Source organism: Brucella haematophila (assembly GCF_005938105.1).
Taxonomy (GTDB): domain Bacteria; phylum Pseudomonadota; class Alphaproteobacteria; order Rhizobiales; family Rhizobiaceae; genus Brucella; species Brucella haematophila.
This window is the reverse complement of sequence record NZ_VCPE01000003.1, coordinates 57383-115053: the sequence shown is the minus strand read 5'-3', so window position 1 is coordinate 115053 and position 57671 is coordinate 57383. Positions and strand designations below refer to the sequence as shown.

Genomic DNA, 57671 nt, shown 5'->3' with positions numbered 1-57671 from the left:
ACAAGCACCAGCCCCGGCAGGATAATGGCCATAATGCCGTTGGCACCAGCGATACTGCCGAAATTCAGTGCGATATAAATGACCAGAATGCCGAGGACAGTACCTGTTATCAGCGGCATAATCCGTGTGGTCATAACGCTATTTTCAAGTCCGGGATGACGGGCAAAGAAGGTTATGATGGCGAAGGCGGTGAAGGTCATCAGCAGCATGATTGCAAGTGTGCCGACATTGGTCAGCCAGGAGAAGAGCGCCAGTACCGGGTCTTGTCCTGTGGCAGCGAAAATTGTCACCACAAGCAACGCGATAACCGTCTGCACCAGCGAGCCAATATGGGGGCTCTGATAGAGGGAATGCGTTGTGCCAAGGCGGGCAGGCAACAGACCTTCGCGACCTGCAACATACATGTAACGGGCAACGCCATTGTGAAAGGCAACGACACCCGCAAACAGGCTGGTAATGAAGAGCAGGTTCATAACCGGTATGATCCAGTGGCCGACATATCTCTCTGCAAGGCCGAAGAGGAAGGTGGTCGGATCCTGAAGTCCCTGCAATTCGCCCACCAGTTTGTGGGCACCTGCGCCGCTAACCATGAGCCATGAGGTGAGCATATAAAACAGGCCGATCATCAGCACGGAAATATAGGTTGCACGCGGTACGGTGCGAGCTGGATCACGGGCTTCTTCGCTATAGATCGTGGTGGCTTCAAAGCCAATGAAGGCAGCAAAACAGAACAGGATTCCAATGGCGGGTGTGCCGCTCAGAAAGGCCGACGGCGTAAAGGGCGTGATGGAAAGACCGCTGTCGCCACCGGTGAAGAGAATGGCCGCGTCAATGATAAGCACCACGACATATTCGAGCACGACGAGAACTGTCAGCACCCGTGCCGAAAGATCGACTCGGCGATAGCCGAGTACCGCTACAGCAGCAATACCGATATAGGTCCATGCCCACCAGGGAAGATCGATGCCGAAGCTGGCCAGAAACCCGGCCGTTGCCGCGCCGAAGAGGCCGAACACGCCGATCTGCATGGCATTATAGGCCAGGATTGCGAGAAGGGCGGCAACGCCCCCCATCAACCCGCCCAGTCCCTGCGCCGTGAATGCATAGAATGCTCCGGCATTGCGGATGTGTCTGGCCATCGCAACATAGCCGACAGAAAACATCAAAAGGACAATCGTGACCAGAAGAAAGGTGAGCGGTATGCCCGCACCATTTCCCAGAAGCATTGACAATGGCACGCCGCCTGCAACGGCGGTCAATGGCGCTGCTGCTGAGACGACGAGAAAAGTTACAGCCGCGACACCGAGGCTGTTCTTACGTAATTGGTTCGCCGATTGATCGGCTTGCGAAGACGGTTCAGTGGTTGTTGTCATAGTTTTTGTTCCCCAGAATCTTCAATGCACCTCGCTCCTATCGAGGCGGAAGCTACGTGGGCCGTTTGGGCAATTTCTTTTATTTTTCCCAAAGAACGGCGGTTCAATATATGAACCAGTGCTTCAAATATAGACTTGCAAGCGGTTCGGCTTTCTGTCAAGTTATTTCTCATGTTAAGTATCTAGGTCATGTGAAGCGCCCAAAGAGGCGTAGCTGCAAAGCGTGCTGGCTGACCTAGAGCTTGGTATGAGGAGAACGACAATGAGCACTATCAGCAAAGCTTTGGCACTTCTTGATGTTTTGTCGCGGTTGAATGCCGATGCCGGTCTGACTGAGATCGCCCAGGCCTGTGGCTATGACAAAGCAACGACGCGCCGTTTTCTGGTTAATCTGGAGAAACACGGGTTTGTCGAGCAGCTTCCAGAGAGCCGGAAATATCGCATCGGCGCGGAGCCTTTACGGTTGGCCCGCATTCGTGAGGCGCGCTATCCGTTTCTCGGTACCGCTCTTTCTTTTGTGAAAGAACTTGCTGAACAGACTGGCGAAACGGTCCATCTGTCCGAATTTTCCAACGGGCGACTTTCAACCGTTCATGTCGAAGAATCTCCGCGTGCGCATCGTGTGTTCGTCAATGTGGGTACCATCTTGCCCTACCACGCGACGGCGTCGGGCCTTGCTTATTTGGCCGCCTGTTCAGACGAAGCAATAAATGTGGCTTTGTCTGAAGCATTGGAAACCTACACGGAATTCACGGTTGTTGATGCTCTGGGTGTACGGCGTCTTTTGAGAGAAACACGCATAAAAGGGTTTTCTGTCAACCGACAGGGCATGGAGGCCGGCGTGGTCAGTACATCGGCAGCGATTCTGGCTCCAACCGGTTCTCCGGTCGGCTGCATAACCGTGGCAGCGCCGCTCGTCAGGGCAGATGATGCGGTGGTGCAACAGCATGGAGCCGCAGCATTACATGCGGCCGAAGCGATCGCTGCCGCGCTGTTCGGCGAACGCCGTCAAGCAGGTCTCTCCGGTCCTATGAAGAGGAATGGCTGATGCGTGTGAATGCCTGTTCCCCCCGGATTATCGTCATTGGCACCGGAGATACCAAAAGCGACGAACTCCTGTTCATGGCAGGGGTCATCGAAGATGCAGGCGGCATTCCTGTAATGATCGATGTCAGCATTCTGGGAGACCCTACCTACACACCGGATCACTCCAAGCATGATGTGGCGCAGGCCGCGCGCACGACCATACAGGCGATTATCGACAGTGGTGATGAAAATAGTGCCATGGCTTTGATGGCTGAAGGGGCGACCCGTCTGGTTCGCGAGCTCTCTGCTATGGGGCAGGTAGACGGAATGATTGCGCTCGGTGGATCGCTAGGCACTGATCTCGCCCTCGATATCGCTGCTATTCTACCGCTTGGTGTGCCGAAATTCATTGTTTCTACGATTGCTTATTCCCATCTTCTTCCACCTGAACGCATTGCACCGGATTTGATGATGATCTTGTGGGCTGGTGGCCTATACGGATTGAACCCCATCTGCCGGTCGGTTTTGTCACAGGCCTGTGGCGCGGTGGTTGGTGCAGCGAAGATGACGGAAAAGCCCAATAGTAATCGACCATTGATCGGGATGACCTCGCTTGGTTCGTCCTGTCTGAAATATATGCGCTTTCTAAAGCCGGAACTCGAAAAGCGAGGTTATGACGTTGCAATCTTTCATGCGACGGGCATGGGCGGACGGGCTTTTGAAGCCGTGGCGGCGCAGGGTGGCTTTGTTGCGGTATTTGATTTTTGCATACAGGAAGTAACCAACGCGCATAGCGGATCTGTTGTCACGTCCGGACCAGACCGAATGGAAAATGCCGGTCGCGCCGGAATTCCCCAGATTGTCGCACCAGGTGCCGTCGATATGGTTGACGTTCCAGCGTGGCAGCGTGCGCCGAAGGCATTCGACGGTCGGCCTTATCATGCCCATAACCGGTTGATCGCTTCGGTTACAGTAGCACCGGAACAGCGGCGGGAAGTGGCCCGTGTCATTGCCGCCAAGCTTGAAAGTGCTGTGGCTCCGGTTGCTTTCATGCTGCCCTCTGGCGGCGTTCAGGAATGGGACCGTCATGGCGAACCCCTACATGAGCCGGAGGCACTCAGGGCATTTCTGGATGAGATGCGCAAGGTCGCACCGGCAGCGGTGGCTCTTGAAGAAGTCGACGCGCATATCAATACCCCCGATTTTGCGGCGAGAGCACTGGAAGTCTTCGATCGTTGGGTGGAGCAAGGCATCGTTATGAAAGGCAATGCTGCATGAACAAGGCCCTCATTCTCGATTTTGGCGGCGTGGTGACGCGGACTTTGTTTGAGACCCATGACGTGACCGAAAGGGCGCTCGGCCTTGCGCCGGGGACACTGAGCTGGCGTGGGCCGTTCGATATTGCGACCGATCCACTATGGGCGTCGATGCAGGCGCGGGAAATTACCGAGCGCGACTACTGGCAAATACGCACGCGAGAGGTTGGCGCATTGCTTGGCGAAGACTGGACGGAGATGAAGACATTCGTTCGACGCGCGCGCGGTGCCGAGCCTGATCTGGTTTTGCGCCCAGAAGCCCGCGAAAGCATTGTCAAGGCGAAGCAGGAAGGCATCAAACTCGCCATATTGTCAAACGAACTCGACCTTTTTTACGGTGTCGAATTTCGTCAGCGCTTTCCGTTGATTGAGCTTTTCGATGTGATCGTGGATGCAACCTACACCAAGGTTCTGAAGCCCGATCCACGCGCCTATGAACAGGTGCTGGCCGAGCTGAATATAGACCGCGCCGATTGCGTGTTCGTTGACGACCAGAAGAAGAATATTGAAGGGGCGGAAGCTGTCGGTCTCCCCCATGTGCATTTCGATGTGACCCGGCCCGCGGAAGCCTATGCGCGGGCACTCACCATGCTTGGAATATAAGAGGATATCTATGCGCGACTCCAATTTTCTGATCGAAAACAATGCCCGCCACCTCTGGCATCCCATGGCGCATCCTGCCGAAATGCAGGCCAAGCCGCCTCGCATCATCAATTCGGGCGAAGGTGTCGAAGTGGTGGATATCCACGGCAAGAAGGTGCTGGATGCTGTTGGAGGGCTTTGGAACGTCAATCTTGGCTATTCCTGTGAACCGGTGAAAAAGGCGATCCAAGACCAGCTCAATGAATTGCCTTATTACTCGACTTTCCGCGGTACGACGAACTCACCGCTGATCGAACTGTCTTATGAACTGGCTGAATTCTTCAAACCAGACGGCTTGAGCCGCTCATTTTTCACATCGGGCGGCTCTGACTCGGTCGAGACGGCACTGCGTCTGGCCAGGCAGTATCACAAGATTAACGGGCAGCCGGAGCGCACCAAGTTCTTTGCCCTGAAGAAGGGTTATCACGGCACGCATTTCGGCGGTGCATCGGTCAACGGAAATGCCAACTTCCGTCGGAATTACGAACCGCTTTTGCCAGGTGTGTTCCATCTCGCAGCGCCATATCCGTACCGCAATCCGTTCAATATGACGGATCCTTCGGAACTCGCTGCTGCAATTGCGCGGCAGTTCGAAGACGAGATTGCATTTCAGGGGGCGGATACGATTGCCGCTTTCATCATGGAACCCGTGCTGGGAGCAGGTGGCGTTATCGTGCCACATGAGAGCTTCATGCCTGCGATGCGGGAGATTTGTGACCGGCACGGCATTCTGCTGATTGCCGACGAAGTCATCTGTGCATTCGGGCGTACCGGCGCATGGACCGGCTCGCGTGGATGGGGCGTAAAGCCTGACATGATGACCACCGCCAAGGCCATTACCAACGGCTATTTTCCTTTTGGAGCCGTGATGATTTCCGACAAGGTGGCTGCCGCCTTCGAAAACAACAAGGATTCCTTCGGCGCTATCGGCCATGGTTATACCTATTCCGGTCACCCGGTTGGGGCGGCAGCAGCACTGGCAACGCTGAAGGAAACGGCGCGGATCAATACTGCTGCCAATGCAGCGGTGCGCGGAGCGGAGTTGCTGGCGGGACTTGAGGGGCTAAAGTTAAAACATGAACTGGTTGGCGACGTGCGCGGTCGGGGCCTCATGGCGGCGCTGGAGCTAGTTTCCAACCGTACGAAGAAAAGTGCCGCCGCGAAGGATATCGTGCAGAAGGTATATGAAGTGGCTTATGATGAAGGCGTTATGGTGCGCACGTCGGGCGCCAATGTCATCATTTCGCCACCACTCATCATTTCTGCCAAGGATGTAAGCCGTATTGTTTCTGCACTGGATGCGGGTCTGACCGCTGCGAAGGGCCAGTGAGATGAGTGGAACACGAGACCTGCTCGCGCGACGCGAGAAGTTGCTTGGGCGTAACATGTCACTCTTCTACAACGACCCGGTACATCTGGTGAAGGGTGAGGGTGTGTGGCTGTGGGACGCCGATGGTCGGCAATATCTCGATTGCTACAACAATGTGCCCCATGTCGGTCATTGCCACCCGCGTGTCGTCGAGGCGATCTATCGGCAGGCTTCGACGCTCAACACGCATACACGCTATCTGCATGAAGGCATTCTCGACTATGTTGACCGACTGACCGCGACCTTTGACCCGAGCCTCAACACGGCGATCCTGACCTGCACCGGCAGCGAAGCGAACGATGTGGCGCTGCGCATGGCGCAGGCCGTGACCGGCAAAACCGGTGTTATCGCGACTGACTTTACCTATCATGGGAACACGACTGCCGTGTCCCAACTGTCCACCCGGATGCCGCCGGTTGGTGGTTTTGGCGGTCATGTCCGTCATGTCCCGGCACCAGATGCTTATCGCCCCCTCGGCGGAGAGCCAGATGAGGCCTTTGCCAAGGCATGGGCCTATCAGGTGGAACAAGCCATTGCGTCATTGCAGGACAGTCCTTTTGGCTTCTCGGCTCTGATCATAGATCCGTTTTTTGCCAATGAAGGTTTTCCCGATCTGCCTGACAGTTTTCTCGCATCTGCCGTTGCAGCGGTCAGAAAGGCCGGAGGTCTCGTTATAGCCGACGAAGTACAGCCTGGTTTTGGCCGTACGGGTACGCATATGTGGGGTCATCAGAAGGCGGGCATCGTGCCGGATGTGGTGACGCTCGGTAAGCCGATGGCTAACGGGCATCCTGTCGGCGCCGTGGTTGCGGGTTCTGACACGCTGAACGCTTTTCGCAAGGCTTTTCGCTATTTCAACACCTTTGGTGGCAACCCCGTATCCTGTGCGGCAGCCGCGGCGGTCCTCGATGTACTGGAGGACGAACAACTGCAGGCCAACGCATGTGTCATCGGAGCTTATGCACGACAGGGACTTCAGATGCTGGCTGAGAAACATACCCTCATCGGCAATGTGCGGGGCAGTGGTTTGTTTTTCGGTGCGGAACTGGTGCTTGATCGCCTGGAAAAGACCCCGGCTGCGGAAGTCGCGACACGGGTCATCAATGAAATGCGTCAGCGCGGCGTATTGATGGGCAAACTGGGGATACACCAGAACGTCACCAAAATCCGGCCCCCTCTGCCGTTTTCGAAAGAAAACGCCGATTTGATGCTCTCGGCTCTTGATGATGTTTTGAGCGGGCTGTGAACTATGGCTGATATGATAGAGGCGTTGACCAGGCGGGCGACGGTCGCCAGCGCCCATTGGAACTTGCCGGATCAAACGCCGCAATTACTGAAATATCGCGAGAATGCGGTGTTCAAAGTTATTCTCCCAAATGGTGACCGCGCAGCATTGCGCTTGCATCGTCCTGGCTATCATTCCCGTCAGGCGCTGGTGTCGGAACTTGACTGGATGGCTGACCTCGGTAAATGCGGCATCACGGTGCCACAACCGCTTCCGTCATCAGGGGGCGCACCACTTGTCGCTTTGCCCGCGAATGGTGGCCTGACGCTGTATGTCGATCTCATAGGCTGGGTTGAGGGCGAACCGCTTGGGGAAAGCGGCGTACCGCTCATGCGCCAAGGGAGAGACATGCGGGATGTGTTTCGCGCCATAGGTTCTGAAATGGCACGAATGCATGAGGCTGCTGACAGGTTTGACCGACCGAAGAATTTTGAGCGCCCCGCCTGGGATGTTTCGGGATTATTAGGCGAAGCGCCATTTTGGGGACGCTTTTGGGATTGCGTTGCGGTGGATGATAGTGACCGCACATATTTGACCGTACTGCGGGAAACTCTGTTGATACAGCTGGCCGGGCTGGCTCCGGCGATTGATTACGGGCTTATCCATGCTGATCTGGTACGCGAAAATGTCTTTATTCAAAACGGGTCTGTCGCGTTTATCGATTTCGATGATTGCGGCTTCGGGTTTCGCCTGTTCGATCTCGCGACAGTGCTGTTGAGAAGCCGGCGCGAAGCTGATTATGACGATCTATGTGCCAGCCTGCTCGAAGGCTATGCGGCTTTCAGGCCGCAGATGGCCGCAGAATTTGTACATCTGCCGCTTTTTCTGTTGCTGCGTGCTTTGACCTATGTTGGCTGGGCCGCAACGCGGCAGGAGTTGCCGGACAATGTTGAACGCCTGAAGCGTTATATTGCCGATGTTCGGACGCTGGCCACCGGTTACCGCTAGTGTTCATCTCCTAAATATGGTGGGTGTTGGCTTTCACCCAGAAACATCGGAGATGTGAAAAGCACATATCGGGGTCAGAACAAGATCTATTCCCGCCATCCAAACGCGGTACTGATCGCTTTTGTCGTTTTCAGGAGTTCGGGAAGGTGACCTTGAAGGACATCGATATTGATCTGAGCCCGGAAGGAGGTAATGGAAACTGCTCCAACCACGGAATTGGAATGATCGCGAACAGGTGCTGCGATGCAGTTGGATAAAGAGTCAAATTCGCCATCGTCAAATGCCCATCCCCGCTCACGAACCTGCTCAAGGACCCGATTATATGTGTCGATGTCGGTGAGTGTTCTGTCGGTATGGCGGCTGAAATTCGCACGGGCGAGAATACGCTCTTTTTGCGCCTCCGGTAAAAAGGCAAGTATTGCCTTGGCAACACCGGCGGTATTGACGACAACATCGCCACCAATCACAGTGTTGAGGACAATGGATTCACGCGGCTCTATTTTGTCCACATAAGTAATGCGGTCGTGATTGGGCACCGCGAACTGAATTGTAAGTCGCAGCCTTGTTCCAAGCTCGTTCAAATAGGGGTGCGCGATGGAACGCAGATCAAAGTTCTCCATCGCAGAGCGCGCAAGCGCAGCCAGACGAAAACCCGTGCCAAAAACGCCAGGTGATGTCTGGCGAACAAAACCGGCGTCTTGAAGGGTCAGCAGGGTTCGCAAAACCGTAGTTCTGTGCACGCCCATAAGTGCTGCAATATCGACAGCCGTCCTTGGAGACAGGCTGCAAAGTTCCAGGATCTCAATAGCGCGCGATACGGTAGTGCTCATGCATTTTATCTAACCGTTCTTTCCGCTCCAGTCACGCCAATACGCAAGATCGCATTTGCAAATCTTCGCGTGTCCCCGGTAACGATGCACAAAGCCGTGTCTGACGAGCGCGTTAATGCAACAAAGGATGCGCGGTCGATGGTTTGGCGTTCGATTCGAGGCGGCAGAACCGTAGCCACTTCATCGGCAACTGCGGCCAGCGCAGGCTCGGACGGGGTCATGGTGGTGAGTGCTTCGATGGCAACTGCCTGCGAGATCAGTTCGACAACTTCAGGAACAAGCGGGCTTCCAGAGCGCAGTGCAGCATGCACGATGGTTGCCTTGTCGTTCACGGCTGTGGCCGCGGCGAAATGGGCATCTGTGACAATGATGAGCGATTTATGCCCTGCCGAGGCCAGAGCCGACAGGACATGGGGATGAATGATTGGAAATCTGAGCATCAGCTGAAATGTTGTCCGCCGTTGATATCGATTACAGTGCCGGTGACAAAGGCTGCCCCAGGTGATGTCAGCCAGCTGACGGCTGAGGCAACATCGGCAGGGACGCCGGCACGCCCGACCGGTATCGTTGTGATGGTTGTCCGCTTGGAATCTTTTGTGGTGAACGTGTCGTGAAACGGTGTTGCTTCGATAAATCCGGGAGCGACCGCATTAACCGTTATGCCCTGATCGGCTACTTCTTTGGAAAGACCGCGCGTGAAGCCGAAAAGTGCGGCCTTTGCCGTACCATAGGCTGTTGCGCCGGCGTGGCCGCCCGTCCGTCCCGCAAGAGAAGCCACGATGACAATGCGGCCATCCTTATTCATGATTGGCAGAAGGCGTTTCGTTAAAAGGAATACGCTGTCCACATTCAGTGCCTGAACCTTACGAAACAATTCGTAGGGCATTTCTTCGATGCTGGAACGCTGCACCAGGCCACCGGCATTGTGAACGAGAATATCGATGTGCCCGATCTGGCTCTCAATCCGATCCCCGAATTTGTTCACCTCTTCTTCGATGGTCAAATCGACTGGAAGTGCCAATGGTGCTTTCTGTGCGGCGTTTACAAGCCTTGCCATAGCTTCGGGCGAAGGTTGGTGGCTTCGATATGTCAGGATGACGTGCGCACCGCGTTTCGCGAGATCTTCTGCTATGGCTGCTCCTATGCCGACACCGCCGCCCGTTACAAGGGCGGTCTTTCCGCTCAGTTCCAAATTGCTCATCGAGCTTTCTCCTTCAGTATCGTTAGTGCTGGGATTTTGCGGCAAGGGATGTGTTCCCTTCCGGTCGGCGGTGCGCATATGCGAACGTGGCGAGAGCCGTTATTGCTAGAGAGCACGCGAGAAAAAGCAGCCCTGCTTTTGTGGAGCCGGTGAGGTCAGTCAGCCATCCGACAACAAAAGGTGAAACGAAACCGCCAATATTGCCAATCGAATTGACAAGACCGATGCTGGCTGCGGCTGCGGCACCGCTAAAGAGGCTGGCAGGCATGGAAAGCATCGGACCAATCGCGGTGAAAATGCCCATTGCAGCGACCGAAAGTAACGCCAGTGCAATCACGGCATTCACGCTCAGGGCATATCCGGCACCCAACAGCCCAATGGAAGCAATCAAAAGGCTGATTGAGACATGGGCGGCACGTTTTCCGGTTCGGTCCGCGCGCCGGCTCCACCAGATGATGACGAGCGCGCCAGCCAGATAGGGGATCGAAACAATCAAACCACGATGAAAATCGCTGAACTGTCCCATTTCGCCGACAATCGTTGGTAGCCAGAAACCAAGGCCATAGATACCGAGCACCATGCCGAAATTGAGCAGCGCGTAAACGATGGCACGAGGGTCTTTGAGTGCACTCCAAAAAGAATGGTTGCGACCGGAACTGAGATCTGCACAGTCGCGTTCAATCGCATTCTGAAGTGCCTGCCTCTGTGCAACGGTCAACCATTTTGCTTCCGATGGTCTGTCAGTTAGAAGAAACGGTGTCAGAAACCCGAGCACCACCGCTGGCAAGCCTTCCACAAGGTACATCCATTGCCAACCATGCAAACCCCCAATCCCATCCATCTCAAGCAAGAGACCTGACAAAGGTGCACCGAGCATGTTGGCAACAGGTTGAGCCAATACAAAAACACCAAGCATGGCAGCCCGCATTCGTACTGGGAACCAAAGCGTGAAATAGAAAACGACCGCGGGGAAAAAGCCTGCCTCGGCGACACCGAGCAAGAAACGCACGATGTAAAATGAGGTGGTGTCGGTTACGAAGGCCATTGCCATGGCCAGTAGCCCCCAGGGGATAAGTATACGGGCGATCCATTTGCGCGCGCCGAACCGGTACATGCCTGCATTGCTTGGGATTTCGAACAGCGTGTAACCGATAAAGAACAGGCCGGCGCCCAGGCCGAAAACAGTTGAGGAGAAGCCAAGTTCGGCACTCATCTGTTCCTTTGCAAAGGCGACGTTGTTTCGATCAAGATATGCAACGAAATAAAGCAGGACGATAAGTGGCAACAATCGCCACTTTACCCGGTGCAGCGCCGATTCCAGTACTTCTTTCTCATTCAGTACCTGCAACATGAACCTCCCTTTCATGATCTGGATTTGGCGATGTGGTACAGCATTTGCACAATAAGTGCAATATATGCACTTGAAAAAGCCTATTGGCGGCTGAAAGTGCCGTGAGCTCAGGAGAAGATGGCGCTATGTCGCAAGCCACGCACTGGTTTGTGCTGGCGGGATGCGTTGCAGAGAATTGGTTCAGGACGAAATGTGGCTTACGGCAGAACGCAATTGTGCAGTTAGTTTCGCGGGTGGCGTTGCAAAAATTGTCCAGTAGGGAACGTGCCTATCTGCAGACGCAATTGTGCTCCGCGCCGAGAATTGTTTACTGAGGTAAGTCGTGCCGTTGAAGCGCTCAAGCAATTTGGGGTTGAAATGCAAAGCCTAACGACGAATGCCCGAAAGGCTGAACTCGACGTTATCCTCTTCGACCGCGGCACCCGCAACGTTCGGCTAACCGAAGCCGGACGCCGTTCATCGTTGAGGTGAATGGCGACATAAGCGTTCTCAACCCTGTGATCAAGGCGGCTGGAATCCAGTCGCGCGGGCAAGAAGGCGGCCTTCGCATTGCCGCTGTGAAAGAAACCGGGGCTGGTGGAACTGATGAGCAACCTTCCCAAGGGAAATAGCTGCAATATTCTAAGATAGTTCCACCGCGACGGTCTTAAGGATTGCTATAAAATCTTGGAGGGCTTTCTTTGAATCGCGATTGCGACGGGCGATTGCCAGTTCCCATACCAGATCCGTTGGTAAATCCTGGATTTCTCGAAAGACCACGCCATTGATGCGCATGGTACGCGCACCGGATGGTATAAGCGCAACGCCCAACTGTGCCGCGACCAGACTGAGGATTGTGTGCATCTGTCGCGCTTCCTGAACGATATCCGGCAGGAAACCTGCGTTTCGGCAAGCCTGGGTGATACGGGCATGCAGGACTGGCCCTTGGCTATAGGGAAACATGATAAAACGGCGCGAGGCCAGATTGCTGAGTGATACGCTTGCTGCACGAGCCAGATCATCACTTTCAGGAATAGCAACAATGAATCTATCACGGAAAATGGTTTCCACATGGAGTTCACGTTCGCTGGCGGCCGGAGGGTGAACAAACCCGAGATCGACACTTCCCTTGATGATGTCGGATAGTTGAGCGTCTGTGGGCCTCTCGTCAAGCCGTATAGCCACTTTCGAGTGGGCTCGGGTGAACCGTCGCAGTGTTTCGGGAAGAAGATGGTAAAGCGCTGCAGAAACAAAGGTAATTGACAGTTCCGCAACCGCTGCTGATGCAGCTCGACGCGCGATCCGGACGGCTTCGTCGGCTTGCAACAGTGTCTTTCGTGCTTCAATCAGGAATACCGCTCCCGCAGGTGTCAGTTCCACATGTCGGCGCGTGCGTTCAAAAAGCGAAAAACCAAGATCTGCCTCCAGCCGTCTGATGGACTGACTGAGCGGAGGTTGCGCCATGTGCAGACGTATAGCTGCACGACCAAAATGCAGTTCTTCGGCCACAGCCACAAAGTGGCGGAGATGATGCAGGTCAAGTGTCATATCGCCAGCATCTTAATACAGCGACCATTGATATTTGAAGTCCTTCTTTTGTCGCGACATTTTTTGACAAACAGAGAGCAGTGTTCTGTCGACTGACAAAAGTAGCAAGGAATCTGACGATGAAACTACCCGCATTCGCCTCCGCAATGGGTCTTGCAACGACCTTATGCAATCCAGCATCAGCCGAAATACTGCGGCAGGACTTTCGTGTTACCGCTGCGCCGGGCATTGAAATTGCCGTCCGGGAAGTCCGTGAAACACGAGTTGAGGCCAACAAGCCGCCGGTTATCCTTCTTCATGGCGCACGTGTGCCGGGAATTGCTTCGTTCGATTTGCCCGTCGAAGGTGGGTCGCTGGCTGCAGATCTCGCGCGTGCCGGCCATCTTGTTTTTGTCATGGACGCTAGTGGCTACGGCGCGTCGAGCCGACCGGGACAGGACGGGGACAATAAAGGATTGCCGCTTTCAAGTTCATTTGAGGTGGTGCGGGATATTCTGGCGGTCAATGACAGCGTTACATTCAGAACAGGGGCAAGGCAAATCGCACTTTTGGGTTGGGCCACGGGTGGTCACTGGGCAGGTATGTATGCTTCCCTCTATCCCGGACGGGTCAGCCATTTGGTTATGCTGAACAGCCTCTATGGCGCAACTTCCGGACATCCAGCGCTTGGATCAACGGGTGAAAATGCCGATCCATCGGACCGCAGTCGTTTTAACGTCGATAAATTCGGTGCTTTTCGTTTAAACACGGCTGCGTCGCTCATGTCCGCCTGGGACCGATCTATTCCCATTGACGATAAGTCAATCTGGCGGGATCCGACAGTAGCAGCAGCTTATCAGGAAGCTGCCTTGGCGTCTGATCCAACATCTTCTTCACGAACACCGCCTGCATTCCGTGCTCCGTCCGGCGCTATGGAAGATAGTTTCTACCTCGCAAATGGCCGACAGCTTTGGGATGCGGCATCGATCACTGCGCGGGTGTTAATTATTCGATCCGAGAATGATTTTTGGAGCAGACCTGCCGATGCGACAAGCCTTGCCGAACGATTGGTCAGGGCGAGGGACGTTCAAAGCGTCACCATTCCAGAAGCCACACATTTCGTCCATCTCGATCGCGGAGATAAAGGACGCAACCTTTTCCTGGCCGAAGTGGAGCGCTTTTTGTCCACAACTGCTCCGCAATGATCGACAAAGCTAGGGCACCAACGATGTTAAAGATCATTCTTTTCGGCCTTGTCGCATTCGTCATGGCAAACTCAGCCGCTTCCGCCAGTCCTGACGATGATACAAGCCCGATAGCTTCAGCCACGGCCAAACGTGTCATCCTGTTTGGTATTGACGGGCTTGCTGCTGCTGCGCCGGAGCGCATCGCAATGCCAACATTCAATGCACTAGCTAAACAGGGGGTGCGAATTCGTGAAATGTTTGTGGCACCGCCCTGGCATCCAACCATCGGCCCATGGGGTGATCTTCAAACGACATCATATCCGAACGTTGTTCAATTAACGGGAACACTCTTTATCAAACCCGATACGCGTTACGTGCAGGAAATATGGTTTCCGCCACAGCTTGGCCGAGGTGGGCCTGTTGGAATTACAGCCCATGCGACCAACAGTACCGCCTATGCCTCGCTTAATCGCGGCTTTAATCACAGTTTCATGCAGCGCGGTCCAGATCGCGCTGTTATTGACTGGTCGATTGCTCTGCTTCAAAGCACAGATGTCAAGTTCATGCGCATACATCTGCAAAACACTGGCGAGGCCGGTCGGGTGGAAAGTGCCGATCAAATCAAAGATGTTCCCTGGCGCCACAACATCTGGGCTGAAAACTCCCCCTATCGTCGCGCGGCAGAGGCAGCTGATAGCGAGCTTGCTCGCTTTGTTACTGCGCTGAAAGCCAATGGCAAATGGGATGATACTGTATTGATCGTTACCTCGGATCACGGGCAGGCGGATCATGGTTGGCATGCGCCAATGTCTGAAGCATCGTGGTCCACCCCCTTTTTAATCACTGGTCCGGGCATCGTCAGAGGTCGCACGTTGTCATACGGAGAACAGACGGATATCGTTCCGACCATCGCAGCAGTGCTCCACGTGGCCGCGCCCAACAAGGGGCCAGGGGCTGGGCGGGTTATGCGTGAAGTTTTTACGCAGGGAAAAAGCGTCGAAGTTCCGCATCGTCTGGAAACGGTTAACAGGCAGATGCGGGAATATATGCTTCTGGAGGCTCAAATGCGTATCGCCTCTGCAAAGAGGCCATCTCTTGATGACGTTCTCATGCAGGCACATAATACAGGCTTGACTGATCGACAGTTCTACGGCCTCGACCGGTTTTTAGAATGGTATAGGGCGGGGTCGATTGATAAACTGATCGAAAACAACCGATTAGTTTTGAGCGACTTGAGAACGAAATACGACGCTACTGAGCGGCCTTGGAAATAACTGTCCGTGGTCACCTCATCCTCGTAGGGGTCCGGCAGTATCCAGACTACCACTCAGGTATCCGCGCGCTATCAGCGCAAATCGACGATGAATGCACAAAGGGGATTCTGATATACATCCCCTACATTTACCGCACCGCATCCTTGATACTCTCATTGAACAAGTGGGCAGCTATAAACTCCACAATTGCACTTAGTTTGAGTGAAGGGTGCCGTCTGGAAGGTCAGATCAATCGGAAGGCTCCTGAATTTGCAGTGTGATTTTCAAGTATGATGACTAACGATCCTTGCCGTATATGCCGGATTATGTCACAAAAATTCACTTTGTTAATATCAGTCGTATTCTTGTCCGAATTTATGCTGCGAGCTCTGCAAAAAACGGAAATGGCGAGCAATTGTCATTTGCGAAATGCTTCTTGCGCATCATATGTGCTACTTTGATTTTTGCGATTGTTGCCGAAGCCGAATGAAATGCCTTGAAGCCCAACATGTGTTTGGTAGACTGTTTGATAAACCGGTGATCCTGCTTAAGGATTTTATTGAGATATTTTACCTGCAGGCTTTCAATCATCTTGCCGTGACCCGTGGTTTTCAGGATTGTGTTTACAGCTTGTGATCCCGCCACATTGGCTCCGCTCTCATCAACACGCCATGAGCCACACGTTCGACGTTTGCGCTTTGTGCCTGATCTGCAATCTGTGGCGCGTAACGGGCAACCAACGGTTCAATGTTGCATGGTCAACGTCCACACCACGTTCAGCCATAATTTCCTGAAAGCCACGATAGAAACCGGGATAAAGCACGCAAAAGAAAACGGTGTAGAGGATGACCCTCTTGGGAAAGGGCACCCCTTTGAAATCGGTCGCCATACCCAGTCACCACAATTAATTCTGCCCACCTATCGCAATAGAGCTAAGAAGAAGTGAATTTCTGCGACAAAACCCTAAACTGACGGTATTTAAAAGCTTGGGGAGGACGTGGTCGAGCCGAGTTAATTAAAACTGACTGCTCTCAGCAAGTGATTTATTAGGTCCTGGGTCTGGCCGTCTCCAGAACTCCTGCCCCCACATTTTCCCTGTTATCATTCAAACTCCGTCGGGGATTTCATAAAGGCGGTGCATACGGGCCTAACGCGTCGAAAAGCGGTCGCAGATGATGGGCATATTTGCGCCACCGGTCGATTGCGTGGCGAAACACGGGCTGACGCACCTGAACCACGCTTGCCGTTCGCACTGAGCGTTTGGTGCGGTAGAAGCTCAGACAGTTTTCATCCCATTTTAGCTGGCAAGCGTCTTCAATCAGCCATTTGATTTTTTCCGTCGGGTTCGAGATGAGTTCTTCATGCTGCACATGGATGACGCGGCCTGTTGGCAGCACCCGATCCCAATGATCCATCATGTCGCGATAACGAACATATTGTTCGCCGATGTCCTTGAGATCGTATGTCGTTTCATTGCTGGCTTTGAATGACTGGCGGAAACAACCGAGGCAGGTATCTACCGGGTTTCTCACGCTGTGCAATATTCGGGCATTTGGAAACATCAGATGGATTGCGCCGATATTGAGATAGTTGCCCAGAAGCTTGTCGACAAAGAGCGCTCCTCCGGTCCAGCCGTAGTCGCGCATCAGACGCAGATATTCGTTTGCCAAGGCCGAAATCTGGCCGGTGTCGGTAAATCGTGCCTCAGCACTGAGATTGACAATAGCTTTCCACAGCGCGGGCACTTCGCCGAGCCCCTGCACTTTGCTGTGGCTTGAGAGAATCTGCTCAATGAGTGTTGAGCCCGAACGCGGCATGCCGACGATGAAGATCGGCGCAACGTCTTCTCGCCCGTAACCGCTCTTCCCGTTGACGAACGCCGGAGTATAGCGAGCTTTGCGATCCTCAATAATATCTGCATGGCGGCGTGCGACTGCTTCCGGATGCTCGCTCCTGGGCCGGGAATGCGGTGGTGCAATCAGAATAGGTTCCGGCCCGCCCAGATTGTCGATGATTTGTTTTCGTCGCATGCGGTTGGCCGCTAGAAATGCACCGAAGGCTTCATCGAATTGCCCCGCCTTTTCCAGCAATTCGCCAAGAGCGAACAACAGCGGAATTCTGATGGATTCCGGCCGGTCGGCATCATGCGCTACGGCGAACATTTCTTTGCGCTCCTCGTCGGAGATGTCACCCGGCTTGATACGGGCGATGCCGAGTAGGGCGCCCACGCGAACGTCGTCGATGTCTAGCAAAGACCGGTAGGTTTGCAGCGCTGTGTCCAGATCGCCAGTGACTTCAAGAGCATAGGCCAGGGAGAAACCGACCGCCGTGCTGCGGGGTTTAACAACACCTGCCCGCCGATAGGTGTCGACGGCAAGTTGCCATTCTCCCAATTCGCCAAACGTGAAAGCCAGTGCGAAAATCGCTTCAAATGAGCGTGGGTCGGAGCGTAAGATCTTTCTTAGCCGGTCCCGCGCGCTGACGAGCGCCCCTGTTTCAATGTCTATTGTCGCGTTGAAATAACGCGCCGGAAGATACTGTGGTGCTTCCCGTTCAAGGTGGTTATAGATGCGCGCGGCATCTTCAAGCAGCCCTTTGCCATGCAGTTGGGTGGCCTTTTCCATGAAAACCGCGATGGTTTCGGAATCCATCGTGATTATTGCTTTTTTCCCCAAAAAAACGCTCCATAAAAATATTTATTAGTTTCTAAATTATTCTCGATTCGAAAGATGTTTTCTAGTAAAAGCATCGATATCTAATCTCGCTAGAGAAAAAGGGTTCGGGGGAATCATGAAATTAAGCGTTCGTCGTGGCGGCCTGTCGGCCGGCGCTTCTCTTATGACGTTGTTGCTTTTGATGGCGCCGGGGCACGCCGAACAGCAGCTGATCAATTTTTACGTCAACGGTGCCCTCAGCAACGACATAACAAATCCAGCTTTTGGCGGGCCTCAGACCAATTTCAATTCGGGCTGCTGTGCGTCTTATCGCGGTCCCGGCCAGGGACCTGATGATGCTCCTGTTCTCCCCGGCGGATTTATGACGACCAGTTCCGGTCCCGGGGCCATTTCCGAAGCACAGTCTGCCGGTGTCGGAACGAAGGGTTCGCCGGTTACCGGTCCGCAGGTCAACGATGCCTATGACGGTTATGGCGGGATCGGCTTCCGGCAGGGCGGCAGTCTGGTGACCAATTTTGGTGGGTTGACGGTCACGCGACAGGTCGATGTGACACATGGTCCGAACTCGGTAAGCACCCCAATAACCGCGAACTTTGCGGTCGGCGGGGTGGCCAATGCTGCACGCTGGGTCGAGACAATATCGAACACGACCGGCAGTACGATCAACGGAACTTTTTCTTATTTCAATAATATGGGGTCAGACAGCTCTACTGTCTATGATGCGTCAAGTTCTGGTGACGTCAATGCACAATCCGGTATTCTGTATCTGGTTTCCCATCAGACAATCAGTACGGATCCGGTTATCACACATATTTTCGGCAATAACGACTATACGCTGAACTCGACCATGGTTCATAGCGACGGCAACGATAATCCAGAATGGCAATATTCCATCACGCTCGCGCCGGGTGAAACCAAGAAGATCGTGCTGTTCAACGTTCTGACGGCAGATCTGAATTTCGACTACACGAATGTCAGTTCCGATGTTGCTCTTGGTGCCGGGATAGCCAATCTCATCACCAATAACGGTCAGGCGATTTCAGCGGATTCGCTACCTTTTACATTCTTCTCGGACCTGTCACGCGAAGAGCTGAAAGAAATACTCAATTACGATTTTGTCGGGCTGACGCTGGATACATCGCGTCCGTATTTCATCGAGACCGACTATGCCATGACACATGGCGCGATTGAGTTCGATGGTGGCACGTTGCGCCCGACGGGAACCATGACCTTCAATGAGGACATGACGGTTCATACGTCTGGCGGCATTATCGACAACACCAATGGTGACCTTACATTCGCAGGCGCGCTGACCGGTGTTGGCGGCATGACTTTTAGCGGTACCAATAAAACCATACTCACCGGAGCCAACCATTTTGACGGCGGAACAACGGTTCAATCCGGAACGCTGATCGTTGGCAATCACGGCACGGGTTCGCTTGGTGGTGGGGTTTCGGTTCTGTCCGGGGCTACACTGGGTGGAACGGGCTCGCTTGACGGCAACGTGAACATTGCGTCGGGAGGTATTCTTTCACCGGGTAATTCAATTGGCACCCTGACGATCAACGGCGATCTGGTGCTGCAAGCCGGATCGACGCTCGAGGTTGAAATCGCCGGTAATGGCACGACCGATCTTGTGAATGTCAGCGGCATGGCGACCATTACGGGCTCGCATGCGGTCATCACGGCTATCGACCCCGAAACGAGCTATAGGCTGGGGCAGACCTATACGATCCTGACGGCCACAGATGGTATAACGGGGCAGTTTGCGGATGTTACATCTCGTTCGGCATTCCTGAACTTTGGTGTTTCATCGGGGACGGCGCTGACCATTTCATTGAAAGATGGCAATTCCGCACCAGCCAAGCTGTTTACGAAAGCGGCGAACACGCCAAATCAGTGGGCGACTGCCGCTGCTTTGGGTACGCTGGAACAAAGCGGCCAGCCGCTGGCTTTTTATAACAGTCTTCTGATGCTGACTGACGAAGAAGCGCGTGCAGCGTTCGATCGGCTGTCTGGTGAGGCCTATGCTTCTGCAAAGGGCGTTCTGATTGAACAGGCGCATTTCACGCGTGATGCGATGACAAACCGGTTGCAGCAGGCCTTCGGTGCAACGCCTTCGACTCCTATCGAGGTTCTGTCCTACGGACCGGATCAGAAGAAGTCTGATGGTCAGGCATTTGATTATGTCAGCCCAGCCAGCGTTGGCCGCCCGGCCACTGGTTATGCGGCCTGGGGTTATGCTTTCGGTGTTTGGGGGCAGCAGGACGATCGCAATAATACCGGTGAACTGAAATCATCGACCGGCGGTTTTGTCACCGGTCTGGATGGCGTTGTCTATGACAATTGGCGGCTTGGTCTGCTCGCGGGCTACAGCCATACGAGCTTCAATGCTGATGATCGCGCATCCTCAGGCAGCAGCGATAACTACACGCTGGGCACCTATGCCGGTACGGAATGGGGCTTGTCGGGTGGCGATGTTCTGGCCTTCCGGTCGGGCCTCAGCTATACGTGGCATGAACTGGAGATGGGGCGCTGGGTTGCTTTCCCGGGCTTCAGCGATCGTCTGAGTGCCGATTATAATGCGGGCACGTTCCAGATGTTCGGCGAGCTGGCTTACCGGACTCAACTGAGCAAGGCCACTTTGGAACCATATGCCAATCTGGCTTATGTGCGCTTGAAAACAGATGGTTTCGATGAACAGGGGCTGACAGCCGCTGCTCTGTCTACGCATTCCGACACGACGGATCCGACGTTCAGTACGCTTGGTTTTCGGGCCTCGACCGATGTTGATCTGGGCAGCCTGAATGCCAGAGCGCGTGCGGATATTGGCTGGCGGCATGCCTATGGCGATGTGTCGCCTGTATCGACGGCGAGCTTCGTTGGATCGGATGCGTTTACGGTTACGGGCGCTCCCATTGCCAGAGATGCTGCTACGATCGAAGCAGGTCTGGATTTCCAGATCAGTAAGGATGCGGTGCTGGGGATTTCATATAACGGTCAGTTTGGTTCATCTGCTCAACAGAATGGCGTTAATGCAAAGTTGAGCGTGAATTTTTGAACACCGTAATGCCGGCTTTCTCCGGTCACGCGATGGAACAGGCGTCGTGTAACAGGAAGCCAGAAAATGGAATGAGGCAATCCGATGGGTCGCCTCATTCCTGATCATTGCCAACAAATGAGCGAAGAGTTTTCGCTTCTGTAAAGCGCATTCATTTCAGTCGCTTGAGGCTTCTGATCCAGCCCCAATAAGCGCACACTTTCGGACGATCTTTTTCTTGAAATAGGCGAGAGGCCGTGAGCGCGGTCTGGGCTCGCCATCAGGCCGGCATTCCCAGGTGCTCTCGCATCCAGCGGGCCTCCTCGGTAGCGCTTCGCCCGAAATGCTTACGAAAATCGCGGCTGAACTGGGCGGCGCTGGCATAGCCGACTTCGGCTGCAACACTGGCGATTGAGCCACGATTGGATGCGATCATCAAGCGCGCTTCGTGCAGTCGCATAGCCTTGACGTAGCGGACTGGAGAAGTGCCGGTGAAGGCCTTAAAATGGGCGTGATAGGAAGGAACACTCATACAGGCCTCTGCTGCTAATTCCGGGACGGAAACGTCTGTTGTGAATGATGCGCGAATACGTGCAAGGCTATCCACGATCCGTCCGGCAGGGCCCCGGTGACGCAGGGCGGCCCGAAGAGCGCCCCCCTGAGGCCCGACGAGGACCAGGTAATGCAGTTCCCGCATAATGCCGGGTCCGAGGATCGCGCATTCCCGCGGATCCGCAAGCGCATTCATGGTTCTGCACAAGAGGTTTCGCAATTTCGGAGACAACGGGCTTGAGACAAGACTCCGAGCCTGCTCTCGCGTCGTGTTTCTGCCGTTCTCAAGCATCATAGCGATCTCGGCAGCCAGATGCAGGTCGAATTCCACGTAGAGCGCGAGCAGTGGCATTTCGGGACTGGCTTGCGACGCCATGCGGAACGGCACTGGAACCGATACGCCGAGATAGTGATCGGCATCGTAGCGATAGATTTGCCCATCCAGGAGGCCCTGTTTCGCGCCTTGCAGCACAAAGACCGCACCAGGTCGATAGAGAACTGGCACATCCTCCAGAACGGCTTCAGACCGTAAGATACGTATGCCATCCAAGGCCGTAGGGTTGTAACCGGGGTGCGGTGCTAGTTTGGACGCCTGCCAGGCTAGTTCGTCAGGTTTCATAGGATCGTTCAACTATAACAGAGGATCCGTGCTGTTTGACGGGTTCGTTTCAGATTATTTTACAATCTATCGAAACGCACAAGCAAGGCCCAATCATGACAGCCAAGACATTCTTCATTACCGGTGCCAATTCGGGATTCGGGTTTGCCATTGCCAGGGCAGCATCGCGGGCGGGACACAATGTGATCGGCACCGTCCGTTCCGAAGAGGCACGCCGCTTCCTGCTCGAGCGACTTCCAAGAGTGCATGCAGTATTATGCGACATCACCGAATTTGAACGCATTGAGGGGATCGTTCAAAGAGCCGAGGCCGATTTCGGCCCGGTTGACGTGCTGATCAACAATGCCGGTTACGGGCACGAGGGGGTGCTGGAGGAATCCCCGTTGTCCGAGATGCAGCGTCAGTTCGACGTGAATGTTTTTGGCGCCGTTGCTGTGGCCAAGGCATTTTTGCCGCTCTTCCGCCAAAGGCGTTCGGGATTTGTCGTCAATGTAACCTCGATGGGCGGCCTTATCACAATGCCCGGGATTGCCTATTACTGTGGCAGCAAGTTTGCGCTGCAGGGTATATCCGAAGTCATGCGTACCGAGATGGCACCGTTTGGGGTGCACGTCACCGCGCTTTGCCCAGGCTCTTTCCGCACCGACTGGGCGGGGCGCTCTATGGTCCGTACAGAGCGCTCGATCGACGAGTACGACAGGCTCTTTGATCCGATCCGCGAAGCGCGGCAAAAAAAGCACGGCGCACAGCTCGGCGATCCGGAAAAGCTTGCTGAAGTAGTCATGTCTCTCGTGATGTCCGAAAATCCTCCGCCGCAACTGCTTTTGGGCAGCGACGCACTTGGTCTTGTTCGCAATCGGCTTCACGCGATGCTCCGCGAGATCGACGACTGGGAAGCAATCACCTGTTCCACGGACGGCTGACAATCAATAAGGCAGATCCGCCGCAAGCCCAGTCCCAAACGCCTATAAGCTTTCGGTTGGGGCTTGCGGGTAGCATCTACGTTGCGCGTTTGTCGCTGGGCGGATCTCTTCTGGTGATCGAGTGTCGGTAAAGGTGGTCAGCGGATCGGCAGCACGACAATTACGCTAAATGAAGTGTTGCCATATCATGCTGTTCCTGCAGGTCTAGGCTCAGATTCCAACCGGGATTCTAGCGATTACTTTTATCTCGAAATCGAAGCCGGCGAGCCAGTTGACACCGATCGCGGTCCAGTTCGGATAGGGTGGATGGGAAAAGACCTCGCTCTTCACGGCCATGATCGTTTCGAATTGATTTTCAGGATCGGTATGGAAAGTTGTTACGTCGACGATGTCATCAAAGGTGCAACCGCCCGCGGCCAGCGTTGCTTCCAGATTGGAAAAGGCCAGCCGGACCTGCTTGGCGAAGTCCGGTTCCGGCGAGCCATCGGCACGGCTTCCCACTTGCCCGGAAACGAACAAAAGATCGCCGGACGCGATAGCCGCGGAATAACCGTGGGCCTCGTAGAGGGCATGCCGGCTCGTCGGAAAAACAGCATTGCGTTTAGTCATGGTAGCAACCTTCTTGGAAACTGAGCTGCCGGATGATGACGATCATTGTGGCATCCACCAGGGCACCTCATATGGGGCACAATTTGATATACGCTGCGTATGCAAATAACTGACATACGTAGCGTATGTCAAGAAGAATGCGTTCCGTATGTGAATGAGAAGCGCTTTTGTCTGTACGTCACCGCATTGAATTCATGAAAGAGGACCGTCTTACATTGGTTCCCGCTGTTCGCCAGACTCGTGCCACGCCGTCCCGTCCCGTTGCGACCGTTGGCAAATCGTCTCAATGCTGTCGGACCGCTTTGCGCGCAAAAACAGACATAAGCGTAGCATTGCGGTGCTTTTCAAAGCAGTCGTCAGCACTCAGACTTGTCAAGGTTCTGGAAGGCTTAGAGCCTGTTCCAAAAGTCGTCCTGTGCGGCTGTAAATGGCAATTTTTTGCGTTCCGGTGCTCACGTACCTTGAGTACGCTCCGCTCCGGTACTCGAAAATCACCATTTTCGCACGCACATGCCGCTTTTTGATTCAGGCATCTTAGATGCTGACAGTCGAATGCAGTTGGCATCACGTTGGAGTTAGCTGCGAGGAACACTGCCGTCGACCGTCGTACGCGAATCGTGCCAACGTCGTTGAATGCGCAATACGGATGAACAAGTCGACTGGCAACGAGCCGCCTGCCAAACCAGCCGGCTGACAGTCAGCTATTGGCGATCAGGGGGGCATAAGCCTTCCCTGATCGCTTTGCATGGACTTTTTGGAAGTGTTGCCTGTCTCTTGCCGATGGCGCGGGCACTGGCCGATTTTGATGTTGTCCTTCCCGATGCCCGCGGCCATGGTGGAACTAGCTCACCTGTGACAGGCTGCCGATATACTGACCATGCTAGAGATGTTGTCGAGCTCATCGAATGCTTGAAGCTAGATCGGCCGATCTTGATCGGGCATTCAATGGGTGGCATGACGGCTGCACTCGCAGCTAGCGAGCTTCGTTCGTCAGCGAGGGCCGTTGTTCTCATAGATCCAACCTTCCTCGGCGCGGAGATGCAGCGTGAAGTCTACGAAAGTGGTGTCGGAGAAGAACATCAGCAGTTGCTCAAATGGACGAGAGATCGCCTAATCAGCAGAGCGCGTGAGAAAAGCCCAAACCGTTCGGAGGAAATGATCCGGCATCTTGTCGACGCTCGACTTCAGACCAGTATCAATGCCTGTGAGGTTCTCAGTCCACCAAACCCGGATTGGCGCGAAGTGGCGCGGGCAATTGAAGTGCCGACACTCCTTGTGACAGCTGAGCGTGGCATCGTCTCGCCCGAAATGGCGCACGAGTTACAGGGTCTCAACCTTTTGTTCCGCCATAAACACGTTGCTAATATCGGCCACGGGCTGCCCTATGATGTGCCGGATAGGATAGGCAAAACCCTGACTTCATTTTTGGCTCAGGTGGCTGCTTTCGGACCCGGCGCTGCATCCACGGAATAACTGAAAAGGGCTGGCAAGCGACCGAACCGCCTTGCGCCTTCTGCGACGCATGGAAAAACATGAATAAATTGGCTATGGATGCCCTCTTTGAAAGGCAAAGACTTGCGCATCATTCTGATGATCGCCGCAATCGTTGGATTGCTCTTACTCATTGTATTCGGTTTTATCGGTGCCGTCGGATGGTCAGTGGCTAATCAACAATGTCCGGGAGGTAATGATTGTCATGATGCACAGTTCGCAGCAGGTTTTGGCACAGCAATGGCAGCATTTGGGTTCGCTCTGATGGTTCCGGCTATCAGACAAGCATTTGTAGATCGAAAGAACTAGCGGTCTCAATATGATCGTTTCTGATCAACCCTTGATGCTCAAAGCGATATATCTGCGTTGGGCCTCGCTCCTGTCGGAGAGCAACCGACACCATTACAGTCATTCAAGCAGCATACCCGCGCTACCCAAGCAGTCATTCCAGAGATCACGCTTCAACGTCCGTGATGGGTGGAAAGCGGACACTCGAAATGTCATACGCTGCTTGCCTTAGACGTTCGAGCCCCCACGACCGATATTGTCCTCGCGCCATTGGCTTGGGGTGACGCCTTCCCATTCGCGGAAGGCGCGATAGAAGGAGCTGGTGTCCTGATAACCGAGCAGATAGGCGATTTCCTCGGTGTCGTTGACGCCACTGGCCAACATGTCGCGACCCAGTTCCTGCCGCGAGGCTTCCAGCAGGTGCCGGAATGAAGTGTCCGCCTCGGCAATGCGCCTTTGGAGAGTTCGCGCGCTGAACCCCAGCGCGAGCGCCACATCGGCCAGTTCCGGCTTGCCGCTGGCCAGCCTACGCTTGAGCACGATCTTGACCTGTTCGGGCAAGGAGCTTTGCGCGTCGATCTCCTTTAACGCACTGGATAATGCCGGTGTCAGAATGGCCAGTAGCTCGGGATTGTGCCCCGCAAAGGGCCGGTCGAGATCGGCAGCGTCGAGGACCAGGACATTGCGCGATGAGTTGAAGATGACCGGAGCGGCGAAATAGTCCCGATGAGCTTGGCTCAGCGGCCCGGAGCGGGTCATCTCCACCCGGATCGGCACGATATGCCGGCCAGTGCCGCGTCGTCCCAGCTCCAGTATGGCGGCAAAGGTCACATCGGCTGCGGCATCAGGCTCCAACTCGACGGCGTGGACCCAGTCCACCACAACCTGCGCTTCGCGGCCTTTTTCGACAAGGATGAGTTCCTCGGGCGTGCAGAGCCGCTTGAACCGGGTCAGACGCAGCAGCCCATCGCGAAAATCCTTGGCGAAGAAGGCCGACATAGTGGCTGGCGGATGCACGGATGTGTCGGTCTCGACGGTGAGAGTCAGGCCGATCGCCGGATCGCCGGTCAGTTCTTCCAACGCACGCCAGAGCGCAAAGTATTGTGCGGTCGTCACCCAAGCGTCGTCTGAGACGTGCAATGTCACCGGCAGCTTTGCCTGTCGGAGCAACGCGGCGGGCGGGATGCGGGTACGTCCGACAGCGCGCCAGAAGGCCTGAGGAATCTTGCACTTGTCGACAGGGAATCTGGGCATGGTAACCTCCGTTTTTCTCTTACATCCGGCTCTTGATCATACGGTCGAAAATGCGGTCGCCGAGCCATTTGCGGATCCAGATCATCGGCTTGGCATATGCGCCGACCGCATAGCGGGTCTTTGGGCGCGATGATGCTATGGCCTTGGAAATAGTGTCTGCGATTACGTCCGGGCTGGTGCCGCGGTTTTGGCCGTAGCTGGCCTGCATCGACTTGACCACGCCGTTGGCGATCTTTTCATAGGGGCCGTTCTTGGAGCGCTCGGCAATGCCCTGCTGTCCGGCATCGCCAAAGCCGGTTTCGATCAGGCCTGGCTCGATGATGACAACGCGGATACCGAATGGCTCGACCTCAAGGCGCAGGCTGTCCGACCAGCCTTCCAGCGCATGTTTAGTTGCATGATACCAAGCCCCAAGCACGGTGTAGATCTTGCCACCCATGGACGTTATGTTGACGACGGTACCAGCTTTCCACTCGCGCATGGCGGGCAGAAGCAGCTGCGTCAGGCGCGCGGCGCCGAACATGTTGACCTCGAACTGGTAACGGGCTTCATCGAGCGGGATTTCTTCCACCGGTCCATAAAGGCCGAACCCGGCATTGTTGACGAGAACATCGACGCCGCCGGTCTGGGCCAGAATGGTTTTGACGCCGGCAACGATCTCTTCGTCCTTCGAGACGTCGATGCGCAGTGGCTGAGCACCGAGCGTAGCGAGATCTACCATCTTGTCGACGTTGCGCGCCGCGACATAAACCTGATAGCCATCCTTGATCAGGCGCTTTGCAATAGACTTGCCCATGCCCGACGATGCGCCGGTGACCAGAGCCGTTTTCTTTACTTTGGTGAACATCTCAGCCTCGCTGTATTTCGATGACCAAGAGATAGGCTGTGTTACGAGACAATACATTATCGTAGTACGCCAACATGACTGCACATTACGCCAAAATGGCCGCAGTGTCCTCAAATGCCATTGTGTCGGCTTTCGGCAAATCCAGGTTGCTCATTTAAAGGCCGCAATAAGGTCGATAACGGTCATAGACGTCTGTCCAGTTCTCTGGCGGCAATTTCAACCGCGTCCACCGAAATCGGATCGACCGCTTCGGGCCTCCAAGCCGCGGCAACCCGTGAGGGGCTTAGCTGGGATCCGTAAGGCGCCTCAATAAGAGTCATTGGAACGAACCTCGCGAAGTCCCGAAAACTGCCTGACTCTATAGGAATTTTTTGAAGCTTGTTCGACTGCAGAGGATGCCAAGCGCATCGTCGACGAAGACCGTACCGTTCTTCTCGACAGTCAAGAAAATCCGTGGTCATAGCGGCTAAATGTCGACATCCTCGGTTTCACTTGTAAAACTGGCACGAAAGCGATACATGTTAGAAATCGATTTTGTCATCGAACGACGCGGCTAACATCTAACGCGCTTCTTTTTCTTTCAGATCGTAAAACTCGCAGCGAATTTATTTTCGTTATTCTTAAACCGTTTGATTTGAAGGATATTCAATATGACCAACGGCACAGTAAAATTCTTTAATAGCACAAAAGGCTTTGGATTTATTCAGCCTGATGATGGTTCTCCGGATGTGTTCGTTCATATTTCGGCAGTTGAGCGGGCAGGTTTGCATTCGCTCAACGAAGGTCAGAAAATTGGTTTCGAACTGGTAGCTGATCGCCGCTCGGGCAAGAAAGCTGCCGATAACCTACAGGCTCTGTAATCAGAGACGAAATGTTGCCTGCGATCTTTGACCACGGATGTACTGGCACTGCTCGTTGAGACTATTGGAAGGTCGGGTTAGCCCGGCCTTTTTTTATTTTGGTCCTGTTTTTCTGACCCCAATGCGGAACCAATAGCCAGAAGGGGAGTATAATATGGGTGAGGCCACAAAAGAAACGCTCTTCAAACAGCCTCTAACGCGAATGGAAACCAAGAACGCTACGACCGACAAGACTGCCAAAGCCATTCTCGAAAAAGAAAGAGCTGCAATAGACGCAAAGACTGAAAGGCTCCGAGCTGCGCGATTGGAGCGCGATCACACCAAATTTTCAAAAGAGTAGGATAGAAATTGCAGGTACTCGTTAGAGATAATAATGTCGACCAAGCACTCCGTGTACTGAAAAAGAAATTGCAGCGCGAAGGTGTTTTTCGTGAAATGAAAGCACGGCGCGCTTACGAAAAGCCGTCTGAAAGGCGCATCAGGGAGAAAGACGAAGCGATCCGTCGCGCTCGCAAAGACGCAAAAAAGAGGGCGCAACGCGAGGGCCTTTTGCCCAAGCCTAAAAGAAAGACGGCTCCTTCGCGTCCACGAAATCCAATACCGTCAGCTGCCGCATCGTGATCGCGTCCGTATTTGTGCGTCTGGGAGGCTACTGTACGACTTGAGATCATAGCGATCGATATGCGAGCCGTGACCGGAAACGCCGAATACACGCGATATTGTGTGTGATGGCCGGGTTCGTAGAACGAGCTTCAACACGTACCGGCATCGCCGCCGATGGCGCAGGACTGAGTACACGTTAGAACTGGAGGCATGACTGGCGATCAGGTGCAGTTGAAATTCGTTTTGCACCTAAATACGGTCATGCTGGCCTATCCTGCTTCACTTTCGCAACATCTGGTCCTATGGGAAGTCGGAACGCATCCTTTCGAAGGGTAGAACGAGCAAATGGCGATCAATGAAGCCGTCTCCGGAACTGATACGACAACACTGATACTTGCGGAAAGTCTCCGCATTACCCTTGGGCGGTTTGTTCGCAGCGTTAGAGCGCACGCAGAGACGCCGACGACATCGCAGTCTGAGACGCTGCTACTTCTAGAAAAAAGCGGTCCGCTCACTGTCGCCGAACTGGCGGGCTGCCGTAATGTCCGGCATCAGAGCATGCGACTGGTGGCCGCCCAGCTTGAAGCGGATGGTTTGGTCTGCAAGTTGCTCAATCCAGCAGATCGGCGCAGCCAACTTCTCTCAATTACAGAACAAGGACGAGAGATACTGTCCCTATCTCGCGAAGCACGGACGACGAAGATTGCCGCGCTGATAGAGGAACGGCTCACCGAGGAGGATAGACGTAAACTGGAAGCGGCAATCCTCGTTATCGAACGGCTTTGCTAGGACGAGCGATTACGTCGTCGATAATGTAGTAAGGACAGTCGACATGGTGTTGAGGCCCCAGTGTTCGGCATATCTGCCGTCGCGTATGCGAACGATATCAATAACGGTGATAGCAACGTCCCGTCCAGTCGCCGGAATCCCCATCAATGCACCTGAGTGAATGCCACTGATCGTCTTGCGGGTTGTTACTTTGTCACCTTCGGCGATCTGATCATGGATTGTCACCGTTAAGCCCGAAAGCGCAGGTCGAAGAATGTTGTGAAAGGTATTCCACATGCTGTCCGAGCCGTTCGACATCCCTTGCGGTGCGGAATGATTGATGAAGTCCGGTGCCATCAGCTCTTGGAATGCAGCTTCATTGCCGTTCTGAATAACCTCGATGTTGAAGCGGCGAACGACTTCCTTGTTGTCTAACGTCATGCCCGATCCCTTCTGTCGTGAACAACAGCAAAATATACAGTCTACCTGTATATCATACTAACGACCCTATCATGTGATTGCAAGCGAACGGTCAAGGAGAATGCGTGGGTTGCCGCTAACCGCGATGCCTCGTAGAGCCTCGTAGTTGCAGACCGCATTGTGCCTTCAGTTCGGTCGTTCAGGACAGGCCTGGCTCGTCCAGAAAGCTGCCAGTCCTCTTCTGGATCTCTTCCGGTTCTTAGAATTTGAGGATTGTGACGCGCTTGGTTCTTGGGTTGATGTGTGGGCCCCGGCAAATCCGCATGACTAAATCTAGAGTCTTTAATCTGGCACGAAACCTGCTTGTTTTAACGTAAACAAGTTGGGGTGTCTTTCGTGTCATATCCGATCCTTCTGCCTGCTCTACTCAGTATCTCGCTTGGATTGACCTGGCGCATGTCTGTCTCGATCTTCTTTTTGCAGCCTCGCTATGAAAACGCCGATCTTCTTCTGCTAATGTTTGCTAGCCCGATCTGCATTACCGCACTGGCGCTGTCTGTTTCAGACTTTGGTTTGCTCTATAGCGGATTCGTTTTATTAGCCGGCTGGCTACTCTCCGCATTGATCAGGCAGGTGATCTTTCCTGCAATACTGATTGCTTTGTCTGGAGGGGCATTGATCGCCTATCTTCAGTTTGGCGAGCACATCTTATGAGAAACGCTAATTTTTTATTGGTATGTATATTATTGTTATCGAAATGGAGTGCCCGAAGAGTTCTTGCCCGATTTCAGATAAACAATACGGCATTGATCTAGCTTAGATATCTGACTGGAAATATCTTCTATTTGATAGCGCTTGGCTTCGCGTCGTCCGAATTCCAATATTGCTGGAACGATGTCCTTGTTGAAATAGATAATGTCTGCGGCTTGCAGTGCGCGAATGGCTTTGAGCGTCATCAGCTCGGGGTCCGCGGGATTCACGGTAAAGACTTTCACACTCCCAGCATCAGATACCTCGTGCGAAGCAACCGCGAGAAGATCGGTTTCCGAGTTTCTCGTACACGGTTCCGAGAAGGCTTTGTCCGCAAATATATCCCAAAAGTGGCGACGCGCCGTTGCCGTCGTCACCATGGAACCGATACGGGTGCGCAGGTTTTGGGCAAGCAGTGCCCAGTCTTTCAGCGAAGCGGGCAAAAGCGCTTCGATCTTACGGCGGATGGTTTGCGCCAGAACAGGCGCTCCGCCGTCTGTCGAGATAGCCACGATAACCGGTGAGCGATTGACGATCGACCCGAACTGGAATTGGCAATACTGCGGTTTGTCGATGACATTGACGGGAACGCCGGCTCGGTTGCAGGCAGCAAGCAAGGCCGCGGCTTCGCCTTCGTCGTGGCAATCGGCAATTGCCATAGCCGCACCTGGCAAGTCGGCATCTTGTAATGGCCTGAAAATCAGCGTTATGCATGCTTCTGCATGTACCACCGGACGGACAGCTAATGCGTGCATCATGTCGTCGGGCGCATCGGTATAGACCTCCACACGAGCCCCGCAGGCGGCGAGCAATTCTGCCTTCCATGCCGCGGCATCGGAACCGCCAGAGACAATACAGCGCCTTCCCTCCAGCGCCCAAAATACCGGAAGCTTCGCCAGGGGCTCGATGCGGGTAAAGGCTTCACTCGGCTGCGGTTGCGAGACACCCATTGATGATCCCCCTGATTTCAGCGCGGCACGAGCCGCAATTGGTTCCAGCGTTGAGTTGCTCGCCGATGGCCTCGACACTATGGCAACCGGAGTGAATGGCAGCAGCAATTTGATTGATGCCTACACCGAAGCACGAGCAAACTGTTGCGCCAGGATCCGGTTTATCCATGCTGGGTCGGCCTGCAATGATTGCAAAACGCTTGCGCAAATCGTCATGGGTGACAGTCAACTGCTGGATGGCCCAGTTGCGAGCGACGGCAACCGGTTGTGGCGCGATGAAAAGCGCGGCAAGCAATCGCGAGCCGTCAAAGAAAGCGAGCCGCGTCTCGCCGGTTGCGTTATCCGTATAACCGATGGGGTCAATCTCTGCTGGGATACTGAAATGCGCATGGCACCACTGTGCCCAATCGGAAATCGCCGTGAGCGAGGCTAGTTCCAGCCGCCAACCGCCCTCTGCACGCGCCTGTGTCCAGTAATCACAATCGACACCCGACGGCTTTGCAAGCGAAACGGCAAAACCGTAGCAAACAGCGTGGAAGGGTCTTACAGTCACGGCTACATTTTTAGAGGCAGGCTGCCCTGAAACTGGATCGACTACGGGGGCGACCAGAGCATCTATACGGGCGCAGGCAGAAGACTGATCGTTCCAGTGCATCGGAGCAAAGACGCTACCTCGCGCCTGACGTTCCGTCGCAAGTGCGCGCACGATGGCTTTCCCGTGTGGGCTTTCGATTTCCACCAGCCCGGCGCTGGCAATGCCAAGTTCTGTGGCGTCGCGCGGATGAAGCTCGGCAAATGGTTCGGCAATATGGGCTGAAAGCCGTGCGCTTTTGCCTGTCCGCGTCATGGTATGCCACTGATCGCGGATGCGGCCCGTGTTGAGTGTAAACGGGAATGCGCTGCTTGTGCGATCAGTTTCCGGGAGTGCCGTGACGACAAAGCGCGCACGCCGGTCGGAATGGAAATAGCCTCCCTTTGCAAAGAAGCGCGCTGGTGAGCCAGTGTTTCGCGAGGCTTGTGGCCACTGGAAGGGCGTCATGGCGTCATATTGTGACGGTGTACTGTTTTGGACTGCGCCAATATCGAAATCGCGGCTGCCATTGTTCTCAAAGGCCGATAGAGCAGCATGTTCGATGAAAATGACAGCTGGATTGTTATAGACAAACTGCTTTTTAAAGTTCATGCGACGCGCCACTTCGGCAAGCTGCCACCAGTCCGGCTTGGCCTCGCCCGGAGCGGCCAGAAATGCCCGCTGCCGGGAGATGCGTCGTTCGGAATTGGTGACGGTGCCGTCTTTCTCGCCCCAACCAAGCGATGGCAAAAGCACATGAGCGTGGCGCGTTGTGTCGGTGTCGTGAACGATGTCAGAGACGACAACAAAAGGGCAGGCCGCTATTGCCGCTTCAACTGCATCAGCATCCGGCATGGATACAACCGGATTGGTGGCCATGATCCACAGCGCTTTGATGCGTCCGTCCGCCACCGCACGGAACATGTCGACGGCTTTCAGTCCGGGCTTTGTGGCAATGGTGGGTGAGGACCAGAAACGCTGCACGCGGTCGCGGTCGTCTGCATTCTCGATGGCCATATGGGCTGCGAGCATATTGGCGAGACCACCCACTTCACGGCCACCCATGGCATTGGGCTGTCCGGTTAGTGAAAAGGGCCCCATTCCAGGACGCCCGATCCTGCCGGTCGCCAGATGACAATTGATGATGGCATTGACCTTGTCGGTTCCCGAGGACGACTGATTGACGCCCTGACTGTAGCAGGTAACCGTATTTTCGGTGGCCTCAAACAGTTGGAAGAATTCTCCAAGCTGAGCTGGAGACAGGCCCGTGCGCTCGACCAGCATTTCCCTATCAATCGCTGCGGCTGCTTCGACGGCTAGCCCCAGGCCGGATGTATACGCATTGACATAGTTCATATTGAGCGCTGGACTCTTCACCAGATGGGCGAAAAGCCCCATGAAAAGCGCCACATCGCCATCCGGACGAATTGCCAGATGCAGATCGGCAATGTCACAGGTCATCGTTCGACGTGGATCGATGACGGCAATCTTCATCTGCGGTCGAGTCGCCTTTGCGGCGGCAAGCCTTTGATAAAGCACTGGATGGCACCAGGCGAGATTGGAGCCGGTCAGTACCACCAGATCAGCAAGTTCCATATCCTCATAGGTGCCGGGCACTGTATCGGCACCGAAAGCGCGGCGATGCCCTGCCACCGAGGAGGACATGCAAAGACGCGAATTCGTGTCTATGTTTGCTGACCCTATAAAGCCCTTCATCAGCTTGTTTGCGACGTAATAATCTTCGGTCAACAATTGGCCCGACACGTAGAAGGCTACTGACTCTGGCCCATGTTCAGCTATCGTCTCCGAAAATCTCCGGGCCACAAGATCGAGCGCCCGGTCCCACTCCGCACGCTGGCCGTCGATTTCAGGAAAGAGCAGCCGACCATCGAGATCGATGGTCTCTGCAAGAGCCGAACCTTTCGAGCACAATCGTCCGAAATTCGCCGGGTGATCGGGATCGCCTCTAACGGATACTGCGCCGGCTTCATCCACAGTGGCGATGACGCCGCAGCCGACGCCACAATAGGGGCAGGTGGTCTTTGTTTCGGTGATCGTCGCCATTTCGGACCTCATATCGAAACCGCAAGCCTGGCGCGTGCCTGTCTTACCAGCTGTTGTAGGAGAGGAACTTGCCGCTCATGCGGATTTCGATGCGTTCGCCCTTCGGGTTCGCTACCTTGTCTACACTCATCTCGAAATCGATGGCGCTCATGATGCCGTTGCCGCTCTTTTCCTGAATAAGCTCCTTCAGCGTGGGGCCGTAGACCCCAACGATCTCGTAAAGGCGATAGATGCAAGGATCTGTGGGAACGGCGCGGTCCCATTCCTTGGTCGGATATTCCGCCAGCACCACACCTGCTTCCTGCGGCAAGCCGAGATTGATCGCCAGCTTGTCCGCCTTGTCGCGTGGCAGGGCATTCATGCCAAGACAGGCGGAGGTGACGAACACTTCGCTCATACCAATGCCTTCGGCAATTGAGGCCCAGGTCAGACCGGCGAGGCGCTTTTTCTCATAGATCAGATCGGTGACGTCACTTTTACTCAGCATGTCATCTCCTCTAGTTGGTTGTTTTCACCAGTGTCGGTTCGTCAGAAGGCCAGCGCGAGATAAACAGTGTCGCCTTCCTGCTTGACTGGAAACGTCTGCGTCACGCCTTCATCGGCGCCCTGCGCCTTGCCGGTCGCAAGATTGATCACCCAGTTATGCAGCGGGCAGGTCACGCAACCATCATGAACAATGCCCTGACTGAGCGGGCCGTTCTTGTGCGGACAACGATCTTCGATTGCGAACAGGCGATCGTCGAAAGTGCGAAAGACGGCAATCGTTGTCGATCCGTTTTTCACACAGCGCGACCCCTGACGCGGAATGTCGTCGAGCGTTCCGATAGCAATCCAGTTCCTGACCATCTCGTTCATTCCGCAGCCTCCGCGTTTAAAACAGCCATGGGCCTGAATTCGTGTTTGTCCTTGCCGGAAACACGTTCGGACCACGGATCGACCTGCGCGAATTTCTGCGAAAACACGAAGCGGTTGTAATAGGACAGGCGTTTTTCCGGATCGCCCATGATCTGGCGGCGGATTTCATCGAGACCGATGCGCTTGGCCCATTTATAAATCCGCTCCAGATAACGGGCCTGTTCGCGATACATCTGCGTCAGCGCAACAATATGCTCCAGCGCCTCGTCTTCGGTCTTGACCAGCCCCAGAACTTCAGTGCCCTTAATGTCGAGACCAGCGGCACCAGCGAAGTGGATTTCGAAACCGGAATCCACGCAGATGACGCCGATATCCTTACACGTCGCTTCTGCGCAATTGCGCGGACAACCGGAGACCGCCAATTTCAGTTTGGCGGGGGTCCAGGAACCCCACATGAACTTCTCGATGCGAATACCAAGACCGGTAGAGTCCTGCGTGCCGAACCGGCACCAGTCCGAGCCGACGCAGGTTTTCACCGTACGCAACCCCTTCGCGTAAGCCTGACCGGAGATGAAGCCCGCCTTGCCAAGATCAGACCAGACGGCTGGTAACTGTTCTTTTTCGATTCCCAGCAGATCGATGCGCTGTCCACCTGTAACCTTGACCATCGGGATGGCAAATTTGTCCACTACATCGGCGATGGCGCGCAGTTCGCTCGAGTTGGTCACGCCGCCCCACATTCGCGGCACGACTGAATAGGTGCCGTCCTTCTGGATATTCGCGTGTACGCGCTCATTGATGAAACGCGACTGGTAGTCGTCGGCATATTCGTCTGGCCAGTCGCAGACGAGGTAATAGTTAAGCGCCGGACGGCATTTGGCGCAGCCGCATGATGTTTTCCATTCCAGTTCCTGCATGACGGCGGGAATGGTCTTGAGCTTTTTCGCCTTGATGAGCCTGCGCACATCGTCATGACCCAGATCGGTGCAGCCGCACATGGGCTGAACCGCCTTGGGATTGTAGCTGTCGCCAAGCGTCAGCGCCATGAGTTGCTCGACCAGCCCCGTGCACGAACCGCAAGACGCGGACGCCTTTGTGTGAGCCCGCACCTCATCGAGCGAGGTGAGGCCCTTTTCGGTCATTGTCGAGACGATTTTACCCTTACAAATGCCGTTGCAGCCGCAGATTTCTGTATCATCCGGCAAGGCTGCAACGGCCGCCATAGGGTCCAGTGGGGTTCCTCCCTGATAGGCCTGTCCGAAGATCAGCGTATCGCGCATCTCCGAAATGTCGGTTGCCTTCTTCTTCAGGTCGTTGAACCAGGTGCCGTCAGTCGTTTCACCATAGAGAACCGTACCGATGATCCGGTTTTCCTTGATCACGAGCCGCTTGTAGATGCCTGCCATGGCGTCGCGCAGCACGATCTCTTCGCGGTCTGGACCATCGGCGAAATCGCCCAATGAGAACAGATCGATGCCTGTGACCTTCAGCTTGGTCGGTGTGTCGGAGTGGGTAAAGGCCGGGGCGTCATCACCCGCCAAATGTGAGGCTGCCACACGTGCCATTTCGTAAAGCGGAGCGACAAGACCGTAGACCATGCCACCCACTTCCGCACATTCGCCCAGCGACAGAATATTGGCATCGGATGTCCGCATGCCCGCATCAACGATGATGCCACGATTGACGTCCAGACCGGCCTCTCTCGCCAGACCGACATTGGGGCGAATACCAACCGCCATCACAACCAGTGTGGCCGGGATGACGGTGCCGTCGTCAAGCTCGACGCCTTCGACCTTGCCTTTGCCGATAATGGCCTTGGTGTTAGCCTTGCAAATGACTTTGATGCCACGCTGCTCGACCGCACGCTGCAACAGATAGCCGGCTGCAGGATCGAGCTGGCGTTCCATGAGCGTCGGCATGACATGCAGCACCGTTACATCCATACCGCGCTGGGCGAGGCCTGCCGCCGCTTCCAGCCCGAGCAAGCCACCGCCAATGACGATGGCTTTTTCACGCGATTGCGCAGCGACCAGCATTGCATCAACATCGTCGAGATCGCGATAGCTGATGACACCCGGCAGATCTTTGCCTGGCACAGGAATGATGAAAGGCACTGAACCGGTGGCAATCACCAGCTTGTCATAGCTTTCTGTAACACCATGATCCGATGTCACGGTCTGGGCGTCGCGGTCGATGGCGACGACCTTGTGACCCTTATAGAGCGTAATACCGTGCTTGATGTACCAACCATCGCCATGAATGACGATCTGCTCATAGGTCTTCTCGCCGGACAGAACTGGCGAGAGCATGATGCGGTCATAATTGACACGCGGCTCGGCGTTGAAAATGGTAACGTCATACTGGTCTGGCGCCTGTTCGAGCAAATGCTCCAGCATGCGGCCCGGTGCCATGCCATTGCCGATGATAACGAGTTTCTCAGCCATAGGATTACTCCGCAGCTTCCACGAAGCGATGGCGCTCGTAGAGGAACTTCAAAACAGCCTCGCGGCATTTCAGATAGGCGCGGTCGGAGGCCAGCTCGATGCGGTTGCGCGGACGCGGGATAGCGACATCCAGCACCTCGCCTATCTTCGCCGCCGGACCATTGGTCATCATCACGATACGGTCGGAGAGCAGGACCGCTTCATCTACATCATGCGTGATCATCACTATAGTGTTGCCAAGCCGGGCGTGGATTTCCATGACCGCATCCTGAAGATGGGCGCGGGTCAGCGCGTCCAGTGCGCCAAAAGGCTCGTCGAGCAGCAGTATTTTCGGTTCCATAGCCAATGCGCGGGCGATGCCAACGCGCTGCTTCATGCCGCCGGAAATTTCCGACGGGCGCTTGTCTTTTGCATGGGCCATCTGGACGAGGTCGAGATTGGTCATGACCCAATCATGTCGTTCAGCTCTGGTCTTGCTGGACCGGAAAACCTTCGTCACCGCAAGATTGACGTTCTCGTAAACCGACAGCCAGGGTAGCAACGAATGGTTCTGGAACACTACGGCCCGCTCAGGCCCCGGTGCGTTGACTTCCTTGTTTTCGAGCAGGACTGCACCGGACGAGACCGGCGTCAGCCCGGCAATCAGGTTCAGAAGCGTGGACTTTCCGCAACCGGAGTGACCGATGATGGAAACGAACTCGCCCTTGGAGATCGAGAGATTGATGTCTTTGAGGACTTCCGAGCGGTCGAAATATTTGTCGATATGGTCAAGCTTGAGATAGGCGTTCATATCTCTTCTCCTCAGCTTACAGACGCATTGCGGGTGACAAGTCGACCGACTGCTGCCACGAGCTTGTCGAGCGCGAAGCCGACAAGGCCGATATAGGCGAGGGCGACGATGATGTCGGACAGACGTGAGGAGTTCCAAGCGTCCCAGATGAAGAACCCGATGCCGACACCGCCGGTCAGCATTTCTGCAGCTACGATGGCCAACCAGGAGAGGCCAACGCCGATCCGGAGGCCGGTAAAGATATAGGGTGCTGCCGATGGCAACATAATCTTGAAGAAGAACTCAAACTGGTTGAGGCGTAGCACTTTGGCGACGTTGCGATAATCCTGTGGAATATTGCGTACGCCGACCGCGGTGTTGATGATGATCGGCCAGATTGAAGTGATGAAGATAACGAAAATCGCTGACGGATTGGCATTCTGAAAGGCGGCAAGCGATAGGGGCAACCAAGCCAGCGGGGGTACAGTGCGCAGCACCTGAAAGATTGGATCGAGGCCACGCATCGCCCATACTGACTGGCCGATGACTGCGCCGATCACGATGCCGGCAATAGCAGCGAGGCCAAAGCCGTAGGCGACACGTTCCAGCGAGACGAGCACACGCCAGCCAAGCCCGATATCTTGTGATCCGTAGTTAAAGAAGGGATAGGCGATCAGATCATAACTATCCTCCCAGACTTTGGACGGTGCAGGCAAGGATGCATCAGGGGCAGCACAAAGGAGTTGCCATATCCCCAGCAGTACGGCCAGCACCACCAACGGCGGTACGATGTTACGCACGGCACCGCGCGCTAGCGCACTTATATCGAGGCCCGATTTGGGCTGCTTGGCCAGCCGGACGACATTCCCCGCGGGTTTTGTCGCCTTGGGCGTTAGCGGCGTAACGACGGTTTGATCTTTCAGCACGGCGGACATGCAACGCTCCTGTTCGAAGGGAGAGAGACGCGCTGGTTGCGCGCGCCAGATTGGCTCAGGACGCAACCTTGATTGCGAGACTATCGAGATAGGCCGAAGGATTTTCGGGATCGAAGACCTTGCCGTCGAAGAAGGTTTCCTTGCCGCGTGACGTCGAAGCTGGAATATCTGCCGCCGCGACACCGAGATCCTTGGCTGCATCGCGCCAGATATCTTCACGATTGACCTGATCGACCAGCGCCTTGATGTCTGTGTCGGGCGTGAATTTACCCCAGCGAATATTTTCGGCGATGAACCAGGTGTCGTGGCTTTTGAACGGATAGGATGCGCCGTTCGCCCAGAATTTCATTTGCAGGTTGGTGCCTTGCACCACACGACCATTGCCGTAATTGATGTCGCCCTTGAGACGGCCCAGCACATCCTTCGGCGGCACGTTGAACCATTGCCGTTTACCAAGGATGTCTGCCATTTCTGCCTTGTTGTCCATGCTTTCGCACCATTGCTGGGCTTCCATTACAGCCATGAGCAGGGCTTTTGCGGCATTCGGATTTTTCTCAATCCAGTCGGCGCGCATGCCGAGCGCCTTTTCCGGATGATGTTTCCAGATTTCACCCGTCGTCGCTGCCGTGAAGCCGATACCCTGGTTGACCAGCTGCTCGTTCCACGGCTCACCGACGCAGAACAGATCCATATTCCCAACCTTCATATTGGCAACCATTTGCGGTGGTGGGACAACGATGGTCGAAACGTCCTTGTCGGGGTCAATGCCGCCAGCAGCGAGCCAGTAGCGGATCCACAGATCGTGCGTGCCGCCGGGGAAGGTCATCGCAGCTTTGATCTCTTTGCCATCCGCCTTCTTCTTTTCAAAGGCCGCCTTCAACTTGGGTGAATCCAGCTGGACGCCAGTATCGGCATATTCTTTGGCAACCGAAATAGCCTGACTGTCGTAATTCAGTCGTGCCAGCAGCGCCATCGGCACTGGCTGGTTGTTCTGCGTTACCTTGCCGGTATGGATGAGATATGGAAGCGGCGAAAGGATGTGCGCGCCATCAATGCCGTTCGAAGCGCCGCCCAGCACGAGATTGTCACGTGTTGCGCCCCAGGATGCCTGCTTGGCGACCTCGACATCCGGCAGACCGTGTTTTTCAAACAGGCCCTTTTCCTTGGCAACAATCAGCGGTGCGGCATCGGTGAGCGCGATGAAGCCGAGCTTGGCGCCGCTGACTTCAGGTCCGCTACTGGCTGCAAAGGCTCCGCCGGGAAAGGTCGAGCGAATTGCGGTGAAAAGAGCTGCGGTGGCGCTGGTCTTCAGAATGCTACGCCGGGTGATGCCGGTTCTGGTTTCTGGCCTCTTATGCGTTGTCATCAGCTGGCTTCCCCTATGCTGGCTTGAATTGGGCTCGCTTGAAACTGGGCACAAAAAAACGCCGCTTGGAGATGCATCCCCGAACGAAAGGTTCAGGCTGCAATTCCTTGCGACGTCGGTGTCGTGACAGGAGCGGTATCTGGCTCGCTTGTTGCATCGGTCGCCGTTGACCGGTGCAAAAGTCTTACAAGCAAGAAGCGTGCCAGAATTTCAAAATATTTGCAAGTGATTGAAAATACGAAATTAAAAAGGATGAGAAAATAAGCGGACCTAATTCACGCTCCCCTCAGTAAGTCTGTATTTTAGGCGCTTTTGCCGGATTGTGCCGTCTGTGTGCAATCAAATTGGGCATTGGTAGCTCAATCTTCCGACGTGATCGGGGCCGTAGAAGTCTCGCGACGCACATCAAATCCTTGCACGTAAGTCTCTATATCCGACGGGTCGAAGGTTCGGTCATCCATGAAGCGATCTTTGGCGCTGATACCTTCAACGGTATTCCCTTCGAAGGGCGGGTGCGAAATGCCAAGAGCTGTACAATAGAGATCTGGTCGGTAGGACTGAGCCGCTTTTTGCTGCGCCGATTGCGATGCCTCTATCTGCCCCCAGCGTACCATCTGGCTATAAATCCACATTGCATCATTGGGGCGGGGGCAATTGGCAAAACCGGCATGGAAGGCGAAGTAATGTTCGATAACGCGATGATTGCCTTGTGAGTCGAGACTGAACGTTCCGGCGAGCACGTTGCGGACGATCTGCTGCGATACGCCAAGATAACGATTGTCTGCCAGAACCTCGGCAAGCGTGTCGTGATTTTCAGTGCTGTCGCACCAGCGTGCCGCCTTGTCGAGAGCCACAATGAGACGAGATACGGTTTCGGGATGAGTTTCGGCCCATTCCGGACGCATGCCAATGACCTTTTCGGGCGCAGACGGCCAGATGTCCTGCTTGGCAGCAACAATCCGCCCGGTGCCGCGTTCGGAAGCCACCATGTTCCATGGCGCGCCGACACAAAAACCATCGATTGCACCGGTTGCCAGTGCATCCGAGGTTAATGGTGGAGGTACGACGACAAGTCTTACATCATTGTCGGGGTCGATGCCGCCTGCTGCCAGCCAGTACCGAAATTCGTAATTATGCGGCGAAAACGGATAAGTGATGGCGAGTTTCAATAGAGGTTCGCCGCGCGATTGCATGTCACGTATTACGGAAGCGAGCGCCCTGGCATTTTCGAGTGCAGTTGCGGTTTCTGCCAGACTGGCGGTTACGCGCATTCTTTCGTAAAGCCGCGCAGAAAGGGTGATCGCGTTGCCGCCCCTCCCCAGAGAAAACGGCGTTATCGTTGGCGATGGGTTGGATCCGAGCCCCAGCATGGAGGCTACGGGCATCGGTGACAGCATATGCGCTATATCGAACTGCCGAAAAGCCAACCGATCGCGGACATTGGCCCAAGAGACATCCTTGACGAGGTCGAGGCTCAGGCCTTCGACTCTTGCGAAGCCAAATTCGGAGGCCGCGATCAGCACGGCCGCGTCGACAAGCGGAATAAAGCCGGCGCGCAATGTCTTGATTTCTTTGCCCGCAATGCTGGCGGGTTTGGTAAGGCTGTTACCCGCTTCAGCAAATCTGTTTGGCATGTTCATCTGCCCATACTCCCGGAATGGTTTCCCCCAGGGTTCAAATTCACCGTCATTTCATCAGTAGTCCGGCTGCAGTCACGATGCTTTGGGCTATATCCGACATTTTCTTTTTCTCGTTCATGGCAGTCTGCCGCAGTAAGGAAAAAGCATCTTCCTCGGAAAGTCCCCGCATCTTCATGAGAATGCCCTTGGCGCGTTCAACGACTTTCCTTTCCTCCAGCGCGGATTTGGCGTCCGCCAGTTCGCGCTGCAGGCGACTGAAGGCATTGAAGCGACTGACCGCCATATCAAGGATGGGCTTTACCCGCTCCTTCTTCAGTCCGTCCACAATATAGGCGGAAACGCCTGCCTCAACTGCCGCTTCAATGGAAGCGGTGTCGGATCGGTCGACAAACATGGCGATTGGGCGGCTGATTGTACGCGTCAGCTGGAACAGGTGCTCCATCATGTCACGATTGGGGTTTTCGATGTCGATGACAATCACGTCTGGATTGAGTGTTTCAATCATCCGGGCGATGCCATGCATCTCATTGATCACGACTACTTTTCCATGTCCGGCCTCTCGCAATCCTTCCTCGATAATCGAGGAACGAATGGCATTCTCGTCGATAATGAGAATGGTCAGGTCCGCCTGGTTCATGTCGCATTGATGCCGCAGAGCTTCTGCGTTGGCAATAGTTTTATGTCTATTTCGTAATCAATATTGATGTTGACTATTATTTAATCAACGGCGGCTGAATTAATAGCAAAATCGCAAGAAGTGCGATGATCAGGGCTTGAATTCTATTCACCCACTTTTGGGGAAGGGGCTCGCATTATCATGCAAGCCGAAAGGTCCGTGAAGGGTGCAAACGAAAGGCTAGCTGATTGCAGCCTGATACCACCGAGACTTTCGCCCATTGTAGCTGCGCACATATTCCATGTTGGCCAACGGGCTTAAACACTGTCGGAAGTCTAACCATCAAAATCTTGTCTGATTAGATATCGCAATGTTCATGCGGTTCTGAGCGGCGCTCACAAAACTACCGAAGGCGCACGGTCTGGCGCAGCTGCGGGCTACACCAGACCCGATCGTATCAGCCGCGCCGCTTCTCAAAAATCGTTTTCGCCACGGGAAGGGCCGACATGGCGTTGGGCCAGCCAGCATAGAAGGCCAGATGAGTGATGGCTTCGGCTGCCTGCTCCTCGGTGAGCCCGTTATCCATCGCGCGATTGAGATGGTAGGTGATCTGCTCGACCTGGCCGCTGGAGATCAGCGCGGCGACGGTAACGAGGCTGCGGTCACGCGGCGCAAGATCGGGACGCAGCCACAGGTCGCGGAACAGATAGTCCGTCGTGTACTGCACGAGGCCGGGCGCTGTCTTGCCGAACTGGTCTCCGACGCGCGTTGCGCGATCAGCCTCTGCCTTTTCATCCAGTGGAAGGGGCGTGGGCTTGACTGTTGGGAGTTGATCGGCCCCAATACGATGCTTGGCGAAGACTTCGCTCACAGGGCGGATGGCAGTCATCGCTTTACCCCAGCCGGAATAATAGGCCAGATGCGTAATCGTTTCCGAGATTTCGGCTGGCTTCACGCCGTTTTCAAGTGCTTGATCGGCATAATAATTGAGCGCGTCGGCCTCGCCGCGGGCGATGAGCGCCGCGATTGTGACCAAGCTGCGATCGCGCGAGTTAAGACCCGGTCGTTTCCAGACGTCGCCGTAAAGGTGATCCTGTGTGTAATGTTCGAGCGCCGGTGCAACGGACAGGACAGCATCTGACGAGAAGCGGCGGCCTTCGGGATTGGGTTGCTGTGCGTACGCAGTATTTACCATGATGATGGCTCCTATGACTGGTGAGATAAAGCGTTTCATATCGGTTTCCCGGTGCTGGGCTTTGTGATTTTCGGCCTGACAAGGCCGCGGGATCAATTTTGAAGTCGTTCAGTCAACTGCTGTTGGTATTGGGGTAGTTCCGAAGCCGTGACCGCCTGAAACGCCAGCGGCGGCAGGTAAATCATTCCGCAATGCAAGGCGCTTGCCCTCATCGGGGTAAACACGCCCGCCTGCTGCAATCCTTGGATCATCACCGATTGTTCCGGGTATGTATGGGAGGCGATCAGCAGGGTTTTAGTGTCGGTTCTATGGGGCTTCTCGGCCGCCTGCACGGCGCTCGAATTGCGTAAACTGCTGCCAACCGTAGCGGCCAGAGCGAGTTCAGCTTTCAACAAATCGCGTCGATTCATCCGGTACCACCTTTATTGCTCATGCCTTCATTACGAAAGTTAGTGTGGCAACGGGGAGACGGCTACCCTTGGAATGCTGAATGGACCTTTGAGCTGTGCTCATGAAACAGAGGGACGCCGACGAAGGTACTGCCAGGGATGGGCTTTGTTGCATGCTCATCTATGAGAGCCATTCAGCAGTGTTTCGTGCTACAAATGGGCGAAGCGCCTGACAGATCGGCTCCAAGCTTGGCAATCCGGTTGCAAAGCATGGACGCCCGTCAAAGGGACGCGTTCACTTTTCACTGAGCGCCATGATGGGGGATGCGAAACAGGGTAGCGGATATGAGTGGCACTGACGAAAGAATGTAGCATGCAAACAAATCGTGCGGATATCGCCGATCTTACCTATTTTCTGACCATTGCAAGACATCGGAGCTTTAGCCGTGCGGCCATCGAAATCGGTGTAAGCGCGTCCGCCCTGAGCCATGCTCTTAAGGGCTTGGAGAACCGGCTCGGCGTCCGGTTACTCAACCGCACGACCAAGAGTGTCACGCTTACAGCCGCTGGCGAAGCTCTTGCTACCGCCATCGGTGGACCGTTCGAGGTCATCGACACAGCGATGGAGACCTTGAACCGCTTTCGTGATGAGCCGACGGGTCGCATTCGCCTTAACGTCGCCGTTGAGGCCGCCAATTTGTTGCTCGCACCGGTGCTTCCCACATTTGTGGAACGCTACCCGGATATCGAACTCGACATCGTCGCCAGCAATCGCATGGTTGATGTAACGGATGCAGGGTTCGACGCCGGCATTCGATATGGCGGCACGGTCCCAGAGGACATGATTGCCCAACGGCTGTCGTCCGATTTTCAGTGGGTGGTGGCGGCCTCACCTGAATATCTTGATCGGTTTGGCGTACCCGAGCATCCCAACGATTTGCTCCAACACCGTTGTATCAACAACCGGCTCGGCGACGATCGCGTCTACCGATGGGAGTTCGAGCGCGACGGTGAAGAGATGCAGGTTGCCGTCCCAACGTCGATCACTGTCAATCTGGCGGGAACCGGGTTGGTTGCCGTCCTTGGTGGCATAGGTCTCATGTATTTCCCGGAACCACTCGTTGCCCCCTATGTGGCGGACGGCCGACTGCGGCTGGTGCTGCAGGACTGGCGTTCGATGGGCGATGGCTTCTACATATATTATTCGAGCCGACACCAAGTGCCGACAGGGCTGCGATTGCTGATCGACCTTATTCGCGAACTGCGACCGATGGGTTTGTAAAGTCAACGCAAATCAAGAGCGAGATTGGGCGTAAACGATGAAAACATATCTCCACCGAGAGTGAGTTATAATTTCCACGCATCAGGTTCATTGCTGAGTTTGCTCATGACCGCATGAAGAACGACCTCCGGTAGCTCACTGAGCAAGTGAGGCGTATTTTTTGTCACATGCAGGTACTTATCGGTCCACGTATAAGGACGAAAATCACGAGAATCTACCGTAACGGTCTGTATGCAGCCGCTGTTCCCGAACAACGAGCATTCGCGTATGCCCGGTGGGCATCCTCAATTTCAGCCAGGCGCGTACTGCGTGGCATACCTATGTCGGGTCAGGTTATTACCATCACCTCCGGCAAGGACCGCGCGCAACGCTGAGGTGGTCCAATTGAAAAAGCCGATGACGGCGACGTTGTCATTTTAGAGCAAGGGGAGAAGAGCGGGCATGTAGCGGTGCAGGATTCCGCGTTGAGCCAAATCTCACTCCAGGAAATGGTTTGGCCGAAGGCTCTACCAATCTTGCTTTTGTTCGAGTGATAAAGCTTGGGCCAGGCTAATCAGATTCTGACTGGCAATCTGAAGGCCAGATCGGATTGATTAGGACAGTTCTTCGAAAGCGATTATTGTCAGCCGTCTTCAGTCGAGCACTGCGGAATAGGCGTAACGCCAACTGTCCGAGCGTCAGACGTGACAGTTTCTGACCAAATTCGCCGCGCTTTGAAAAATGAGAGTGCAATGTGCATGTGGTTACCACTCCGCCCGATGCACGAACCCAAAATGACGATCTGATGTGGTAGCCATGCATGTAGTCTAATCAACTCCTGGTAGGTCTGTGAACGCATTTTTCAGAAAGGCGACTAATCCGTCAATAAGATCTGATTTCTTGCGAATTTTGGATCGTAAGATCCATACACCAAATTCGATTTTGGGCTCGAAATGCCGAACACAGATATCGTCCGTCGGAAAATCTTGAGCGCTGAGTGCGTCAATGACTGAAACACCAACCTTCTGGCCAACCAGGACCAGGGCTGCATCAGATTGGCCCGTCTCGATCTGAAGATGTCGGATGACGCCGTGATCGGAAAACACCTTATCGATTTGCATCCGCGCACGATCTTGTTTTCCTAGCGATATGAATCTTTCACCTTCAAGATCACCTGCATGGATAACCGCTTTGCCTGTCAGAGGATGGTTGTTCGGAAGAATGCATACCGCTCTCACTTTTTTGATGTGAATGCTTTCGATTTCTTCGCGGTCTGCAGGCAAAAAGCTAACAGCGAGATCCAGTTGCTGTGATGCGATCGCGTCTATCAGGCTTATACTGCGCATGCTTTGAAGCTGGAGCTCAAGATTGGGGCGTTCGGAAACAAAAGAAGCTATCATATGCGGTAAGATTCTTTTTGCCACAGCGGGGAATGAACCCACACTGATGGCCCCCCATTTTTGTTGCCGAAGAGCTTCCGTTACGCGGGAAACCCGATGGAGCCCGTCAAAAATGCGATCCACTTCAATCAGTAAAGCTTCGGCTTCGCGAGTCGGGTGAAGCCTCTTTTTTACACGTTCAAATAAACTGAACCGGCAACTCTGTTCGAGCAAGATGATCTGCTGGCTAATCGCCGGTTGAGATACATTTAACATTTGTGCAGCGCCGCTCACACTCCCGCACGACATGACTGCTCTAAACGCTTCCAGTTGTCTTATATTCATCCGCTTACTCCCCACTCTCCGAAATCTATAATATTAGAGTATCTTATCAAATTGTAAGAAAACAGTATTATCATTTATGGTCTTGAGTTGCTAGATTGCCCTTCAGCTCACTGCCAAATAAAAGGGGATTAGCGCGTGATAAAGAAATCTTTTGCGGTGTTTTGCGGCGCTGCAGCACTCATAACCTTCAGTGCAGTGACGACGTTCGCCGACCAGTTGGACGAAGTGAAGGCCCGGGGCAAAATAATTGTTGGCATCAAAAACGACTACCGCCCGTTTGGTTTTCTTGACAAGGATGCAGTGCTCAAGGGGTATGAAATCGATCTGGCGAAACAGGTCGCAAAGAAGCTCTTGGGTTCGGAAGATGCGCTGGAATTCGTGCCTGTGATCGCCTCAAACCGTATCGAGCTGCTGAATGCTGGTCGTATCGACCTTATCCTTGCAACTCTTGGCCAGAATGCTGAACGCGCCCGAGTCATCGATTTTACAGAGGCCTACTATATGATGGCCGGTATCGAGTTGCTTGGCCCACAGAACATGACAGTCAAGTCGTGGGATGAGGTTAAGGGCAAAAAACTCTGCGGGGTCCAGGGCAATCTTTACAACAAGACATTGACCGAAAAATACGGTGGTGAGACCGTTTTGTTCACTGGAACGGCTGAAATGTTCAAGGCATTTCAAGACGGACGATGCGAGGCAATCGCTTTTGATGGGCCGATCTTGCGCCAGAAAATAGCCGACCCCGAATGGGCTGCGAAATACAAAATCGCGCTTGAAACCTTCAACTACATCCCCATCGCTGGCGGTGTCCGGAAGAATGAAGAAGCTTTCTTGAAGGCCGTCAACGATGGGATATTGTCCGCTGAAGCGAATGGCGTGCTGGTGAATGCTGAGAAAGAATTCTCCATGGGTGAAAGCGATTACGTAAAAAAGCGGGCCGCCGACGCAAAGACTGCGGGTTTTTGATCGTCGGTTACAAAGCTTTCTGCTGACGTTTAATCATTAAGCCGTGGCTCATAGCGAGTGCAAGGCTGCGAAACTTATCGTAAATGCAGGACCAGCATCCATGATGTTTGGATTGGACTTCAACTGGCTAGCTGACCCGCTATATCTTCACTGGTTATTGAAGGGCCTTTGGATCACAATTGCGCTGGCTGTGATGGGTACGGCGGCGATGTTGGTCGTTGGTATAGCGGGCGCGGCAGTCGTCCACTTCAAAGTGCCGTTCCTTTTTCCATTGACTATCGTCCTCGTTGATCTTTTCAGGAATACACCCCCGCTTGTACAGCTGTTCTTCCTTTACTTCATGCTGTCCGATCTAGGTATTACTTTCACCGATCATGCGACCGGCACGCAAGTCCCGTTGTTTTCCGGCTTTGCATGCGTGGTCATATCACTAGCATTGTACAATGGTTCCATAGCCGTTGAGATCATTCGCTCTGGTATTGAGGCTGTGCCTCCTCAGACGGTTGAGGGTGCCAAGGCACTAGGATATTCGCGAGGCGCTATCTTTCGCTTGGTCGAACTGCCGTTGGCTTTGCGCATGACCGTTCCCAACATGACGAGCAATGTTGTGAGCCTGATCAAGACATCGGCGCAAGCTTCACTTGTGGCTGTGACTGACATTATGTTCTACGCGACTCAGATCAGCCTCGAAACCTTCCTGAATCTGGAAGTGATGATCGTGATCTGGATAATCTATCTGGTGATCGCATCCATCGCGACGCTTCTGGCGAAGGCGATTGCGGAGCGCTTTGCGGTACCGGGATTTTCTGGAGGCGTCGAAGTATAATGAAACATTCCAGAAATGCGCTGTTTGGCTTTCTCGGTGTCGTTGTCTTTTTAGTCTTGGTGTTTATCACCACCTATCGCGGCGACAGTGTCAAAGCATTAGCAGTCCTTTTAGATCGGTCTTCGCTGCTGCTTGTTGGAGCCCCAGGCTTTTCAACGGTTAATGGCGGTTTTGCAATCAATCTCCTCGTGAGCTTTGTAGTCATGACTATCGCAACAGTTGCTGGCTTTTTAGTAGGAACGATGATGGTGGCTCAATCGGCAGTAACGCGCAGATGTGCTATTCTGGTGATGAACATCATGAGGAATTCGCCTTGGTTGGTTGTCCTATACGCGATGCTCTATCTTCTGCCGTTTAAGTTTTCGCTGCTCGGACATACGTTCTATCTGTCTCCTTTCTTTAAAGCGGTGATAGGGTTGTCCGTCCCCGTCACGGCCTATATGGCGGAGGTCGTCCGCTCCGGCATACGCTCCATCCCCGATGGCCAGTGGGAATCGGCCCGCGCGCTCGGCTACACTCGTCACCAGATCATGTGCTCGATCATCCTGCCACAGGCCTTACCTGCGATGGTCCCGAATATCATGACCACCTATGCAATGTTGTTCATTGGAACTAGTCTTATAGTCGTCACTGGCACCTCCGACGTCATGTCGATTGGCAAAACGGTGATTGCAGCCGACGGCGACAAGTATGCGACTGCCATCTATCTCTACATTCTGCTCATGTTTTTCGTGTTTGCCTATCCGTTGGCGACATGGAGCCGGGCTTTGGAACGCCGTCTGAGGATGCGACACTGACCATGACCATCAGTATGATCAAACCGATTATTGAAATCTCGAACATCCACAAATCCTATGGAGCGGTGAAAGTACTGAACGGCGTTTCTATGTCAGTCAAACCTGGCAGCGTCGTCTGCATTATTGGCCCATCGGGTTCCGGTAAATCGACGCTTCTGCGATGCATCAATGCGCTTGTTCCGATCGACGAAGGCACAATCCGTGTGGGTGCGTTTCAGGTGGAAAAACTGCGCACCGAAAAAGAGCTGGTGCTGCTTCGACACAAAGTTTCAATGGTGTTTCAACAGTATAATCTATTTCCGCATCGCACAGTTCTGGAAAACGTCGTTATGGCGCCCGTCAAGGTTCTGGGTCAAAACAGTACTGAGGTAAAAAAGCGAGCGTTGGATTTGCTTAGCAAAGTCAAGCTATCTGGCCGCGCGGATTCTTATCCCGGCCAGTTGTCAGGCGGCCAGCAACAGCGTGTGGCAATTGCCCGCGCGCTGGCAATGCAGCCGCAGATCATTCTGTTCGACGAAGTTACGGCGGCGCTTGATCCAGAAATGGTCAAGGAAGTACTGAACGTCATCCGCGATCTGGCCAGCGAGGGCATGACCTGCGTTCTCGTCACTCATGAGATGCGCTTCGCGGAGGAAGTCGCCGACGAAGTTTTCTTCACCGACGGTGGCGTGATCGTCGAGCATGGCCCACCGAAAGAAATGTTCAAAAACCCCAAAGATGAACGCTTCCGCGAATTCCTTTCAAAGGTTCTATGAGGTCTAAACTATGAAGAGATATAAGGTTCTCGTTCCTGATGCGCATCAGCGCGATCTTGAAATCGAAAAAGCCATAACTGGCGACCATTTCGACTATGTCATCTACGATGAGACTGACCCCTCTGCGATCCCTGATGACGAGTGGCGTTCCTGCGATGCGATACTCGTGTGGCACCGTATGCGCATCCAGCCGGAAACCATTGCTAAGCTGGAGAATTGCAAGCATATCGTCCGTGTCGGAGTTGGCTACGACAATGTCAATGTGGCCGCCTGCGGCGATGCTGGCATTCCGGTTTCCAATGTACCGAACTATGGAACTACCGAGGTTGCCGATCATGCGCTTGCTATGATCCTATATCTTGTCCGAGGCCTTGGCAGTTACGAGAAGCGCATGAAAGCTGATCCGGTTGCGGGATTTGTGGCGGAAAATGTTCCTGTGGTGCGACGTATTCGTGGAAGTCGTTTCGCGGCCATCGGGCTTGGCCGCATCGGTACTGCTGTAGCGCGTCGTGCCGCTGCTTTTGACATGAATGTCGCTTATTACGATCCCTATCTGCCGGAAGGCCATGATTTAGGTATAGGTTTTGAGCGTCGCCACTCGCTGAAGGAGCTGCTTGCAGATGCCGATGTAATAAGCATCCACACGCCGCTGAATGACGAAACGCGCAGCATGGTGAACGACGATTTGTTGGCGATGTGCAAAGATGGTGCGGTGTTCGTCAATATTGCTCGTGGAGGACTGGTCGATATCGAGGCACTCGAGCGGGCGCTGCGTAGCGAAAAGCTCGCCGCAGCGGGTCTTGATGTGCTTCCCCAAGAACCACCAGTGAACGAGCCAACGCTACTGACTGCTTGGCGCAATGAAGAAAAATGGTTGGCTGGCCGGTTTATTGTATCTCCACATGCTGCCTTCTATTCCGAGGCTGGTTACGTTGATATGCGTACCTTCTCCGCAGAAATCCTGATGGATTTCTTGTTGAAAGAGAAGATTCGCAACAACGTTAATCCCGGTTGGCAGACCGTAGCTCGCTAACGTTGGAGAACGACAATGGCATTCATTCGTATAAACCAGTCATTTCATCCGCTCAGCGACGACGTTCTCAACGCGTGGAAGGAGATACCACCTGCGGTCGCGTCGGATTGCATGAATCGCACGCAATCACTTGGAGCAGCATTGAAGCCGATTACGCCGGGTCTAACCATCTGCGGGCAGGCACGGACAGCCGAAGTGATGGTCGGCGATTGTGCCAGTATTTGCGAGTTGATCAGTACTGCGCGGCCAGGCGAAGTCATCGTTGTTGACGCTGGTGGCTTTGAAGACACCGCAGTTTGGGGCGGCATCATGGCGACGGAAGCTACTCATCGTTGTATTGGTGGCGCTGTTGTTTACGGGGCAATACGTGACGTCGCCGAGATCCGTCAGCTTGGTTTCGCGATGTTCTGCAAGTCTATTGTACCGAAGGGACCCCATCACGGGTTTGGTGGGGTCATTGACGGAAGTATCGCCATTAATGGTGCCACAATCCGTCCAGGCGATTTGGTTCTAGGCAACGATGATGGGGTAGTCGTTATCCCCCTGGAGCGGACAAGTGAAATTCTCGCTGCGGCTCAAGCGCATCTGAAAAAGGAAGCTATCTATATCGATGGAATCCGCAATGGCCATACAATTATGGATATGTATCAGATGACACCCTCCAAAGTCTTGGAGCCTCACTCGTTATAATGGACGAACGAACATGCCGGCTTCTATAAGGTCGGCTTGTTCACGCTTAATATTCCCTCAGATGGAACTCATTTGAGCATAAATTCGGAAATTAACGTTAAGACGTCAGAAGGCTGCACTAGCTACTCGCAAACACGGGCCTTTTTCAATTCGGCTTGAAGAAAGAGTGTGTCTTTCACATCGGTTATAAATAGTCCACTACTTCAGCTTTCGCTGTCTTTTTCATAGCTGAACGCCAAACCGCTGGCAGCGCCGTTGGGTGACTGTCTGGCTAACAGGATAAAGGGAGAACTTTCTTTTCATTAAATAGTCGATCTAACATTTCAATATCTCGCTGCTGGACGGATGTCCGCGTTGCCGGCCCGCATAGCCATCGCGGCCGCACAAGCGAATGTTGATAAACAGACTTTGTTGTCCCTCAGTCAGGCCAAGCCAACGCCGACGAACTGCTCTTTCCCGGCCGCATAAGCGCATATTCTGGCCGTGTATCCGCCAACGGGCAGTGTCGCAAAGTTTTGAGCAGGATAGAAGCGCTCTTATCTCTGGACGCACTTATGCTGCGAGTTGCGCGAATGTCTGAAATGGTGAGCGGTTGGCATTTGCGAATTGGTTCTTGCGGATCATGTGTGCCACTTCGATGCCTTCGAGGGTGGCCGATGCGGAATGGAACGCTTTGAACCCCATCATTGGTTTGGTGATCCGTTTGATAAAGCGATGATCCTGTTCAAGGATATTATTGAGATACTTGATCTGCCGGATTTCAATCATGGCGCTCGTGCCTGTGAATTTCAGGATCGCGTTGACGGCCTGCAACCCGGCCAGATTGGCACCGCTCTTGTCAATGACAATCTTCTCAGGAACGCCGTTGGTAGTGATGGCTTTCTTGAAAAATCTGCGTGCCGCTGCCAAATCCCGACGCTCAGATAGCATGAAATCAAGTGTTTGGCCATCGCGGTCAACGGCTCGGTACAGATAGGTCCATTGACCACGAACCTTGATATAAGTTTCATCAACACGCCAGGAGCGGGCTGTGGGGCGCTTGTGCATCTGAGCTTGTGCTGCGATCTGCGGTGAGTAGCGAACAACCCACCGGTTCAAAGTTGCATGATCGACGGATACACCCCGTTCGGCCAGAATTTCCTGAAGGTCGCGATAGGAAATCGGATAGCGCACGTAAAAGAAAACTGCATGCAGGATGACACTTTTGGGAAAATGCGTCCCTTTGAAATCAACTGTCATTCGCATCCGCCTCACTCAGTTATACGCACCGTCGTTCACATAGCTCAGAAGAAGTGAAAATTTTGCGACACAGCCAAACGTGCCTCGCCGCGATCAAAGAACGGTCCGTTGCACAGTCAGGAGACAAGATACGCTTCACTTTCGATCCAGCACTGGCGCATTTTTTCAACCCCGCATCCGGACAACGGCTTTGATATGATCCGGTCTGAAGCCGTACTACCAAGAATTGGGCTCGGCACAGCGGCAATTGCTGGGCTCTTCAAACCCGTCAGCGCCGAAGAGGCGATAGACACTCTGCAAGCGGCGTGGGAAAATGGAGTCCGCTATTTCGACACAGCACCACACTATGGTCAGGGCAGGGCGGAGCGAAGACTGGGCGATTTCCTGCGTGACAAGCCGATAGGAAGCTATGTCCTGTCGACGAAGGTTGGCCGTCTATTACGACCCGCGAGCCAGTATCGTACGGAACTGAACATGTTTCAGCTTCCTCTGCCGTTCGATCAGCACTTCGACTATTCCTACGATGGCGTCATGCGGTCGGTGCAAGATAGTTATCAACGACTTGGCCTCAATCGCCTGGACGTGCTCTTCATTCATGATATCGGAACGCGGACACATGGGCCAAACAATGAAGCCTATGTCAGGCAATTGCATGAAGGCGGATGGCGCGCGCTCGACGAATTAAGGAGGACCGGCGTCGTCTCCGCCATTGGGCTGGGTGTGAACGAGGTTGAGATTTGCGAGGCTCTGCTCGACGACTTCGACCTCGATTGCATCCTGCTTGCAGGTCGGTATACGATGCTCGATAGGTCTGCGGAGCGTGCTTTGCTCGACCGTTGCGCCCAAAAAGGAGTGAAGCTTGTAATCGGAGGCGTCTTCAATTCCGGAATTCTTGCCACGGGTCCTCGACCGGGAGCGCATTGGGACTACGGCGAAGCGCCGGAACCTGTGCTCCGCAAGGTGGCGATGATGCAAGATATCTGCTGGCAGGCGGGCACGACCCTTGCCGAGGCCGCCTTGAACTTTCCGTTCAGACATCAAAATGTAGAAACCGTATTGCTTGGCAATTCAGACCCGACTCTGCTGAAACGAAACCTCACAGCTCTGCAGCATTTTGCGGTCGATGAGCACTTTTGGATTGAGATCGATAGAGTGGCTAGCAGTTAGCCGGGATATGTTGCAAACGTTTCGTCAACGAGCACTGATATAGGGTTTCCAGCTCTCAAGAGGCTGGACTATTCGATGTTAGAAGGTCGCCATTTCGATAAGTCCGTCATCCTTCTGTGTGTTCGATGGTACCGGACTTACAATCTGAGCTTATGCAATCTTAAAGAAATGAAGGCCGAGCGCGGCATAACGGTGGACCATTCCACGGTGCACCGCAGGGTTCTGCATTTCAGCTCCATCCTGCTTGAGCGCTACAATCGGAAGAAGCGTCCGGTCACACGCAAATGGAAACTGGATGAGACCTATGTGAGGGTCAAAGGTGAGTGGCTTTATCTGTACCGTGCCATCGGCAGCAATAACGTCGAGTTTCTGTTCAGCTGAGACCGGGACCTGAAGGCTGCCCAACGCTTTGTCCGCAAGGCTCTGGCCCAACAGGGCAGGCCAGAGAAGATTACTATCGGCAGCAGTCAGACCAATCGAATGGCCATTATGCAGTGTGATGCCGAGAGCCGGTTGCGACAGGATGGAAGGTCCCACACGATCCGCTCCATTAAATACCTGAACAACGCCATCGAACAGGATCATCGCCGTGTCAAACGACCGATACGATGCGTGCTCGGCTTCAAGTCCGAAGCTGCCCCCAGCATCACTCTGGCTGGTATTGCTCTCGTTCACATGATGCGAAAGCTGCAAGGCAATCTCGATCAACCGCACCGCTTTCACTCAAACAACAATTCACAACACTTGTAGCATAGTTGCGTCCAGCGGCCGGCCACGCTTTGCCCCAACGTAATTTTTGCAACCGAGCCCTTCTATTTCACGACTATGTGATACCTCTTGGTTTGACAGAATATCACGCAATAGATTAACTTGTTAATTAAAAAATGAACCGCACAAGAAGCATCTCATTCGCCATAAAACAACGAACAGTCTTTGTCCGTTCAACTATGAGGATATCTGATGAGACGCCGTTCCTTTTTATTAGCGGGCGCAGCAACCGTTACATCTCTTGCACTGGCAGATACAAAATCCGCCCATGCGCAGACACAGGCTTTGGACACGGTCGTAATTGATCAGCCCCCTTCGAGCTCGGATGCGCGCTATTCCATTCCGATCACAAGCGACGATTCATCGGGGCCGTACTATCCGTTGTCATTTCTCGATGATGATCGGATGGATCTGACAAGGGGCCATCCGGGCCTCTGGATGAAGCCCGAAGGACGGCCCTTCGTTTTGAGAGGACGCTTGCTTGATAGCCGTGGCAATGGCGCAGATGGAGCCATAATGGAATTCTGGCAAGCGAATGCGGCTGGCTTCACGCGCCGCGCTGATAATTCAGATGACCCCAATGCTGACCCGTGGTTTGAAGGGAATGCGCGTTGTTTCACACCAAAAGATGGCAGTTTCACTTTGCGCAGTGTCCGCCCCGGATCGACACAGACACTGGAAAAGGGATTGGTGCGCGCGCCTCATCTGACGCTGACAATCTTTTCAAATGGTTTCAACCGGCTTGTTACGCAAATTTATTTCAATGACGCACCCGAGAATAAGAATGATCCGTTATTGATGTCACTACCTAAACAAGACCAGGCGCGTCTTCTTGCGCAGCGAACAGAAGAAGTGGAGGATGGAGCCCAGGTATATACTCTTGAACTTAGTCTCTCCGGCGATAACGAAGCACCGTTTTTCGATGATCTTTTGAGTTAAGGAGCATACGATGAGCAGCCAATTCGGACGTACTCTTCCTGTTGTTTTGACGAACACCGGATCGGAAAGGCGAACACCCACGAAACCTTTGCGGCTAATTCCACCGGAGGTTAGAAGTTCTTTTGTTCCATATCTTTCCATACTGCCGCCTCTACGTGTTGGCGAAAACGATCTTACACGGATCGCGCCTGGCCGACCGCGTGCGGACGGAGATGCTGTTGAGCTATCGGGGCGCCTCGTCGACAGTAACGGCCGACCGCTGGCAGGAGTTCTTGTCGAAATATGGAATGCAAACAAGTATGGCCGGTATGGCCATGTGCTCGATTCATCCATGCATAAACCGGACCCAAATTTCCTGGGGCTGGGGCGTACGATTACCGATGAAGCCGGGAACTACCGTTTTCTGACTATTCGACCAGGCTCCTATCTCGCACGTCCGGACATTGGGCGCTGGCGTCCTGCGCATATTCATTTCTCCATTCGTGGTGGTGGCTCCAGAATGATCACCCAGATGTACTTTGCGGGCGATCCCTACAATCTCACTGATCAGCAAGCCTTATTCATGGGGGACGATTTTGATCGTAATGTTGGCAAACAGTATCAGACTGCAGCCGACGATACGGTTCATGGATATCGATTCGATATCGCAATTGGCGGGAGGAACGCAGTATTCTTTGAATAGAAAGCGCTTGCTGCTTTCATTTACAATGCGGGCCGAGAAACAGC

The 57671-nt window shown here is 54.1% G+C and carries 53 protein-coding genes and 2 pseudogenes (1 of these 55 cut by a window edge); 28 read left to right on the top strand and 27 right to left on the bottom strand.

Features of this window, described 5'->3' with window-relative positions:
* Nucleotides 1-1373 carry the 5' portion of an APC family permease gene (locus FGI60_RS05865; RefSeq protein ID WP_138784337.1) on the bottom strand. Its footprint begins 91 nt before the window's first position, so 1373 of the gene's 1464 nt are visible here — the first part of the coding sequence; the start codon lies at nucleotides 1371-1373; its stop codon lies off the left edge, out of view.
* A gap of 262 nt (nucleotides 1374-1635) precedes the next feature.
* Here FGI60_RS05865 and FGI60_RS05860 point away from each other — a divergent pair, with 262 nt between their 5' ends.
* From FGI60_RS05860 to FGI60_RS05835, 6 genes are read left to right on the top strand one after another with little or no spacing between them, the layout of a single operon-like run.
* Complete coding sequence (locus tag FGI60_RS05860) at nucleotides 1636-2421, top strand: IclR family transcriptional regulator (RefSeq protein WP_138784637.1); 786 nt, start codon at nucleotides 1636-1638, stop codon at nucleotides 2419-2421.
* Nucleotides 2421-3677 (top strand): Tm-1-like ATP-binding domain-containing protein, encoded by a 1257-nt coding sequence (locus FGI60_RS05855; protein ID WP_138784336.1) that lies wholly within the window; start codon nucleotides 2421-2423, stop codon nucleotides 3675-3677. Before FGI60_RS05860 ends, FGI60_RS05855 begins: the two co-directional genes overlap by 1 nt.
* Nucleotides 3674-4318 carry an HAD family hydrolase gene (locus FGI60_RS05850; RefSeq protein WP_138784335.1) on the top strand — a complete coding sequence of 215 codons (645 nt, stop codon included), beginning with the start codon at nucleotides 3674-3676 and terminating at the stop codon, nucleotides 4316-4318. Before FGI60_RS05855 ends, FGI60_RS05850 begins: the two co-directional genes overlap by 4 nt.
* A gap of 10 nt (nucleotides 4319-4328) precedes the next feature.
* Entirely contained in the window at nucleotides 4329-5687 is a 1359-nt protein-coding gene (locus FGI60_RS05845; RefSeq protein WP_138784334.1) for an aspartate aminotransferase family protein, read from the top strand.
* A 1-nt stretch (nucleotide 5688) separates the two neighbouring features.
* A complete protein-coding gene (locus tag FGI60_RS05840) occupies nucleotides 5689-6972 on the top strand; it encodes an aspartate aminotransferase family protein (protein ID WP_138784333.1) in 1284 nt (427 codons plus the stop codon).
* A gap of 3 nt (nucleotides 6973-6975) precedes the next feature.
* Nucleotides 6976-7959, top strand: a complete 984-nt coding sequence (locus tag FGI60_RS05835) for a phosphotransferase enzyme family protein (protein ID WP_138784332.1) — start codon at nucleotides 6976-6978, stop codon at nucleotides 7957-7959.
* Nucleotides 7960-8045: 86 nt separating this feature from the next.
* Here the strand turns inward: FGI60_RS05835 and FGI60_RS05830 are convergent, their stop codons facing one another.
* The 5 genes from FGI60_RS05830 to FGI60_RS05810 form a co-directional block, all read right to left on the bottom strand.
* Nucleotides 8046-8789: an IclR family transcriptional regulator gene (locus FGI60_RS05830; RefSeq protein ID WP_138784331.1), complete on the bottom strand. Its 744-nt coding sequence runs from the start codon at nucleotides 8787-8789 to the stop codon at nucleotides 8046-8048.
* Nucleotides 8790-8794: 5 nt separating this feature from the next.
* A complete protein-coding gene (locus FGI60_RS05825) occupies nucleotides 8795-9229 on the bottom strand; it encodes an RbsD/FucU domain-containing protein (RefSeq protein WP_138784330.1) in 435 nt (144 codons plus the stop codon).
* A complete protein-coding gene (locus FGI60_RS05820) occupies nucleotides 9229-9990 on the bottom strand; it encodes an SDR family NAD(P)-dependent oxidoreductase (RefSeq protein ID WP_138784329.1) in 762 nt (253 codons plus the stop codon). The genes FGI60_RS05825 and FGI60_RS05820 overlap by 1 nt, the downstream gene beginning before the upstream one ends.
* 22 nt (nucleotides 9991-10012) lie before the next feature.
* Complete coding sequence (locus FGI60_RS05815) at nucleotides 10013-11341, bottom strand: MFS transporter (protein WP_138784328.1); 1329 nt, start codon at nucleotides 11339-11341, stop codon at nucleotides 10013-10015.
* Nucleotides 11342-11962: 621 nt separating this feature from the next.
* The gene (locus FGI60_RS05810; protein ID WP_138784327.1) at nucleotides 11963-12868 is read right to left on the bottom strand and encodes a LysR family transcriptional regulator; all 906 of its coding nucleotides are present in this window, start codon (nucleotides 12866-12868) and stop codon (nucleotides 11963-11965) included.
* A 119-nt stretch (nucleotides 12869-12987) separates the two neighbouring features.
* Here FGI60_RS05810 and FGI60_RS05805 point away from each other — a divergent pair, with 119 nt between their 5' ends.
* Together FGI60_RS05805 and FGI60_RS05800 are read left to right on the top strand one after the other, a co-directional pair.
* A complete protein-coding gene (locus FGI60_RS05805) occupies nucleotides 12988-14052 on the top strand; it encodes an alpha/beta hydrolase (RefSeq protein ID WP_138784326.1) in 1065 nt (354 codons plus the stop codon).
* A gap of 23 nt (nucleotides 14053-14075) precedes the next feature.
* Nucleotides 14076-15308 carry a sulfatase-like hydrolase/transferase gene (locus FGI60_RS05800; RefSeq protein WP_171058707.1) on the top strand — a complete coding sequence of 411 codons (1233 nt, stop codon included), beginning with the start codon at nucleotides 14076-14078 and terminating at the stop codon, nucleotides 15306-15308.
* A 354-nt stretch (nucleotides 15309-15662) separates the two neighbouring features.
* Here the strand turns inward: FGI60_RS05800 and FGI60_RS05795 are convergent.
* A pseudogene (locus tag FGI60_RS05795) lies at nucleotides 15663-16176 on the bottom strand (DDE-type integrase/transposase/recombinase).
* A gap of 235 nt (nucleotides 16177-16411) precedes the next feature.
* Nucleotides 16412-17938: a tetratricopeptide repeat-containing sulfotransferase family protein gene (locus FGI60_RS05790; protein WP_138784324.1), complete on the bottom strand. Its 1527-nt coding sequence runs from the start codon at nucleotides 17936-17938 to the stop codon at nucleotides 16412-16414.
* Nucleotides 17939-18077: 139 nt separating this feature from the next.
* On the opposite strand from FGI60_RS05790, the gene FGI60_RS05785 reads away from it, so the two are divergent.
* Nucleotides 18078-21023, top strand: coding sequence for an autotransporter outer membrane beta-barrel domain-containing protein (locus FGI60_RS05785; protein ID WP_138784323.1), 2946 nt, complete (start codon nucleotides 18078-18080; stop codon nucleotides 21021-21023).
* 259 nt (nucleotides 21024-21282) lie between these two features.
* Here FGI60_RS05785 and FGI60_RS05780 read toward each other — a convergent pair whose 3' ends face one another.
* Nucleotides 21283-22173: an AraC family transcriptional regulator gene (locus tag FGI60_RS05780; RefSeq protein ID WP_138784322.1), complete on the bottom strand. Its 891-nt coding sequence runs from the start codon at nucleotides 22171-22173 to the stop codon at nucleotides 21283-21285.
* Nucleotides 22174-22268: 95 nt separating this feature from the next.
* Between FGI60_RS05780 and FGI60_RS05775 the strand changes: the two genes are divergently transcribed.
* Nucleotides 22269-23096: an oxidoreductase gene (locus FGI60_RS05775; protein WP_138784321.1), complete on the top strand. Its 828-nt coding sequence runs from the start codon at nucleotides 22269-22271 to the stop codon at nucleotides 23094-23096.
* Nucleotides 23097-23306: 210 nt separating this feature from the next.
* Here the strand turns inward: FGI60_RS05775 and FGI60_RS05770 are convergent, their stop codons facing one another.
* Nucleotides 23307-23705, bottom strand: coding sequence for a RidA family protein (locus FGI60_RS05770; RefSeq protein WP_138784320.1), 399 nt, complete (start codon nucleotides 23703-23705; stop codon nucleotides 23307-23309).
* Nucleotides 23706-24338: 633 nt separating this feature from the next.
* Between FGI60_RS05770 and FGI60_RS05765 the strand changes: the two genes are divergently transcribed.
* Nucleotides 24339-25178, top strand: a complete 840-nt coding sequence (locus FGI60_RS05765) for an alpha/beta fold hydrolase (RefSeq protein ID WP_138784319.1) — start codon at nucleotides 24339-24341, stop codon at nucleotides 25176-25178.
* A gap of 87 nt (nucleotides 25179-25265) precedes the next feature.
* Nucleotides 25266-25505, top strand: coding sequence for a hypothetical protein (locus tag FGI60_RS05760; RefSeq protein WP_138784318.1), 240 nt, complete (start codon nucleotides 25266-25268; stop codon nucleotides 25503-25505).
* 207 nt (nucleotides 25506-25712) lie between these two features.
* Here the strand turns inward: FGI60_RS05760 and FGI60_RS05755 are convergent, their stop codons facing one another.
* A complete protein-coding gene (locus FGI60_RS05755) occupies nucleotides 25713-26738 on the bottom strand; it encodes an AraC family transcriptional regulator (protein ID WP_138784317.1) in 1026 nt (341 codons plus the stop codon).
* A 19-nt stretch (nucleotides 26739-26757) separates the two neighbouring features.
* Nucleotides 26758-27585, bottom strand: coding sequence for an oxidoreductase (locus FGI60_RS05750; protein WP_138784316.1), 828 nt, complete (start codon nucleotides 27583-27585; stop codon nucleotides 26758-26760).
* Between the two features lie 650 nt (nucleotides 27586-28235).
* Here FGI60_RS05750 and FGI60_RS05745 point away from each other — a divergent pair.
* The 4 genes from FGI60_RS05745 (at nucleotide 28236) to FGI60_RS05730 (ending at nucleotide 29837) form a co-directional block, all read left to right on the top strand.
* A complete protein-coding gene (locus FGI60_RS05745) occupies nucleotides 28236-28445 on the top strand; it encodes a cold-shock protein (RefSeq protein WP_138784315.1) in 210 nt (69 codons plus the stop codon).
* A 154-nt stretch (nucleotides 28446-28599) separates the two neighbouring features.
* Complete coding sequence (locus FGI60_RS05740; RefSeq protein ID WP_138784314.1) at nucleotides 28600-28785, top strand: hypothetical protein; 186 nt, start codon at nucleotides 28600-28602, stop codon at nucleotides 28783-28785.
* 8 nt (nucleotides 28786-28793) lie between these two features.
* Nucleotides 28794-29066, top strand: coding sequence for a 30S ribosomal protein S21 (gene rpsU, locus FGI60_RS05735; RefSeq protein WP_138784313.1), 273 nt, complete (start codon nucleotides 28794-28796; stop codon nucleotides 29064-29066).
* Nucleotides 29067-29393: 327 nt separating this feature from the next.
* Nucleotides 29394-29837: a MarR family winged helix-turn-helix transcriptional regulator gene (locus FGI60_RS05730; protein ID WP_138784312.1), complete on the top strand. Its 444-nt coding sequence runs from the start codon at nucleotides 29394-29396 to the stop codon at nucleotides 29835-29837.
* Between the two features lie 9 nt (nucleotides 29838-29846).
* Here the strand turns inward: FGI60_RS05730 and FGI60_RS05725 are convergent, their stop codons facing one another.
* A complete protein-coding gene (locus tag FGI60_RS05725) occupies nucleotides 29847-30257 on the bottom strand; it encodes an ester cyclase (RefSeq protein ID WP_138784311.1) in 411 nt (136 codons plus the stop codon).
* A 375-nt stretch (nucleotides 30258-30632) separates the two neighbouring features.
* On the opposite strand from FGI60_RS05725, the gene FGI60_RS05720 reads away from it, so the two are divergent.
* Complete coding sequence (locus tag FGI60_RS05720; RefSeq protein WP_171058706.1) at nucleotides 30633-30950, top strand: hypothetical protein; 318 nt, start codon at nucleotides 30633-30635, stop codon at nucleotides 30948-30950.
* Nucleotides 30951-30985: 35 nt separating this feature from the next.
* Here the strand turns inward: FGI60_RS05720 and FGI60_RS05715 are convergent, their stop codons facing one another.
* From FGI60_RS05715 to FGI60_RS05660, 12 genes are all read right to left on the bottom strand, one after another.
* Nucleotides 30986-31936, bottom strand: coding sequence for a precorrin-2 dehydrogenase/sirohydrochlorin ferrochelatase family protein (locus tag FGI60_RS05715; protein ID WP_138784309.1), 951 nt, complete (start codon nucleotides 31934-31936; stop codon nucleotides 30986-30988).
* The gene (locus FGI60_RS05710; protein WP_138784308.1) at nucleotides 31908-34571 is read right to left on the bottom strand and encodes a nitrate reductase; all 2664 of its coding nucleotides are present in this window, start codon (nucleotides 34569-34571) and stop codon (nucleotides 31908-31910) included. The genes FGI60_RS05715 and FGI60_RS05710 overlap by 29 nt, the downstream gene beginning before the upstream one ends.
* 43 nt (nucleotides 34572-34614) lie before the next feature.
* Entirely contained in the window at nucleotides 34615-35058 is a 444-nt protein-coding gene (cynS, locus tag FGI60_RS05705; protein ID WP_105707737.1) for a cyanase, read from the bottom strand.
* 41 nt (nucleotides 35059-35099) lie between these two features.
* On the bottom strand, nucleotides 35100-35426 hold the full coding sequence (gene nirD, locus FGI60_RS05700) for a nitrite reductase small subunit NirD (RefSeq protein ID WP_138784307.1): 327 nt from the start codon (nucleotides 35424-35426) through the stop codon (nucleotides 35100-35102).
* Nucleotides 35423-37870, bottom strand: coding sequence for a nitrite reductase large subunit NirB (gene nirB, locus FGI60_RS05695; RefSeq protein WP_138784306.1), 2448 nt, complete (start codon nucleotides 37868-37870; stop codon nucleotides 35423-35425). The genes nirD and nirB overlap by 4 nt, the downstream gene beginning before the upstream one ends.
* A 4-nt stretch (nucleotides 37871-37874) precedes the next feature.
* On the bottom strand, nucleotides 37875-38660 hold the full coding sequence (locus FGI60_RS05690; protein ID WP_138784305.1) for an ABC transporter ATP-binding protein: 786 nt from the start codon (nucleotides 38658-38660) through the stop codon (nucleotides 37875-37877).
* Nucleotides 38661-38671: 11 nt separating this feature from the next.
* A complete protein-coding gene (gene ntrB / locus FGI60_RS05685; protein ID WP_138784304.1) occupies nucleotides 38672-39574 on the bottom strand; it encodes a nitrate ABC transporter permease in 903 nt (300 codons plus the stop codon).
* Nucleotides 39575-39629: 55 nt separating this feature from the next.
* The gene (locus tag FGI60_RS05680; RefSeq protein ID WP_138784303.1) at nucleotides 39630-40940 is read right to left on the bottom strand and encodes a CmpA/NrtA family ABC transporter substrate-binding protein; all 1311 of its coding nucleotides are present in this window, start codon (nucleotides 40938-40940) and stop codon (nucleotides 39630-39632) included.
* Nucleotides 40941-41299: 359 nt separating this feature from the next.
* Entirely contained in the window at nucleotides 41300-42580 is a 1281-nt protein-coding gene (locus FGI60_RS05675; RefSeq protein ID WP_138784302.1) for a CmpA/NrtA family ABC transporter substrate-binding protein, read from the bottom strand.
* Between the two features lie 46 nt (nucleotides 42581-42626).
* On the bottom strand, nucleotides 42627-43217 hold the full coding sequence (locus tag FGI60_RS05670; RefSeq protein WP_078341064.1) for an ANTAR domain-containing response regulator: 591 nt from the start codon (nucleotides 43215-43217) through the stop codon (nucleotides 42627-42629).
* 436 nt (nucleotides 43218-43653) lie between these two features.
* The gene (locus tag FGI60_RS05665; RefSeq protein ID WP_138784301.1) at nucleotides 43654-44430 is read right to left on the bottom strand and encodes a carboxymuconolactone decarboxylase family protein; all 777 of its coding nucleotides are present in this window, start codon (nucleotides 44428-44430) and stop codon (nucleotides 43654-43656) included.
* A 53-nt stretch (nucleotides 44431-44483) separates the two neighbouring features.
* Nucleotides 44484-44801 carry a hypothetical protein gene (locus FGI60_RS05660; RefSeq protein WP_138784300.1) on the bottom strand — a complete coding sequence of 106 codons (318 nt, stop codon included), beginning with the start codon at nucleotides 44799-44801 and terminating at the stop codon, nucleotides 44484-44486.
* A gap of 352 nt (nucleotides 44802-45153) precedes the next feature.
* Here FGI60_RS05660 and FGI60_RS05655 point away from each other — a divergent pair, with 352 nt between their 5' ends.
* Nucleotides 45154-46062: a LysR family transcriptional regulator gene (locus tag FGI60_RS05655; protein WP_138784299.1), complete on the top strand. Its 909-nt coding sequence runs from the start codon at nucleotides 45154-45156 to the stop codon at nucleotides 46060-46062.
* 806 nt (nucleotides 46063-46868) lie between these two features.
* On the opposite strand, the gene FGI60_RS05650 is transcribed toward FGI60_RS05655, so the two are convergent.
* Nucleotides 46869-47765: a LysR substrate-binding domain-containing protein gene (locus FGI60_RS05650; protein WP_113534390.1), complete on the bottom strand. Its 897-nt coding sequence runs from the start codon at nucleotides 47763-47765 to the stop codon at nucleotides 46869-46871.
* Nucleotides 47766-47900: 135 nt separating this feature from the next.
* Between FGI60_RS05650 and FGI60_RS05645 the strand changes: the two genes are divergently transcribed.
* From FGI60_RS05645 to FGI60_RS05620, 6 genes are all read left to right on the top strand, one after another.
* Nucleotides 47901-48731, top strand: a complete 831-nt coding sequence (locus tag FGI60_RS05645; protein ID WP_113534391.1) for a transporter substrate-binding domain-containing protein — start codon at nucleotides 47901-47903, stop codon at nucleotides 48729-48731.
* Between the two features lie 100 nt (nucleotides 48732-48831).
* Nucleotides 48832-49557 (top strand): amino acid ABC transporter permease, encoded by a 726-nt coding sequence (locus tag FGI60_RS05640; protein ID WP_210238410.1) that lies wholly within the window; start codon nucleotides 48832-48834, stop codon nucleotides 49555-49557.
* The gene (locus FGI60_RS05635) at nucleotides 49557-50354 is read left to right on the top strand and encodes an amino acid ABC transporter permease (RefSeq protein WP_138784298.1); all 798 of its coding nucleotides are present in this window, start codon (nucleotides 49557-49559) and stop codon (nucleotides 50352-50354) included. Before FGI60_RS05640 ends, FGI60_RS05635 begins: the two co-directional genes overlap by 1 nt.
* A gap of 2 nt (nucleotides 50355-50356) precedes the next feature.
* A complete protein-coding gene (locus FGI60_RS05630; RefSeq protein ID WP_113534393.1) occupies nucleotides 50357-51109 on the top strand; it encodes an amino acid ABC transporter ATP-binding protein in 753 nt (250 codons plus the stop codon).
* Between the two features lie 10 nt (nucleotides 51110-51119).
* Nucleotides 51120-52142 (top strand): C-terminal binding protein, encoded by a 1023-nt coding sequence (locus FGI60_RS05625; protein ID WP_138784297.1) that lies wholly within the window; start codon nucleotides 51120-51122, stop codon nucleotides 52140-52142.
* Between the two features lie 15 nt (nucleotides 52143-52157).
* Nucleotides 52158-52832 (top strand): RraA family protein, encoded by a 675-nt coding sequence (locus FGI60_RS05620; RefSeq protein ID WP_113534395.1) that lies wholly within the window; start codon nucleotides 52158-52160, stop codon nucleotides 52830-52832.
* A gap of 552 nt (nucleotides 52833-53384) precedes the next feature.
* On the opposite strand, the gene FGI60_RS05615 is transcribed toward FGI60_RS05620, so the two are convergent.
* Entirely contained in the window at nucleotides 53385-54071 is a 687-nt protein-coding gene (locus tag FGI60_RS05615; RefSeq protein ID WP_138784296.1) for an IS6 family transposase, read from the bottom strand.
* A 108-nt stretch (nucleotides 54072-54179) separates the two neighbouring features.
* On the opposite strand from FGI60_RS05615, the gene FGI60_RS05610 reads away from it, so the two are divergent.
* The 4 genes and pseudogenes from FGI60_RS05610 to FGI60_RS05595 all read left to right on the top strand — a co-directional run bounded on the left by FGI60_RS05610 (nucleotide 54180) and on the right by FGI60_RS05595 (nucleotide 57627).
* Nucleotides 54180-55238: an aldo/keto reductase gene (locus FGI60_RS05610; RefSeq protein ID WP_235889744.1), complete on the top strand. Its 1059-nt coding sequence runs from the start codon at nucleotides 54180-54182 to the stop codon at nucleotides 55236-55238.
* A gap of 75 nt (nucleotides 55239-55313) precedes the next feature.
* Nucleotides 55314-55993 (top strand): annotated as a pseudogene (locus FGI60_RS05605) (IS6 family transposase).
* 205 nt (nucleotides 55994-56198) lie between these two features.
* Nucleotides 56199-56945, top strand: a complete 747-nt coding sequence (locus tag FGI60_RS05600) for a dioxygenase family protein (protein ID WP_138784295.1) — start codon at nucleotides 56199-56201, stop codon at nucleotides 56943-56945.
* Between the two features lie 10 nt (nucleotides 56946-56955).
* Entirely contained in the window at nucleotides 56956-57627 is a 672-nt protein-coding gene (locus tag FGI60_RS05595) for a dioxygenase family protein (protein ID WP_138784294.1), read from the top strand.
* Nucleotides 57628-57671 lie beyond the last annotated feature (44 nt).

Coding starts and splice junctions, on each gene's coding strand:
- FGI60_RS05690 (WP_138784305.1), bottom strand. CDS start 38,660: ATGAACGCCTATCTCAAGCTTGACCATATCGACAAATATTTCGACCGC.
- nirB (WP_138784306.1), bottom strand. CDS start 37,870: ATGGCTGAGAAACTCGTTATCATCGGCAATGGCATGGCACCGGGCCGC.
- FGI60_RS05640 (WP_210238410.1), top strand. CDS start 48,832: ATGATGTTTGGATTGGACTTCAACTGGCTAGCTGACCCGCTATATCTT.
- FGI60_RS05780 (WP_138784322.1), bottom strand. CDS start 22,173: ATGAAACCTGACGAACTAGCCTGGCAGGCGTCCAAACTAGCACCGCAC.
- FGI60_RS05815 (WP_138784328.1), bottom strand. CDS start 11,341: ATGTTGCAGGTACTGAATGAGAAAGAAGTACTGGAATCGGCGCTGCAC.
- FGI60_RS05715 (WP_138784309.1), bottom strand. CDS start 31,936: ATGGGTGTCTCGCAACCGCAGCCGAGTGAAGCCTTTACCCGCATCGAG.
- FGI60_RS05670 (WP_078341064.1), bottom strand. CDS start 43,217: ATGAACCAGGCGGACCTGACCATTCTCATTATCGACGAGAATGCCATT.
- FGI60_RS05855 (WP_138784336.1), top strand. CDS start 2,421: ATGCGTGTGAATGCCTGTTCCCCCCGGATTATCGTCATTGGCACCGGA.
- FGI60_RS05600 (WP_138784295.1), top strand. CDS start 56,199: ATGAGACGCCGTTCCTTTTTATTAGCGGGCGCAGCAACCGTTACATCT.
- FGI60_RS05810 (WP_138784327.1), bottom strand. CDS start 12,868: ATGACACTTGACCTGCATCATCTCCGCCACTTTGTGGCTGTGGCCGAA.
- FGI60_RS05740 (WP_138784314.1), top strand. CDS start 28,600: ATGGGTGAGGCCACAAAAGAAACGCTCTTCAAACAGCCTCTAACGCGA.
- FGI60_RS05660 (WP_138784300.1), bottom strand. CDS start 44,801: ATGAATCGACGCGATTTGTTGAAAGCTGAACTCGCTCTGGCCGCTACG.
- FGI60_RS05665 (WP_138784301.1), bottom strand. CDS start 44,430: ATGAAACGCTTTATCTCACCAGTCATAGGAGCCATCATCATGGTAAAT.
- FGI60_RS05770 (WP_138784320.1), bottom strand. CDS start 23,705: ATGACTAAACGCAATGCTGTTTTTCCGACGAGCCGGCATGCCCTCTAC.
- FGI60_RS05850 (WP_138784335.1), top strand. CDS start 3,674: ATGAACAAGGCCCTCATTCTCGATTTTGGCGGCGTGGTGACGCGGACT.
- FGI60_RS05595 (WP_138784294.1), top strand. CDS start 56,956: ATGAGCAGCCAATTCGGACGTACTCTTCCTGTTGTTTTGACGAACACC.
- FGI60_RS05635 (WP_138784298.1), top strand. CDS start 49,557: ATGAAACATTCCAGAAATGCGCTGTTTGGCTTTCTCGGTGTCGTTGTC.
- FGI60_RS05765 (WP_138784319.1), top strand. CDS start 24,339: ATGCGCAATACGGATGAACAAGTCGACTGGCAACGAGCCGCCTGCCAA.
- FGI60_RS05625 (WP_138784297.1), top strand. CDS start 51,120: ATGAAGAGATATAAGGTTCTCGTTCCTGATGCGCATCAGCGCGATCTT.
- FGI60_RS05750 (WP_138784316.1), bottom strand. CDS start 27,585: ATGTTCACCAAAGTAAAGAAAACGGCTCTGGTCACCGGCGCATCGTCG.
- FGI60_RS05745 (WP_138784315.1), top strand. CDS start 28,236: ATGACCAACGGCACAGTAAAATTCTTTAATAGCACAAAAGGCTTTGGA.
- FGI60_RS05860 (WP_138784637.1), top strand. CDS start 1,636: ATGAGCACTATCAGCAAAGCTTTGGCACTTCTTGATGTTTTGTCGCGG.
- FGI60_RS05840 (WP_138784333.1), top strand. CDS start 5,689: ATGAGTGGAACACGAGACCTGCTCGCGCGACGCGAGAAGTTGCTTGGG.
- FGI60_RS05845 (WP_138784334.1), top strand. CDS start 4,329: ATGCGCGACTCCAATTTTCTGATCGAAAACAATGCCCGCCACCTCTGG.
- FGI60_RS05830 (WP_138784331.1), bottom strand. CDS start 8,789: ATGAGCACTACCGTATCGCGCGCTATTGAGATCCTGGAACTTTGCAGC.
- cynS (WP_105707737.1), bottom strand. CDS start 35,058: ATGCTGAGTAAAAGTGACGTCACCGATCTGATCTATGAGAAAAAGCGC.
- FGI60_RS05710 (WP_138784308.1), bottom strand. CDS start 34,571: ATGGCGACGATCACCGAAACAAAGACCACCTGCCCCTATTGTGGCGTC.
- FGI60_RS05615 (WP_138784296.1), bottom strand. CDS start 54,071: ATGACAGTTGATTTCAAAGGGACGCATTTTCCCAAAAGTGTCATCCTG.
- FGI60_RS05680 (WP_138784303.1), bottom strand. CDS start 40,940: ATGACAACGCATAAGAGGCCAGAAACCAGAACCGGCATCACCCGGCGT.
- nirD (WP_138784307.1), bottom strand. CDS start 35,426: ATGAACGAGATGGTCAGGAACTGGATTGCTATCGGAACGCTCGACGAC.
- FGI60_RS05820 (WP_138784329.1), bottom strand. CDS start 9,990: ATGAGCAATTTGGAACTGAGCGGAAAGACCGCCCTTGTAACGGGCGGC.
- FGI60_RS05630 (WP_113534393.1), top strand. CDS start 50,357: ATGACCATCAGTATGATCAAACCGATTATTGAAATCTCGAACATCCAC.
- FGI60_RS05730 (WP_138784312.1), top strand. CDS start 29,394: ATGGCGATCAATGAAGCCGTCTCCGGAACTGATACGACAACACTGATA.
- FGI60_RS05775 (WP_138784321.1), top strand. CDS start 22,269: ATGACAGCCAAGACATTCTTCATTACCGGTGCCAATTCGGGATTCGGG.
- FGI60_RS05725 (WP_138784311.1), bottom strand. CDS start 30,257: ATGACGTTAGACAACAAGGAAGTCGTTCGCCGCTTCAACATCGAGGTT.
- FGI60_RS05825 (WP_138784330.1), bottom strand. CDS start 9,229: ATGCTCAGATTTCCAATCATTCATCCCCATGTCCTGTCGGCTCTGGCC.
- FGI60_RS05655 (WP_138784299.1), top strand. CDS start 45,154: ATGCAAACAAATCGTGCGGATATCGCCGATCTTACCTATTTTCTGACC.
- FGI60_RS05620 (WP_113534395.1), top strand. CDS start 52,158: ATGGCATTCATTCGTATAAACCAGTCATTTCATCCGCTCAGCGACGAC.
- FGI60_RS05790 (WP_138784324.1), bottom strand. CDS start 17,938: ATGGATTCCGAAACCATCGCGGTTTTCATGGAAAAGGCCACCCAACTG.
- FGI60_RS05800 (WP_171058707.1), top strand. CDS start 14,076: ATGTTAAAGATCATTCTTTTCGGCCTTGTCGCATTCGTCATGGCAAAC.
- FGI60_RS05755 (WP_138784317.1), bottom strand. CDS start 26,738: ATGCCCAGATTCCCTGTCGACAAGTGCAAGATTCCTCAGGCCTTCTGG.
- FGI60_RS05785 (WP_138784323.1), top strand. CDS start 18,078: ATGAAATTAAGCGTTCGTCGTGGCGGCCTGTCGGCCGGCGCTTCTCTT.
- FGI60_RS05835 (WP_138784332.1), top strand. CDS start 6,976: ATGGCTGATATGATAGAGGCGTTGACCAGGCGGGCGACGGTCGCCAGC.
- FGI60_RS05675 (WP_138784302.1), bottom strand. CDS start 42,580: ATGAACATGCCAAACAGATTTGCTGAAGCGGGTAACAGCCTTACCAAA.
- ntrB (WP_138784304.1), bottom strand. CDS start 39,574: ATGTCCGCCGTGCTGAAAGATCAAACCGTCGTTACGCCGCTAACGCCC.
- FGI60_RS05805 (WP_138784326.1), top strand. CDS start 12,988: ATGAAACTACCCGCATTCGCCTCCGCAATGGGTCTTGCAACGACCTTA.
- FGI60_RS05650 (WP_113534390.1), bottom strand. CDS start 47,765: ATGAATATAAGACAACTGGAAGCGTTTAGAGCAGTCATGTCGTGCGGG.